General features: G+C 62.8%; 54 protein-coding genes (1 of these 54 running past the window's edge). 28 read left to right on the forward strand and 26 right to left on the reverse strand.

Translation table 11 applies throughout. The annotated features are described in order from the left end of the window. Window positions 1-768 precede the first annotated feature (768 nt). A complete protein-coding gene (locus tag VWY34_RS05615) occupies window positions 769-1,080 on the reverse strand; it encodes an ETC complex I subunit (protein ID WP_416536713.1) in 312 nt (103 codons plus the stop codon). A gap of 228 nt (window positions 1,081-1,308) precedes the next feature. Between VWY34_RS05615 and uvrB the strand changes: the two genes are divergently transcribed. Then, window positions 1,309-3,507 carry an excinuclease ABC subunit UvrB gene (uvrB, locus tag VWY34_RS05620; protein WP_340547280.1) on the forward strand — a complete coding sequence of 733 codons (2,199 nt, stop codon included), beginning with the start codon at window positions 1,309-1,311 and terminating at the stop codon, window positions 3,505-3,507. 125 nt (window positions 3,508-3,632) lie between these two features. Here the strand turns inward: uvrB and VWY34_RS05625 are convergent, their stop codons facing one another. Continuing rightward, window positions 3,633-3,938, reverse strand: a complete 306-nt coding sequence (locus VWY34_RS05625) for a hypothetical protein (RefSeq protein WP_340547281.1) — start codon at window positions 3,936-3,938, stop codon at window positions 3,633-3,635. A gap of 149 nt (window positions 3,939-4,087) precedes the next feature. On the opposite strand from VWY34_RS05625, the gene VWY34_RS05630 reads away from it, so the two are divergent. Continuing rightward, on the forward strand, window positions 4,088-4,273 hold the full coding sequence (locus tag VWY34_RS05630) for a PLD nuclease N-terminal domain-containing protein (protein ID WP_340547282.1): 186 nt from the start codon (window positions 4,088-4,090) through the stop codon (window positions 4,271-4,273). Between the two features lie 153 nt (window positions 4,274-4,426). Here VWY34_RS05630 and VWY34_RS05635 read toward each other — a convergent pair whose 3' ends face one another. The 3 genes from VWY34_RS05635 to VWY34_RS05645 form a co-directional block, all read right to left on the reverse strand. Then, window positions 4,427-4,693 carry a zf-TFIIB domain-containing protein gene (locus VWY34_RS05635; RefSeq protein ID WP_416544599.1) on the reverse strand — a complete coding sequence of 89 codons (267 nt, stop codon included), beginning with the start codon at window positions 4,691-4,693 and terminating at the stop codon, window positions 4,427-4,429. Between the two features lie 107 nt (window positions 4,694-4,800). Next, window positions 4,801-5,208 carry a universal stress protein gene (locus VWY34_RS05640; protein ID WP_416537438.1) on the reverse strand — a complete coding sequence of 136 codons (408 nt, stop codon included), beginning with the start codon at window positions 5,206-5,208 and terminating at the stop codon, window positions 4,801-4,803. Between the two features lie 100 nt (window positions 5,209-5,308). Continuing rightward, entirely contained in the window at window positions 5,309-5,626 is a 318-nt protein-coding gene (locus VWY34_RS05645; protein WP_061049879.1) for an antibiotic biosynthesis monooxygenase family protein, read from the reverse strand. 146 nt (window positions 5,627-5,772) lie between these two features. On the opposite strand from VWY34_RS05645, the gene VWY34_RS05650 reads away from it, so the two are divergent. Further along, entirely contained in the window at window positions 5,773-6,501 is a 729-nt protein-coding gene (locus VWY34_RS05650) for a hypothetical protein (RefSeq protein ID WP_416548910.1), read from the forward strand. Window positions 6,502-6,517: 16 nt separating this feature from the next. On the opposite strand, the gene VWY34_RS05655 is transcribed toward VWY34_RS05650, so the two are convergent. The 3 genes from VWY34_RS05655 to VWY34_RS05665 form a co-directional block, all read right to left on the reverse strand. After that, entirely contained in the window at window positions 6,518-8,803 is a 2,286-nt protein-coding gene (locus tag VWY34_RS05655) for a glycosyl hydrolase family 28-related protein (RefSeq protein WP_416548912.1), read from the reverse strand. A gap of 134 nt (window positions 8,804-8,937) precedes the next feature. After that, on the reverse strand, window positions 8,938-9,351 hold the full coding sequence (locus VWY34_RS05660; protein WP_416537440.1) for a DUF4864 domain-containing protein: 414 nt from the start codon (window positions 9,349-9,351) through the stop codon (window positions 8,938-8,940). 147 nt (window positions 9,352-9,498) lie between these two features. Beyond that, window positions 9,499-11,142 (reverse strand): lysine--tRNA ligase, encoded by a 1,644-nt coding sequence (locus VWY34_RS05665; protein WP_416536710.1) that lies wholly within the window; start codon window positions 11,140-11,142, stop codon window positions 9,499-9,501. A 432-nt stretch (window positions 11,143-11,574) separates the two neighbouring features. Here VWY34_RS05665 and VWY34_RS05670 point away from each other — a divergent pair, with 432 nt between their 5' ends. After that, complete coding sequence (locus VWY34_RS05670; protein WP_416536709.1) at window positions 11,575-11,997, forward strand: tellurite resistance TerB family protein; 423 nt, start codon at window positions 11,575-11,577, stop codon at window positions 11,995-11,997. Window positions 11,998-12,145: 148 nt separating this feature from the next. On the opposite strand, the gene VWY34_RS05675 is transcribed toward VWY34_RS05670, so the two are convergent. Next, window positions 12,146-12,688: a winged helix-turn-helix transcriptional regulator gene (locus tag VWY34_RS05675; RefSeq protein ID WP_416537441.1), complete on the reverse strand. Its 543-nt coding sequence runs from the start codon at window positions 12,686-12,688 to the stop codon at window positions 12,146-12,148. A gap of 39 nt (window positions 12,689-12,727) precedes the next feature. On the opposite strand from VWY34_RS05675, the gene VWY34_RS05680 reads away from it, so the two are divergent. Continuing rightward, entirely contained in the window at window positions 12,728-13,102 is a 375-nt protein-coding gene (locus tag VWY34_RS05680) for a VOC family protein (RefSeq protein ID WP_416536707.1), read from the forward strand. An 85-nt stretch (window positions 13,103-13,187) separates the two neighbouring features. Here the strand turns inward: VWY34_RS05680 and dacB are convergent, their stop codons facing one another. Beyond that, window positions 13,188-14,672 carry a D-alanyl-D-alanine carboxypeptidase/D-alanyl-D-alanine-endopeptidase gene (gene dacB, locus VWY34_RS05685; protein WP_416536706.1) on the reverse strand — a complete coding sequence of 495 codons (1,485 nt, stop codon included), beginning with the start codon at window positions 14,670-14,672 and terminating at the stop codon, window positions 13,188-13,190. Window positions 14,673-14,804: 132 nt separating this feature from the next. Between dacB and VWY34_RS05690 the strand changes: the two genes are divergently transcribed. Further along, on the forward strand, window positions 14,805-15,632 hold the full coding sequence (locus VWY34_RS05690; protein WP_416544601.1) for a DMT family transporter: 828 nt from the start codon (window positions 14,805-14,807) through the stop codon (window positions 15,630-15,632). Here VWY34_RS05690 and VWY34_RS05695 read toward each other — a convergent pair. Next, window positions 15,612-16,244, reverse strand: a complete 633-nt coding sequence (locus tag VWY34_RS05695) for a nicotinate-nucleotide adenylyltransferase (protein ID WP_416539465.1) — start codon at window positions 16,242-16,244, stop codon at window positions 15,612-15,614. The genes VWY34_RS05690 and VWY34_RS05695 overlap by 21 nt on opposite strands. A 192-nt stretch (window positions 16,245-16,436) precedes the next feature. Here VWY34_RS05695 and ettA point away from each other — a divergent pair, with 192 nt between their 5' ends. The 4 genes from ettA (at window position 16,437) to VWY34_RS05715 (ending at window position 19,440) form a co-directional block, all read left to right on the forward strand. Beyond that, entirely contained in the window at window positions 16,437-18,092 is a 1,656-nt protein-coding gene (ettA, locus tag VWY34_RS05700) for an energy-dependent translational throttle protein EttA (protein WP_340547292.1), read from the forward strand. A 263-nt stretch (window positions 18,093-18,355) separates the two neighbouring features. Continuing rightward, window positions 18,356-18,607, forward strand: coding sequence for a hypothetical protein (locus tag VWY34_RS05705; protein ID WP_416544602.1), 252 nt, complete (start codon window positions 18,356-18,358; stop codon window positions 18,605-18,607). A 199-nt stretch (window positions 18,608-18,806) separates the two neighbouring features. Further along, window positions 18,807-19,007, forward strand: coding sequence for a hypothetical protein (locus VWY34_RS05710; protein ID WP_416537445.1), 201 nt, complete (start codon window positions 18,807-18,809; stop codon window positions 19,005-19,007). A 214-nt stretch (window positions 19,008-19,221) separates the two neighbouring features. Next, complete coding sequence (locus tag VWY34_RS05715) at window positions 19,222-19,440, forward strand: hypothetical protein (RefSeq protein ID WP_340547295.1); 219 nt, start codon at window positions 19,222-19,224, stop codon at window positions 19,438-19,440. 76 nt (window positions 19,441-19,516) lie between these two features. Here VWY34_RS05715 and trxC read toward each other — a convergent pair whose 3' ends face one another. Both trxC and VWY34_RS05725 read right to left on the reverse strand, forming a co-directional pair. Then, window positions 19,517-19,942, reverse strand: a complete 426-nt coding sequence (trxC, locus tag VWY34_RS05720; protein WP_340547296.1) for a thioredoxin TrxC — start codon at window positions 19,940-19,942, stop codon at window positions 19,517-19,519. Between the two features lie 115 nt (window positions 19,943-20,057). After that, window positions 20,058-21,269, reverse strand: a complete 1,212-nt coding sequence (locus tag VWY34_RS05725) for a hypothetical protein (protein ID WP_416539943.1) — start codon at window positions 21,267-21,269, stop codon at window positions 20,058-20,060. A gap of 442 nt (window positions 21,270-21,711) precedes the next feature. On the opposite strand from VWY34_RS05725, the gene VWY34_RS05730 reads away from it, so the two are divergent. Together VWY34_RS05730 and VWY34_RS05735 are read left to right on the forward strand one after the other, a co-directional pair. Beyond that, window positions 21,712-22,263, forward strand: coding sequence for a L,D-transpeptidase (locus VWY34_RS05730; RefSeq protein ID WP_340547298.1), 552 nt, complete (start codon window positions 21,712-21,714; stop codon window positions 22,261-22,263). Between the two features lie 295 nt (window positions 22,264-22,558). After that, on the forward strand, window positions 22,559-22,765 hold the full coding sequence (locus VWY34_RS05735; protein ID WP_014875536.1) for a cold-shock protein: 207 nt from the start codon (window positions 22,559-22,561) through the stop codon (window positions 22,763-22,765). A 111-nt stretch (window positions 22,766-22,876) separates the two neighbouring features. Here VWY34_RS05735 and VWY34_RS05740 read toward each other — a convergent pair whose 3' ends face one another. Continuing rightward, window positions 22,877-23,518, reverse strand: a complete 642-nt coding sequence (locus VWY34_RS05740; protein ID WP_416537447.1) for an arylesterase — start codon at window positions 23,516-23,518, stop codon at window positions 22,877-22,879. Between the two features lie 51 nt (window positions 23,519-23,569). Between VWY34_RS05740 and VWY34_RS05745 the strand changes: the two genes are divergently transcribed. Together VWY34_RS05745 and VWY34_RS05750 are read left to right on the forward strand one after the other, a co-directional pair. After that, entirely contained in the window at window positions 23,570-24,286 is a 717-nt protein-coding gene (locus tag VWY34_RS05745; RefSeq protein WP_340547300.1) for an ABC transporter ATP-binding protein, read from the forward strand. Beyond that, window positions 24,283-26,802, forward strand: coding sequence for an ABC transporter permease (locus tag VWY34_RS05750; RefSeq protein ID WP_416544603.1), 2,520 nt, complete (start codon window positions 24,283-24,285; stop codon window positions 26,800-26,802). Before VWY34_RS05745 ends, VWY34_RS05750 begins: the two co-directional genes overlap by 4 nt. A gap of 91 nt (window positions 26,803-26,893) precedes the next feature. Here the strand turns inward: VWY34_RS05750 and VWY34_RS05755 are convergent, their stop codons facing one another. Continuing rightward, complete coding sequence (locus tag VWY34_RS05755) at window positions 26,894-27,358, reverse strand: RrF2 family transcriptional regulator (protein ID WP_416536697.1); 465 nt, start codon at window positions 27,356-27,358, stop codon at window positions 26,894-26,896. 33 nt (window positions 27,359-27,391) lie between these two features. Between VWY34_RS05755 and VWY34_RS05760 the strand changes: the two genes are divergently transcribed. From VWY34_RS05760 to VWY34_RS05770, 3 genes are read left to right on the forward strand one after another with little or no spacing between them, the layout of a single operon-like run. Continuing rightward, window positions 27,392-27,583 (forward strand): hypothetical protein, encoded by a 192-nt coding sequence (locus VWY34_RS05760; protein WP_416558538.1) that lies wholly within the window; start codon window positions 27,392-27,394, stop codon window positions 27,581-27,583. After that, the gene (locus VWY34_RS05765; protein ID WP_416544604.1) at window positions 27,584-28,171 is read left to right on the forward strand and encodes a gamma-glutamylcyclotransferase family protein; all 588 of its coding nucleotides are present in this window, start codon (window positions 27,584-27,586) and stop codon (window positions 28,169-28,171) included. Beyond that, window positions 28,168-29,391 carry a DUF2254 domain-containing protein gene (locus VWY34_RS05770; protein ID WP_416544605.1) on the forward strand — a complete coding sequence of 408 codons (1,224 nt, stop codon included), beginning with the start codon at window positions 28,168-28,170 and terminating at the stop codon, window positions 29,389-29,391. The genes VWY34_RS05765 and VWY34_RS05770 overlap by 4 nt, the downstream gene beginning before the upstream one ends. Before the next feature lie 264 nt (window positions 29,392-29,655). Here VWY34_RS05770 and gltX read toward each other — a convergent pair whose 3' ends face one another. After that, entirely contained in the window at window positions 29,656-30,981 is a 1,326-nt protein-coding gene (gene gltX, locus VWY34_RS05775; protein WP_416544606.1) for a glutamate--tRNA ligase, read from the reverse strand. A 194-nt stretch (window positions 30,982-31,175) separates the two neighbouring features. Between gltX and VWY34_RS05780 the strand changes: the two genes are divergently transcribed. Continuing rightward, window positions 31,176-32,693, forward strand: a complete 1,518-nt coding sequence (locus VWY34_RS05780; protein ID WP_340547306.1) for a diguanylate cyclase — start codon at window positions 31,176-31,178, stop codon at window positions 32,691-32,693. 109 nt (window positions 32,694-32,802) lie between these two features. On the opposite strand, the gene VWY34_RS05785 is transcribed toward VWY34_RS05780, so the two are convergent. Further along, on the reverse strand, window positions 32,803-34,461 hold the full coding sequence (locus VWY34_RS05785; RefSeq protein WP_416536693.1) for an NAD+ synthase: 1,659 nt from the start codon (window positions 34,459-34,461) through the stop codon (window positions 32,803-32,805). A gap of 170 nt (window positions 34,462-34,631) precedes the next feature. Here VWY34_RS05785 and VWY34_RS05790 point away from each other — a divergent pair, with 170 nt between their 5' ends. Both VWY34_RS05790 and VWY34_RS05795 read left to right on the forward strand, forming a co-directional pair. Beyond that, the gene (locus VWY34_RS05790) at window positions 34,632-36,119 is read left to right on the forward strand and encodes an MORN repeat-containing protein (protein ID WP_416536692.1); all 1,488 of its coding nucleotides are present in this window, start codon (window positions 34,632-34,634) and stop codon (window positions 36,117-36,119) included. 376 nt (window positions 36,120-36,495) lie between these two features. Further along, window positions 36,496-38,067 carry a 2-isopropylmalate synthase gene (locus tag VWY34_RS05795; RefSeq protein WP_340547309.1) on the forward strand — a complete coding sequence of 524 codons (1,572 nt, stop codon included), beginning with the start codon at window positions 36,496-36,498 and terminating at the stop codon, window positions 38,065-38,067. Window positions 38,068-38,155: 88 nt separating this feature from the next. Here VWY34_RS05795 and VWY34_RS05800 read toward each other — a convergent pair whose 3' ends face one another. Continuing rightward, window positions 38,156-38,956 (reverse strand): 23S rRNA (adenine(2030)-N(6))-methyltransferase RlmJ, encoded by an 801-nt coding sequence (locus tag VWY34_RS05800; protein ID WP_416544607.1) that lies wholly within the window; start codon window positions 38,954-38,956, stop codon window positions 38,156-38,158. Between the two features lie 72 nt (window positions 38,957-39,028). Further along, the gene (locus tag VWY34_RS05805) at window positions 39,029-40,099 is read right to left on the reverse strand and encodes an agmatine deiminase family protein (RefSeq protein WP_416536691.1); all 1,071 of its coding nucleotides are present in this window, start codon (window positions 40,097-40,099) and stop codon (window positions 39,029-39,031) included. Between the two features lie 336 nt (window positions 40,100-40,435). Between VWY34_RS05805 and VWY34_RS05810 the strand changes: the two genes are divergently transcribed. Genes VWY34_RS05810 through rodA form a run of 5 tightly spaced genes read left to right on the forward strand, consistent with a single transcriptional unit; the run spans window position 40,436 to window position 46,130 of the window. Continuing rightward, window positions 40,436-41,482: a rod shape-determining protein gene (locus VWY34_RS05810; protein WP_061049901.1), complete on the forward strand. Its 1,047-nt coding sequence runs from the start codon at window positions 40,436-40,438 to the stop codon at window positions 41,480-41,482. A gap of 52 nt (window positions 41,483-41,534) precedes the next feature. Next, window positions 41,535-42,470: a rod shape-determining protein MreC gene (gene mreC, locus VWY34_RS05815; RefSeq protein WP_340547312.1), complete on the forward strand. Its 936-nt coding sequence runs from the start codon at window positions 41,535-41,537 to the stop codon at window positions 42,468-42,470. Next, a complete protein-coding gene (locus tag VWY34_RS05820) occupies window positions 42,460-42,996 on the forward strand; it encodes a rod shape-determining protein MreD (RefSeq protein ID WP_340547313.1) in 537 nt (178 codons plus the stop codon). Before mreC ends, VWY34_RS05820 begins: the two co-directional genes overlap by 11 nt. After that, window positions 42,996-44,945 carry a penicillin-binding protein 2 gene (gene mrdA, locus VWY34_RS05825; RefSeq protein WP_416536690.1) on the forward strand — a complete coding sequence of 650 codons (1,950 nt, stop codon included), beginning with the start codon at window positions 42,996-42,998 and terminating at the stop codon, window positions 44,943-44,945. Before VWY34_RS05820 ends, mrdA begins: the two co-directional genes overlap by 1 nt. Before the next feature lie 45 nt (window positions 44,946-44,990). Beyond that, entirely contained in the window at window positions 44,991-46,130 is a 1,140-nt protein-coding gene (gene rodA / locus VWY34_RS05830) for a rod shape-determining protein RodA (protein ID WP_340547315.1), read from the forward strand. A gap of 7 nt (window positions 46,131-46,137) precedes the next feature. Here the strand turns inward: rodA and VWY34_RS05835 are convergent, their stop codons facing one another. After that, window positions 46,138-46,962 carry a LysR family transcriptional regulator gene (locus VWY34_RS05835; RefSeq protein WP_416544608.1) on the reverse strand — a complete coding sequence of 275 codons (825 nt, stop codon included), beginning with the start codon at window positions 46,960-46,962 and terminating at the stop codon, window positions 46,138-46,140. A 92-nt stretch (window positions 46,963-47,054) separates the two neighbouring features. On the opposite strand from VWY34_RS05835, the gene VWY34_RS05840 reads away from it, so the two are divergent. The 3 genes from VWY34_RS05840 (at window position 47,055) to VWY34_RS05850 (ending at window position 50,655) form a co-directional block, all read left to right on the forward strand. After that, the gene (locus VWY34_RS05840; RefSeq protein WP_416539951.1) at window positions 47,055-47,465 is read left to right on the forward strand and encodes a VOC family protein; all 411 of its coding nucleotides are present in this window, start codon (window positions 47,055-47,057) and stop codon (window positions 47,463-47,465) included. Next, window positions 47,462-48,388, forward strand: a complete 927-nt coding sequence (locus tag VWY34_RS05845) for a 2-hydroxyacid dehydrogenase (RefSeq protein WP_416537458.1) — start codon at window positions 47,462-47,464, stop codon at window positions 48,386-48,388. Before VWY34_RS05840 ends, VWY34_RS05845 begins: the two co-directional genes overlap by 4 nt. Before the next feature lie 581 nt (window positions 48,389-48,969). Then, entirely contained in the window at window positions 48,970-50,655 is a 1,686-nt protein-coding gene (locus VWY34_RS05850) for a tryptophan halogenase family protein (protein WP_340547319.1), read from the forward strand. A 111-nt stretch (window positions 50,656-50,766) separates the two neighbouring features. On the opposite strand, the gene VWY34_RS05855 is transcribed toward VWY34_RS05850, so the two are convergent. The 6 genes from VWY34_RS05855 to coaBC all read right to left on the reverse strand — a co-directional run. Then, entirely contained in the window at window positions 50,767-52,782 is a 2,016-nt protein-coding gene (locus tag VWY34_RS05855; RefSeq protein ID WP_416544609.1) for a M3 family metallopeptidase, read from the reverse strand. 96 nt (window positions 52,783-52,878) lie between these two features. Beyond that, window positions 52,879-53,712: an amino acid ABC transporter permease gene (locus VWY34_RS05860; protein WP_416544610.1), complete on the reverse strand. Its 834-nt coding sequence runs from the start codon at window positions 53,710-53,712 to the stop codon at window positions 52,879-52,881. 65 nt (window positions 53,713-53,777) lie between these two features. Beyond that, window positions 53,778-54,590, reverse strand: a complete 813-nt coding sequence (locus VWY34_RS05865; RefSeq protein WP_416536684.1) for a transporter substrate-binding domain-containing protein — start codon at window positions 54,588-54,590, stop codon at window positions 53,778-53,780. Window positions 54,591-54,639: 49 nt separating this feature from the next. Next, window positions 54,640-55,746 (reverse strand): HesA/MoeB/ThiF family protein, encoded by a 1,107-nt coding sequence (locus tag VWY34_RS05870; RefSeq protein ID WP_416544611.1) that lies wholly within the window; start codon window positions 55,744-55,746, stop codon window positions 54,640-54,642. After that, window positions 55,746-56,201: a dUTP diphosphatase gene (gene dut / locus VWY34_RS05875; RefSeq protein WP_340547324.1), complete on the reverse strand. Its 456-nt coding sequence runs from the start codon at window positions 56,199-56,201 to the stop codon at window positions 55,746-55,748. Before dut ends, VWY34_RS05870 begins: the two co-directional genes overlap by 1 nt. Window positions 56,202-56,243: 42 nt before the next feature. Next, on the reverse strand, window positions 56,244-56,312 hold the 3' portion of the coding sequence (coaBC, locus tag VWY34_RS05880) for a bifunctional phosphopantothenoylcysteine decarboxylase/phosphopantothenate--cysteine ligase CoaBC (protein WP_416544612.1). The gene runs 1,134 nt beyond the window's last position; only the last 69 of its 1,203 coding nucleotides appear in the window; its start codon lies beyond the right edge, outside the window — the gene reads right to left on this strand; it ends in the stop codon at window positions 56,244-56,246.

Genomic DNA, 56,312 nt, shown 5'->3' on the forward strand with positions numbered 1-56,312 from the left:
GAGCGTCTCGCAAGCGCGGCACAGATCGAGCCGATGCAGCGAATGGCAGGAATGTCCCGCATCCCGTCCGTTCGATGATGATTGGTAGCTGCACGTGCGGCGAAGGTCTGCTCCTTTCATTGCTCGTGCAGCATGGGATCGCCGCCCGACTGCCAGCCCCCGAGACTTTGCAAAGGTCACTATCTGCGCTTCGCGGTCCCCTTGGTGCCGACCTCAGCATCAGCCAAGGCTGCCACGTCTCTCTGCATGGCAACTATGGGGTCTGAAGGGATTTTTGCGCCTGCAACAGGCCGAAGCTGCGCCAAGCACGAATGTGTAAAGCAGCCCTTGGGTACGGCTCCGCCTCCTAGAGGCGCTGAGCAATGAGGCAAACTGCAGACCAATCGTGCTTACTGCCGATCAGGAGCAGTCTGTCGCAAGAGAGGGCGCCGATGCTGACAAGGCATGGGTGTTACTGAGCCGCTTTACCAGATGATCTGCCGAAGCTTTGGTGTAAATCCTAAGCTTTGCTTGACGTTCACGACTGTGAATTGATCAGGTTTCGAACCCAAAAAGGCACCCACTGGGTCGACTTGTATCCTCAGAAAATTGCGTCTGCCGGGTCTTGTGGACCATCCGGCCGCAACTTGATCCCGATTTACAACTGCCGCCACAGCTACCCCAGAAGTAGACAGGGCCCCCTGTGAGCACCCTACATGCTGATTGGAGCTCGACTTCGCAACATCCTTGCCCCGATTTCGAGACAACTTTGCCCCGATTTACACCACCCTAGTGCGTCCAGGGGGCGCGGCGGTTGGTGGCGAAGTTTTCGCCGTAGCCGCCCGCCCGGATGTTGGCCTTGCGGGTCTTTGGTTCGGTCACGATGGCGTCGATGCCATTGGCCTCGGCGTATTCCAGCGCCGCTTCCTTGGTGTCGAACCGCAGGCGGACCTGGCTTTGGGTGTCATGTGAGGAGGTCCAGCCCATCAGCGGATCCACTTCCCGCGCGCTGGAGGGCACGAAATCCAGGACCCATTTGCGGGTCTTGGCCATACCGGAGGTCATGGCATTCTTGGCTGGCCGATAAATCCGCGCTCGCATGGGATATCTCCTCTCAGATCTCTGCCCCCTATATGCGCTGAACCCTGATCACGGGCAAGGTGGCAAATGCCGCAGATTGCACGGGTTTGGCAGGAAAAACCGGGATTTCCACCCTCAGCGACCGGCATTTTGCGCCGCTGCGAAGCCATCGTCGGGCGCGGGGTGGAAAAAGCCCCTTGAATAAGAACAAAAACAGACCAATCTCTGCCCCTAGCAGGAGAGAGCCATATGCCATACGCCCATTCCGACAAATCCATGCCGATGATGGCCGACCGCGCGCCGCAGCAGCGTCCCAAGCTGGAAGGCGGGCGGAAATTTGTCATGCACACCGAGTTCGATCCGGCGGGCGACCAGCCCACCGCCATCAAGGAACTCTCCGAAGGTGTGCTGGAGGGCGAGCGCAATCAGGTGCTGCTGGGCGCCACCGGCACCGGCAAGACCTTTACCATGGCGAAGGTGATCGAGGAGACCCAGCGCCCGGCCATTATTCTTGCCCCAAACAAGACGCTGGCGGCGCAATTATACGGCGAATTCAAAGGCTTCTTTCCCGAAAACTCGGTCGAATACTTCGTCTCCTTCTACGACTATTACCAGCCGGAGGCCTATGTCGCGCGCTCAGACACCTATATCGAGAAGGAAAGCCAGATCAACGAACAGATCGACCGGATGCGCCACTCAGCGACCCGTGCACTGCTGGAACGGGACGATGTGATCATCATCGCGTCGGTCTCCTGCATCTACGGCATCGGTTCGGTCGAGACCTATTCGGCGATGACGCAGGACCTGAAGGTCGGCGACGAATATGACCAGCGGCAGGTGATGGCCGATCTGGTTGCCCAGCAGTACAAGCGCAACGATCAGGCGTTTCAGCGCGGCTCCTTCCGGGTGCGCGGCGATTCGCTGGAGATTTTCCCGGCCCACCTTGAGGATCGCGCCTGGCGGCTGTCCTTCTTTGGCGAGGAGCTGGAAGGCATCACCGAATTCGACCCGCTCACCGGGGAAAAGACCGGCAGCTTCGACCAGATCCGGGTCTATGCGAATTCGCATTACGTGACGCCGAAGCCAACGCTGAAACAGGCGGTGATCTCGATCAAGGAAGAGCTGAAAATGCGGCTCGACCAGCTGGTTGGTGAGGGCAAGCTGCTGGAGGCGCAGCGGCTGGAACAGCGCACCAATTTTGACATTGAAATGCTGGAGGCCACCGGCCATTGCAACGGGATCGAGAATTATTCGCGCTATCTGACGGGCCGCGCACCGGGCGAGCCGCCGCCGACCCTGTTTGAATTCATTCCCGACAATGCCATTGTTTTTGCGGATGAATCCCATGTCTCCGTGCCGCAGATCGGCGGCATGTACAAAGGCGACCATAGGCGCAAATTCACCCTCGCGGAACATGGTTTCCGCCTGCCATCGTGCATGGACAACCGTCCCCTCAAATTCGAGGAATGGGACGCGATGCGTCCGCAGTCGGTGTTTGTTTCCGCCACGCCCTCGGCCTGGGAAATCGAACAGTCCGGCGGCGTCTTTGCCGAGCAGGTGATCCGCCCCACCGGCCTTCTGGATCCGCAGGTGGAGATCCGACCGGTCTCGATGCAGGTGGATGATCTGCTGGACGAGGTGCGCCGTGTCACCGCCGATGGGTTCCGCACCCTTGTGACCACGCTGACCAAACGCATGGCCGAGGACCTGACCGAATACCTGCACGAACAGGGCATCAAGGTGCGCTACATGCACTCCGACATCGACACGCTGGAGCGGATCGAGATCCTGCGCGATCTGCGGCTTGGCGCTTTTGACGTGCTCATTGGCATCAACCTGTTGCGCGAAGGTCTGGATATCCCCGAATGCGGATTGGTCGCGATTCTCGATGCCGACAAGGAGGGTTTCCTGCGCTCGGAGACCTCGCTGATCCAGACCATTGGCCGCGCCGCGCGGAACGCCGAGGGCCGCGTCATCATGTATGCCGATCGGATTACCGGCTCGATGGAGCGCGCGCTTGGTGAGACCAACCGCCGCCGTGACAAGCAGATCGCCTATAACCTTGAACATGGCATCACGCCTGCGACGGTGAAAAAGAACGTCGAGGATGTGCTGGCCGGTCTTTATGCGGGCGATGTGGATATGAACCGCGTGACCGCAACCCTCGACAAACCGATGCACGGCGCCAATCTGGAGGCCCATCTGGCCGGGCTGCGCGAACAGATGCGCAAGGCGGCGGAGAACCTGGAGTTCGAGGAGGCAGCCCGGCTGCGCGACGAGGTCAAACGGCTGGAAGCGGTGGATCTGGCGATTTCCGACGATCCGCTGGCGCGGCAGTCCGCCGTCGAAGCCGCATCGGAGGCGGCGGTCAAATCACGGGGCCGGTCCACTGCGGGCAAGGCCGGGACACGGGCCTATCGCGGCAAATCGCAGAAGAAATTTTCATAGGTGCCCACCGTTGCGGCGCGGCCTCGGCCCGGTCCGCAGCACCGGGGACCGGATAGGGGTCCAAAACGAAAATACCCCCCGCAAATGCGGGGGGCAGTGAATGCCGGGTCACAGGCGGACTGGCATTAGTTGGATTCGGCGGCAACTTCGTCAGCAGCGTCTTCCGGCGGGGTCACTTTCAGACCGGGCACCGAGATTTCGGCTTCTTCCATGGTCACATCAACGTCGGGAACCTTTACGGTGGCGGTTTCCTCGGTGATGGAGACGGAACCGACTTCGGCATCAAATTTCGGCAGGTTGCCACCTTCGACGCTGACATCCACGTCAGGCAGGCTTGCCTCTTCGGTCTGGTCGACGTCGACCATGTAGATGCCGACCGCAATGGCGATTACAGCAACAATACCCATAATAATTCCGGTAGCGGTTTTCATAGCGTGGTTCCTTTCAGATTGCGATACATCTCAGTGATGGTTCGAGAAGCAAACAATCCGCCTCACAAAAAGGTTCCCAAAAATTTTAGCGGAACCTTTCTGGTGTCTGAAAGGTTGAGCAGACAGAACAAAATTGATGGAGAGAGAAAATGGGTTACAGTCTTCTTGGTCTGCTTATTCTTATCGCTGACCTCTACGCGATCTACCAGGTCCTGACATCCGGCGCATCGACCGCAGCCAAGGTGATCTGGACCCTTGTCATCCTGGTCCTGCCGGTGATCGGCCTGATCGCATGGCTGATCGCAGGCCCACGCGGCAGCAAAGCACATATCTAACAGGGCGTTAGACAATGCCCCGGCAGCCAGATCATGGCGCCGGGGCATAATTTTATCTGCACTAAGTGGTGCGGCAGGCTGCCCGCGCATCTCACCAGACAGCTATGAACAAACCGCCCTTATTTGCAAAAGGCGGTTTTCTGCATTTTCAGATCAGAAATCAAACAGGTCCTCAAGAAAGCCACCCCGTTTTTTCTTGTAGCGTTTTTCCGAATAATGCCGGTCTGAACCGCGTTTTTCAGGGCGATAACTGTCCTGCTGCCGGGGCTGCGGCTGCGGAGCTGGCTGGCTAGACCGTTCGATGATTTTATCCAATTCACCGCGATCAAGCCAGACACCCCGGCATTGCGGACAATAGTCGATTTCCACACCGGCCCGGTCGGTCATTACCAGCTGGGCGCCGTCAATTGGACATTGCATCGTTTTCTCCTCGCTAAACCTGATTGCAATCCAAGTGGGGTCGGCTGCCGCGCGGCACAAGCCTGTCGGCGACGAATTGCTGGCCTCGCGTCAAAAAACCGCAAGTCTCAGCGCACGACATGCACCGCACAGGCCGCGTGGCGCACCACCTGCGTGGCGGTCGATCCCAGCAGCAGGTCCTGCATCCCCGGCCGGTGCGAGGCGATGATGATCAGGTCGGGTGCGTTCTGTTCGGCCCAGTCCAGAATCGAACGACCGGAATGGCCATCAATCAGCAGCCCAGTCGCGTTGGGCAATGTCTGGGCCAGGCCGTCCAGCTCAGCCTGAAGCGCCTTGCGGGTGCCCTCCAGATAATCGATCGGCATATAGGAAATCGCATAGGCCGGCACCTGTTCGACCACATGCAGAAGGGTGATCCGGGCCTCTGGCGTGGCCAGCAGCCCCGCCAGCTTTAGCGGGGCGCTCACATCGCGGTCGGGATCAAACGAAATCGGGACAAGAATATTATGATACATTTGCGGTCTCCTCTGTCTGCGGCACCCCTATCATGAGGCCGCGCCCACCGGCCTGCCTTGATCGAGATCAGCCGCGTACAACAGGGAAACGCACCAGAGATCAAAAGGTTGCGGCAACCTCATACATCACCGGTTCAAAACTGCGACAAAGCTCGTTGATCTTGCGATTGCGGTTGCGCATCTCGGTGCTGCGCAGCATGGCCATAAAATCCTCCCGCCGCCGCCACTGCGAATAATTGGCGATCCGCGTCTGGGCGTCATTCACATGCAGCCCGGCAGAGATAAAGCCCGGCTGATGCGAAATGAACTCCGCATAGGCTTCGGTCAGGGCATCCAGCAGATCCTGACAGGTGCCCGGCGTCATCTCAAAGGTGGTGATCACGGTTTGGGTTTCGGTATTGGTCGCTATCGTCGGCATGGCTTCCTCCGTTGTCCATCTCCAGCCTACGCCGGTTTGAGGAAATCCGGCAGAGGTTTTTGCCCGCCCCTGCAGGATCGCCGATCCTTGTCCAACAGACGCAGAAAAAGAGTGGTCAAAAATAAAATCAACTTTAAAGTGTTTTTATGCTGCACGGGTTCCTACGCTTACTGGCTGTCCTTGCCCTCTGCCTGATGCCGCTGGCCTCGGTTTCCGCCGGGGCGTGGTTACAGCAGGAGGGTCAGGGGTTCAGCGCGACCAGCCTGACGCAGCGCCGCGACCTTGCCGCGCTGGAAGGGCTGAGCGAGGGGCAGCGCCTGCCGGCAGAGATCGGATTTTACGGGGAATTTGGCCTGCATCCGCGCTGGACGCTCGGCGCCGATCTGAATGTCAGCCGCGGCAGCTCCGCCCATGCGCTGCTGTTTCTGCGCCACCCCCTGCCCCGTCTGGGACAGGCAAATACCGCGGTGGAGCTGGCGCTGGGGGCCAATCAGAGCAGCGGGGTCTGGGCGCCGATGCAGCGGATCACCCTGTCCTATGGGCGCGGGTTCGACTTCGCCCTGAAAGGCAGGCCGCTGTCGGGTTGGATCGCTCTGGATCTGGGTCATGAATGGCGCAGCAAGGGGCGGCAGCAGACCTGGAAACTGGATGCCACGCTGGGGCTGAACCGCCCCGGCAAGCTGGCGCCGCTGCTGCAGGTGGAAACCAGCAGGACAGCGGGCGCGCCGCTGTCCTTTTCCATCACCCCCAGCCTGCGGCTGCCACTGGCAAAGCGGTTCGGAAAGAGCGCGCCGGAGCTGGTGATCGGTCTCCAGCACAAGCGCGTCGAAACACGCGCGCTGGGGATCAAACTGGCGATCTGGCACCGGTTCTGACCCCCAGCGCTGCGGATCACCTGTCCACACGCACCGTTACCTGCACCGTGCCGCGCACCGCCTCCGGCCAGACCAGCTGGACCTGATCGCGACGGCTGCCGACGCGCAGCTTGGCATAGGGCATGGCATGGCGATCGGCGCCGCCGCCGAGCTCTACCGGGCCAATGGCGACGACGCTGTCGATGCCCCGTGCCTGACCGCGAAATGGCAGAGCATCCTGGGTGTCGACGGTCCAGGTCGTGGCCGCGCTGCCCTGCACATGTTCAATCCTGAGCGGGTTGGCCACCGCGGTTGAGACGTTGTGATAGGTGTTGCCCTCGTAGAAGATATCCCTGGTGCGGCTGAAATCGAGGTCGGAGAAGCTGGTATCGACCCGCTCTGCCCGGTCGATGGTGCCGTTGATGGAGCGGAATTTATTCCCCGACACGGTCATCCCGTTCAGAAAATGGCCGCTGCCATAAGGCTTTACCACGATGTAGCTGAACCAGGGGGCGACATCGCCGGACAGGAACACATTGTCGGTGATCGACAGGGCGCTGAAGGAGAAGCCGCTGGTGAAATCGGGGCGGGCATCGCGTTCATTGGTCCATTCGACAAAACAATTGTCGATGTAATTGTCCGACACGGTCGAGGCGCAATTGGTGCTGGTCAGGATCAGACCGGCGGTGCGGCTGCCATCGGCAACGGTATCGCCCTGAAAGAAGTGATTGCCGGTCACCGTCTGGTTCTGGCCACCCAGCAATGCGAAATGGCGGAACTTGGTGGCGCGATTGTTGCGCAGCTTGGCATCATTGGCGTTGACGTTCAGCGCGATGGATTGCCGGGCGCCGACATTCAGCGGCTCTTCATCGGACAGGAACTGGCAATTGTCGATCAGGATACCCTGACAGCCGGATCCGATGGAGGTGATGCCGCGGTTTCGTGGCCGCGAAATAAAGCAGTGGTCCAGGCTAAACACGGTGCCGGCCGGGGCCAGACGAATGCCGCTACAGCGCCCGTCGCACTGAATCTCGACCTCGGTCATGCCGAATTTACTGAGCGCGCTGAAGCCGCTGAAATCCAACATGTATTTGAAGTCGCGAAAGGTGTATTGCTGGGTGCCCACCGCATCATAAAGCGGCGCGGTCAGGGTCAGTTCGCCCGCGCCCACGTTCTTGTCCCGGACGTAGATTTCGCGCCCGACGCCGCTGCCTTCGACAAGCGCGCCAACGGGAATATTGGCGATATTGGCGACATTTGTCAGCTTGCGGGATGCGCTGGTGCTATAGGTTGCCTGAGCGGTGATGGTATCGGTGTCCCAGGCGGCATTGGCGGCAGCCTCCAGCTGGCCGTTGCGGATCACCCGGCGGGTCGCGTAGCTGGTCTTGTTGGGGACCGCCGCCTGCATATCGACGGGTCCGCGCAGGGTGACCTTGCGCCCGCACAGATCCAGCGATTCATGATCGGCATTGTTCAACAGCGCCTGAAACGCCTTCTTGAAGCCCAGTTCCTCATCCCCGAAAGCCGCGGCATAGCTGGGGAAATCGAAATTGCGGGTCAGCAGCAGCATCCGGCTGGTGGGCATGCTTACGGTGCCTTCAAACTGGACCTCATGGTTCATCGACACGGTGCTGCCGAGGTAGAATTCCCCCGCAGGGACCAGCACACGACGGCCGGCGGCCGCGGCATCAGCCGCCTCAAAGGCGGCAGTATTGTCGGTACTGCCATCACCGATTGCGCCATAGTCGGTCACATCCACCAGGCTGATCATATTGCGCAGGAAGACTCCGGTGACATCGCGTACCTCGATATCATCGACCCGCACCACGCCGCCATTTGGCCCGATCAGATCCAGCCCCACATGGGCAAAGCGCCCCTCAAGCCCCCAGGCCATATCGACGCCATTGCGGCTGCCGGTGCCGATAATGGCCGATACCTCAACCACTTTTCCGTAGGTCGACAGGCTGGTGCCCGCCCCGGTCTCGACCACGCCGCCCAGATGACCGCCGCCCGACTGCCCGGCCCAGGCCGCGATGCGAACGGTTGGCAGGGCACCGCTGACCGCCTTTACCCGCGCGGTGACCTGCAAATAGCAGCCCGGCGTCAGCATGGTGCGGGTCATATTGCGCAGTTTCTGCACCGAAGCGGTCTTTTGCAGTTCAAGACAGCCGCCAAAATCGGCATCCGCCGCGACAAAGGCCGCATTGGCCGCGCCCTGATAGGTGTCCGACCCCGGTGTGCCATTGCCGCTGGACCAGTTGTTGAGCCCCTCGGCAAAGGCCGGGGGCATCAGCTCTACGCCGTCAGTGATCGCTATGTTCATCAGTCACCCTTTCTAATACCGCCGTTTCCGGCTGATCAGGCCGCAGCCCGGTTCACTCAGGGAAAGGGTTGTAAAGGACGGGGTTTAACGCGCCCTCAGAGGGGCGTTCGCAGGGTATGCACCGGGGGGGAGAATCAGGTCGCGGGCGCATCCTCCGTCAGCAGCTGAACGGCGTTGATCTTCCAGCCGGTCGGGGTCTCAACCATCTGATAATCCAGAAGATGTACCCGCCCCTCTGGATCGGTGATCATCACCCGCTGCCACAGGCCACCGGCCACGGTGCGCAGCCCCAGATAGCGCACCTCATCCGGTTGCCAGACCATCGGGTAGCCCGACTGCACCATCTGTGCAAATCGCTCGGAATTGCCGAACAGCCCCTGAATCATCGGCGACGCATGGGCAAAGGCGGCCTCGGAATCACGCCTGAGAAAGGCGGCGATCTGATCTGCGATCACGCCGGTTATCGCGCTATCGCGCCCCTCGGCGGCACCCGGAACCGGCAGCGACAACAGGGCGACAGAAACACTCATCAACAAAAACTTGCGCATGGCAGATCTCCTCTGATGCCCCTGTCAGCTAGCCCCGGCGCGGGCGCGGTCAATCACCGCTGCCTGTTTTGCCGCACCGCTGCGCCCTGCGCGAAACAAAAAGGGCGCCCGCTACAGGCGCCCTTCTGTTGACATATGGCTGCGGAGTCAGACCAGCTCACCCGCCAGCGCCTGATCAATCAGCGTGATGGTGTCCTCGACCCCGTAAAGGGCGATGAACCCGCCGAAACGCGGCCCCTGCGTGGCGCCCAGCAGCACCTCGTAGATGGCCGAGAACCAAGCGCGCAGCGGCTCGAACCCGTGGATCTTGCCGATGGCAAAGACAACGGATTGCAGGAATTCCTCATCCGCGAAATCGGCCTCGGGCAGCGGGTCGGTGCTGCCTGCGATCTCGTTCTTCTTGGCAATCGCGGCCAGCGCGGCTTCGGGCGATTTCAGCGCATCCGCCAGATCCTGAAGCGCCGCACGCTCCTGATCGGTGGGCAGGCGATAGGTCTTTGCCGGTTTCACGAAATCGTTGAAATAGGCCACCGCAAAGCCCGCCGCCTGATCCATGGTTGGATTGCTCTCTGGCGTCGCGTCGGGGGCGTATTTGTTGATGAAGCCCCACATGGTTGCCTTGTCCTCGGCGCTGGAGGCCGAAGCAAGGTTCAACAGCATCGAGAATGGCACCACCATATCCGACTGCGGCACATCGCCTGCGTGGATGTGCCAGACCGGGTTGTTCAGCTGTCCCTTCAAATCCTGGGTGTGATAGGCGCGCAGCTGCTGGTGGTATTCGTCCACCGCCTTGGGGATCACATCGAAGTGCATCCGCTTCGCCGTCTTGGGCTTCAGATACATGAAATAGGCCAGGCTCTCGGTCGAGGCATAGGTCAGCCATTCATCAATGGAAATCCCGTTGCCCGAGGTCTTGGAGATCTTCTGACCGTTGGCATCGAGGAACAGCTCATAGGTGAAATGCTCCGGCGCGGGCACGCCCAGCACCCGGCAGATTCCATCATAGATCGGCGTATTGGTGGAGTGATCCTTGCCGTACATCTCGAAATCAACGCCAAGTGCCGCCCAGCGGGCGCCGAAGTCGGGCTTCCACTGAAGTTTCACGTTGCCGCCGGTCACCGGCAGGGTCCATTCCTTGCCGTCCTCGTCGTCGAAGGTGATGGTATAGGTTTCGGCGCAGACCTTCTTCATCGGCACATAGAGCACGCGGCCGGTGTCCGGGTGGATCGGCAGGAAGATCGAATAGGTCTGACGGCGCTCTTCGCGCAGGGACTTCAGCATGATCGCCATGATGTCGTCGTATTTGTCGACGGCGCGCTTCAGGATCTCGTCGAACTGACCGGAGCCGTAGAATTCGGTGGCCGAATAGAACTCGTACTCAAAGCCGAAGGTATCAAGGAACCGGCGCAGCATGGCGTTGTTATGATGGCCAAAGCTCTCGTATTCGCCAAAGGGATCCGGCACCGAAGTCAGCGGCTTTTGCAGGTGGTCCTGCAGGCTGTCGGCATTTGGCACGTTGCCGGGGATCTTGCGCATCCCGTCGAGATCATCCGAAAAGCAGATCAGCTTCGTCGGAATATCCGAGATCACCTCGAAGGCTTTCTTGATCATCGTGGTGCGGGCCACCTCGCCAAAGGTGCCGATATGCGGCAGGCCAGAGGGGCCATAGCCGGTTTCGAACAGGACATAGCCCTTTTCCGGCGCGCCCTTGGCATAACGTTTGAGAACCCGGCGGGCTTCTTCAAACGGCCAGGCTTTGCTCTTCAGAGCTTCTTCGCGCAGATCAGACATCATGTTCTCCATCGGCAACCGGAGGTGGCTCCGGTCGGACTGCTAGCCCCCCGTCTGCGGCGCTGTCTCGGGCGCCGGTGACTGCGGGCGGCTCACCACTGCCGGGCGCCCCATGCACCCGGTCGGCCTCACCTATGGTGAGCGGCGATACGTGTCAAGAAACCGCAGTGTTTCAGCACCAGAATAGCGCCCCAACAGCGCCCAAACGGCCCCAATGTCGCGCGATTTGCGCGGTCCCGGCGGGCGATCCCGCAGAGGCCTGCATTCTGCTGGCCCCTCGCCCCGCCCTGCCTGCTGCGCGCCCCTCGCCGCACCGGTGAAGAGCGGGAGGCGGCAGCGGATTTCACCCGGTGACGCATTGACCCGTTGATTGGGCCGGGGGGGATGCCTATTCTTGTTCACGAACCCGTGCCAATTTACTGGAATCCCACAATGAACACCCAGACCGCCCACCCCTTTACCCCGCAGGATTGCCTCGTTGCGCTGATGGTGGCGGTCTCGGCCTCGGATGAGAATATCCGCACCGCCGAGCTGGTGAAAATCCAATCCGCCGTCAACATGCTGCCGGTCTTTGCCGATTACGACATCGACCGGATGAACCGCACCTCGCAGACGGTGTTTGACCTTTTTGAGCAGGAGGACGGGCTGGATGCGCTGTTCGGCCTGATCCGCGAGGATCTGCCCGAGCGGCTGTTTGAGACCGCCTATGCACTGGCCTGCGATGTGGCCGCGGCCGATGGCAGCCTTGCCGAGTCGGAGCTGCGGCTGCTGGAAGAAATCCGCTATGAGCTGAACATCGACCGGCTGCACGCCGCCGCCATTGAGCGCGGCGCCCGCGCCCGCCATATGGTCTGAGGCAGGCACCACGGCAGCACCGGGCGCGAACCCCACAGAAGATCCGCTGCCGGGGCCAGAGAACGGCCGCGAACACTCACGCGCTCAAGGGGCCGCGAGGCGGGGGGCTTGCCCGACCTCAGCCACCTGTCACTAAATTGCCTGTTGGCTAGATGCCGGTGAATTCTGGGGCCATGACCTGGCTTATCAGACCACCGGTGTTCACCGCGTGATAGATAGACCGGGGCGGGCGGGCCGCACCATCCACGCTGCGGCACACCCAGCTTTTTGCTTCCATTGATTTCAATGACTGCGACAGGGCCCGATCCGTTATTGTCGGCAGGTTTCGCTTGATGTCGCTGAAATGACTTGGTCTGTGAAGCGTTGTCAGAACCGGCAAGGTCCATGACCGGCGCAGCAGGGGCCGGTCGTCCTCGCACGCGACATCGTGGATCTTGCAGGCGATGGCTGCGGCTGCCGCGCCTGATTGAGTGAGCCGAAATTCGGGGCGTAGCGGATGACCGTAGCCCGGATTGCGCTCAATCAGGCCAAGGTCAATCAAATGATCCATACTTTGGGCAAAGGCGGTCCGGCTGGCACCGGTCGCAGCCAGCAACGGCGCCTGCCGCCCGGCGATACCGGAACTGAGGCTCGACAGAATGGGCATTGCCCAGGCCCTGGATGTGATGTTGACAAGCGTCATTATGTCCATAAAGTATAGTTAGTATATTTTAGCTCATAAGGAAAGCCCATGTCACTCGTTTCAGTAGATCAAACCATCACCATCGCAATGTCGGTCAAGGATCGCCACGCCAGCGCCAAATGGTACGAAACCATGTTGGGCTTTGAGCTGCTCTATCATGCTGACGAGGCAGGCTGGTCCGAGGTTCAAACCAACACGCCCGGCGTCGCAATCGGCCTTGGCGAGCACACCAAGCCCGCGCCGGGAAACTGCGTCCCTGTCTTTGGATGCGCTGATCTGGAGTCGGCCCGGCAGAAACTGGAACAGGCCAACGTCAAATTTGATGGCGAAACGGATGTGGTCGAAGGCATGGTCAAAACCGCGACCTTCTACGACCCCGACGGCAACGCGCTGATGCTCGCACAGGATTTGACCGGCGGTTAAAGCTGATCGGCCGGAGCCGTGGCAGAGCCGCAAACCAGTAACGGGCCACGCCTGATACGCCCGCGCGCATTTGCATCTCCACGGCTCAGCTGCCGTAGACGCGGCCCCAGCGTTCGATCAGGCTCTGTTGCAGCTTTTTGGCGCGGCGATTCCAGCTTTGCGCGCCTTTGGGGCGCTCGCGTTCGGCGCGGGGTATGCGTGCGCGGGCCTGCTGGTCGGCGCTGAATATGGCAAAGGCCAGCACGGTGCCGTCGGTCGCGGTCATGAAGCCGCCCAGACCCGATACGAAATTGAGCGTGCCGGTCTTGGCGGTGACCTTGATCGGATGCGCTTTCAGCACGCGCCCCTTGCTGTCGCGCATCGGGAAGGATTTGAGCAGCGGTTTCAGCCGCCCGTCCCGATAGGAGGCCACCAGCGCGCTGACCATGTCATCCGGTGTGATCCGCGATGCCTCGCCCAGACCGGAATGATCCACCAGCCGGGTATTGGTCATGCCATAGGTTGCCGCAGCCCAGCTGTTCATCGCCGCCGCCGAATCCTTCAGCGTGCGCGGTCGGCCACCACGCGCCTGCGTTGCCGCCAGGCCGATCATCTCGGCCATCAGGTTGTTGGAATATTTCAGCGTCGCCTTCAGCATCAGATCAAGCGGCGGGCTGTTGTGATGGGCCACCACCTGCCCCGAGGGCGGCGCGTTGGCCGGTTTCGGCGCGCCCAGCTTAATCCCGTTGGCGCGCGCCATGGTGCGGAACACATCGGCGGCATAGGCGCCCGGATGGCGCACCGGCAGCCAGCGCGCGCCGCCTTTGCCCAGAGCCTGGCTGGCGACGGTCCAGTGATCGGTGTCGTTGCGTTCGGAATAGCTGTATACCGGCAGGCTGCGCTGCGCGATCTTCATCGTGGCAACGGAGACTTCGGGGCGATATTTCTCGGTGCGGGCATCCATGGTCACCGCCCAGCCCTGTCCTGCGCGTTTCCATTCGAAATGCACCCGGTTGTAATTGAGCGCGAGGCCAGAAATGGCCGGGCTGTAGCCGACGTGATCGGGCTGACCCGGGTCGATCGAGGCGATCTGCGGCAGCGCCCCCTCCCAGATCCGAAAGGCACCGCGCACCTCGCGGACGCCGGCCGCCTTCAGCGCCTGCGCGAGCCGCGCGAGATTGTCGGTGTTGAGCATCGGGTCGCCGCCGCCCACCAGCACCAGATCGCCGCCGACCACGCCGCCGCTGATCCCGCCGGTGGCCACAATCTGCGTGGTAAAGCGATGGTCCGGCCCCAGCGCATCGAGCGCATAAAGAGCGGTCAGCGCCTTGGCGACGCTGGCCGGCGGCAGGGCTGACGCGGCGCCCTCGGCTTCAAGCCGCAGTCCGCTTTTGACGTCCGCCACGGCGCAGGCAATCTGCCCAGAGAGGCCTGCGCGCGCCAGGAGTCCCTTCAGCCCGCCGCCGGCGCTGATCAGGCTGGCAGGATCCCGTGCCACCGGGCGCAGAGAAACAGCCGGCGCATTGGCCAGGGCTGTCTGCGCCGCCACGGAGGCAAGGCCGGAGGTCAGAAAAAATCGTCGCGAAATCATATCAGCAATAGTCTACTCAAAACCCCTACAATTCTGCAAACATGCGGCAGGTTATTATGCCGCAGCCCGACAGCCCCCCGACCGCAAACTGGCGGCTTTTCTTTGGCCGAGCCGCCTGCTACCGCTGACGCGATGGTACGGGCAGTGATGATCATGTTTGTCGCCATGTCAATGATCCCTGCCGGGGACCTTTGCGGGAAACTGCTCACATCGGGCGGTCTGGCGACACCGGGATTCGTGGCCTGGTCTCGATTTGCAATCGGCACAGCGATGGTGGCGCCGTTTGCCTTGCGCAGTGCCTATCCGCTGCTGGCCGACTGGCGGCTGTGGCTGCGCGCGGCGCTGCTGAGCGGCGGTATCCTGTCGATCCAGATCGCATTAAAAACCGAACCGCTGGCAAATGTGTTTGCCGCCTTTTTTGTCGGGCCGATGGTCAGCTATGTGCTCTCCGTCCTGCTGCTGCGCGAACCTGCGACGCTGGCGCGCAGCCTGCTGATCGCGCTGGGGTTCTGCGGCGTGCTGCTGGTGGTGCGGCCCGGGCTGGGAGGCTCGGTCAATCTGATCTGGGCGGTTCTGGCGGGGGTATTCTACGGTGGATTTCTCACCACCTCGCGCTGGCTGTCGCATCTTGGCACGCCGCTGCAGCTGAGCCTGACCCAGTTGTCGATCAGCGCGCTGCTGACGCTGCCGCTGGGGCTGACCGCCCTGCCCGCGCCCGGACTGGCGACTGCGGCGCTGACCTTTGGCAGTGCGGGGTTTTCGATGCTGGGCAATCTGCTGCTGCTCTTTGCCTATGCGCAGGCACCCGCGTCACGGCTGGCACCGCTGGTCTATTTCCAGCTGATCGCCGCCGTCTCGCTCGGCTGGCTGGTCTTTGATCAATGGCCTGATGTGCTGACCTGGGCCGGTCTGTGTGTGGTCATCAGCGCCGGTCTGGTCTCAGCGCGGCTGCGTCGCTGACCAATCGCCACGCGCCCGGATCGCGCTTGAGCTGATATTGACCATCGGCACATTCACAAAACACCAGGCCGGGGCCTCGGCATGGGCCAGCAGACGGCTCTGCCCACCTTTCAGCCGATACGGTGCATAAAGCCGCGCGGCAGGCGACAGCCGCGCCGAGATCCGCTCACCCGGTCGCGCCAGCACTCCGACGGGTACGGTGTCCAGAATCTGCCGCCAGTCTTTCCAGCGGTGGAAATCGGCCAGATTATCCGCCCCCATCAACCAGACAAAGCGCACGCCGGGATGGCGCTGCCGCAGCAGGCGCAGCGTCTCGGCCGTGTAGCAGGTGCCGACATCGGCCTCGATCCCGCTGATCTGCACACGCGGATGGTCCATCAGCGCCCGCGCGGCGGCAATCCGGCGGTCAAGCGGCGCTGGCGGATGCGCCTTAAGCGGATTGCCGGGCGACACCAGCCAGACCAGCTGATCCAGCCCAAAGCGTTTGAGCGCTGCCAGCGAGATGGCACGATGCCCCTGATGCGGCGGATCAAAGGACCCGCCCAGAAGGCCAACAGTGGTACCGGGCGGAATATGGGGCAAGCGGTGCATCATGCCTGCCTTGATGCACATAGTTGCAAGAGAGATCAATCAGCTGTTGCAGGCTCTGGTTGCGAAACTGTGAAAGCCGCCCCGCCAGTCTTTGCGATCACGGCGGCAGGCGTGCACGCCCCGCGCCCCCGCCCCTGCATCCCGCATTGCCCCCGCCTTTCCCATCCGCTATCACACCAGCCAGCAAATTCCCCCCTTACACGGAGCTGTCTCATGGCTGCCTATCAATACGTCTACCACATGCAGGGGGTCTCCAAGACCTACCCCGGTGGCAAGAAATGCTTTGAAAACATCCACCTGTCCTTTCTCCCCGGTGTGAAAATCGGTGTTGTCGGCGTCAACGGCGCCGGTAAATCGACGCTGATGAAGATCATGGCGGGTCTCGATACCGATTTCACCGGTGAGGCCTGGGCCGCCGAGGGCGCCAAGGTTGGCTATCTGCCGCAGGAGCCGAAGCTGGACGAAAGCCTGACCGTGCGTGAAAACGTCATGCTGGGCGTCGCCGGGAAAAAGGCCATTCTTGATCGCTACAATGAGCTGGCGATGAACTACTCGGACGAGACCGCCGAGGAAATGGCCGAGCTGCAGGACAAGATCGACGCCGAGAACCTCTGGGATCTGGACAGCCAGATCGACGTCTCGATGGAGGCGCTGCGCTGCCCGCCGGATGATGCCGAAATCGCCAATCTCTCCGGTGGTGAGCGCCGTCGCGTTGCCCTCTGCAAGCTGCTGCTTGAAGCACCCGACATGCTGCTCCTCGACGAACCGACCAACCACCTTGATGCGGAAACCATCGCCTGGCTGCAACAGCATCTGATCGACTACAAGGGCACCATCCTCTGCGTCACCCACGACCGTTATTTCCTGGATGACATCACCGGCTGGATCCTCGAGCTGGACCGGGGCCGCGGCATCCCCTACGAGGGCAATTATTCCAGCTGGCTGGAACAGAAGGCCAAACGTCTGGAGCAGGAAGCGCGCGAAGACAAATCCAAGCAGAAGACGCTGGAGCGCGAATTGGAATGGATGCGTCAGGGCGCCAAGGCGCGTCAGGCCAAATCCAAGGCCCGGATCAACGCCTATAACGATCTGGCCAGCCAGTCCGAGCGCGAGAAACTGACCCGCGCCCAGATCGTCATCCCCAACGGCCCGCGTCTGGGGTCCAAGGTGATCGAGGTCTCGGGCATCTCCAAACATTACGGCGACAAGCAGCTGGTGGAGAACCTGTCCTTTGACCTGCCCCCCGGCGGCATCGTCGGCGTGATCGGCCCCAACGGTGCGGGTAAATCGACCCTGTTCCGGATGCTGACCGGCCAGGAACAGCCCGATGAGGGCAGCGTCAGCTATGGCGATACCGTGAAACTGTCCTATGTCGACCAGTCGCGCGACGATCTGAACGACAATGACACCGTCTGGGAAGCCATCTCCGGCGGCGCCGAGATCATCGAGCTGGGCGACGCGCAGGTGAACTCCCGCGCCTATTGCTCGTCGTTCAACTTCAAGGGCGGCGACCAGCAGAAGAAACTGTCGCTGCTGTCGGGCGGCGAGCGCAACCGGGTCCATATGGCGCGGCTTCTGAAAGAGGGCGGCAACGTGCTGCTGCTTGACGAACCGACCAACGATCTGGACGTCGAAACCCTGCGCGCGCTGGAAGACGCACTGGTCGATTTCGCCGGCTGCGCCGTGGTCATCTCGCACGACCGTTTCTTCCTCGACCGGATCTGTACGCATATTCTGGCCTTTGAGGGCGACGCCCATGTGGAGTGGTTCGAGGGCAACTTCGAGGACTACGAAGAAGACAAGAAACGCCGCCTGGGCCCCGATGCGCTGGAGCCCAAGCGTCTGAAGCACAAGAAGTTCGTGCGATAAGTGAGCTTCAGGGGGTGATGCGATACCAGCTCACCCCCTGAAGTCTTCAAATCACTCCTTCCCGAAAAGGCTTATTCGGCGTCGTCCTCTTAATAGAGGCAGGCGTCGCCTCTTAACCGGCTTTCCAGGTCGTCGTCTTCCATTTGTCGGAACCAACCCGTTCCCACAGCCGCCATGACCCCGGCATAATTTGAACAAAATTAACCCTATTCTGAGATTTGCCGAGGCCTGTGCCCGTCGGCGAACCACAGAAGGGTGAGAGCATGGCAGGAATCGGGATCTTGGTAGGCGTCATTGGCGGGCTGAATGCGGCCGTATTGGGCTATACGCTGATCGGCCTGTCCTTCGGCATGAGCCTGCTGCTCTATCCGCTGTTCGGAGTGCCCTCGGCGATGCTGGCGATCCTGCTGCTGTGGACGCAGAAGGCCGCCCGCAATGCGCTGGCGGACAAGGCCGGGGACAAGCGGGCGCACGGAGCACATCAGGGGCTGTCGGCGAAACCCGCGCGGGCCTGATTTCCGCCGCAGCCGACCACTCCACGGGTCAAATCCGTGCGATATGCGCACCAGAACAGCCCGTCGCGGTCACAATTCCAGAATAAGCTGCAACACATACCAATATACTCGCCATCTGACCGTAAGACATATTGATTGCATCGCCTGTTTCAGGGCAATTTCCCCTCAGTTGAGTGAGGGTGTTATGGCTTGGTTGGCGATGTTGACGAGTACCGGTGTGACCATGATGGTCACGGTGATATACTATGTGGCGTACAACCTGCCAATCTGGGGGCTTCTTCTGCTCTATAGTGGCATCAGCAGCCTGCTTGGCGTCGGCCTCACCGTGGCGCTGGTCCTGAAAAGCGGCGGCTTCCCGCGCAGACGCCCAGAGCAAAATTCGCAGGATACATCAATTTGACACCCTCCACACGCGCAGCGAAGATCGCGCATCCATCTGATATTTCCAATTGAAATCACAGCATTACACATAATTCAGCAGATCCCATCACCTGCGCCACCCCCGATGTTAACCAAATTTAAAGACAATTTGAGCTATCTTGCTCGAACACAGAGAGTTGCACTCTGCCTGAAAAATTGTAGATTAAATGCGACTCAACCTAAGAGGTATAAACATGGCATGGATCGGGATCATTGTCGGTACTTTTGCAGGGATTTTCTCTGCGGTCGCCGCCTATACCCTCTATGCGCTGCCACTTTGGTATAGTTTGCTGCTCTACCCCACCGTTGGCACAACCGCCGCCATTGTGACCATGCTTGCAATGCTGCATCTGCCGCCGGGTCTGCGCCCGATGATGCCGCCGGACGGGGATGAAACCCACCGCATGGCCTGAGCCGACCGCAGGACCTGAGCCAACCGCAGGGCCAAAGCCCCCTTATCCGCGTTTCGATATCAGCCGAGCCTCCGACTCATCCCTTCGCCCAGCTCACGATCTGGCCTGCGCGCAGGGCGCCTGCCTGCCGTTTCTGTTCCTTGCCGCGCACAAAGCGGACAAGTGTCGGGATCCCTTTGATCCGATAGCGTGCGCCGGTGGACTGATGGGTCTGGGTGTTCAGCTTGACCAGCCGCACCTGCCCCTGCAGCGTTTTTGCCGCCTTGGCATAATCCGGGGCCATCATCTTGCAAGGACCACACCAGGGCGCCCAGAAATCCACCACCAGCGGCAGGTCATCCTGCGCGGCGGCCTTTTGCAGGGTCGCCGGGTCGACATCGACCGGCGTCGAGGGGATCAGCGCAGCCCCGCAGGTGCCGCATTTGGGGCCGGCGGCCAGACGGTCCTCGGGCACGCGGTTCAGCTGGGCACAGCTGAGGCAGGTCAGGGTCTTGGCACCCATGGGGCAATCTCTCCTTCGCATCACTGACCGCCGGGGCGGCGTGGCGCCTGTATTCAGGCCAGATATACTGGCCAGAGGCGGCAGGACAAGCCCTGCCCGCGCTGGTGCCCACCCGCTAGAAGGTGAGCTTGGCGCCCAGAATGACGCTATGCGAGCGCACGCTGGCATCGCCTGTGCGCCGGGGCAGGATCAGCGGCACAAAGCCATCGTTGAACAGGTATTCCGCCCCCAGCGTGACATTCGGGGCCAGCGCAACCTCCATCCCGAGGATGATCTGCGACATCGACTCCCATTCGGTGCCGGAGGCGCCTTGCCGCCCGTGGCTGGCGGAGAGTGAATAGACCGCCGGACGTCCCAGCACCTCCCCCCGGTAGCGCCCCTGCAGCGTCAGCGCGCTGACCTTGTGATCGGTGGCAGGCCAGCGGTCGGTGGTCTGGGTGAACTCGGCCATGACGTCGAAGCGCTCTGCGCTGAGGGTGGCGTGAATATCCCAAGCGCCGTTCCAGCCCCGGTCGATGCCGCTTCCGGGGGGATGATGGGCAATGGTGCTGTCGTAGATCGTGCCGCGCAGAAAACCGGCCCCCAGTTTCAGCCCCATACCATTGGCCAGCGGAATGCGATGGGAGGCGTTCAGCGCGTAATTGGTGTAGTGATCATCGTTCTTCGGGCTGCTGATCACCCGGTTGCCCCGGTGGTTGCGAATGATCGACAGCGCCAGTTCGGTACGCTCGGTGATATAACCGATCTCGATCAGCGGATCCTTGGTCTGGGCCCAGAAGTAATGGCTGTTATGGGTATGGGTGAAGGGCGCATAGCTGGCAAAATTGCCGAAATTCACCGTCTTGCGCCCAACCGCCAGATAAAAGGGCGAGCGGTCCAGATCACCAACCGCCAGCCAGGCCTTGCGCAGCTGGATGTCGTTCTGGCCGGGATATTCGACCTCGGTATATTCGCCCTGCACAACCGCTGTCAGCAGCGGGGTGGTGGCGGTCGCGATCAGCGAGATATCATTGATCACACCATAGGTATCGGTGGTGCCGCTGGTGTGGGTCGGCGGCAGCCGCGACAGGATCGGAAATTTGCCGGGCGTATTGGTGTTCTCATAGATCACCGTGCCTAAGAAGCGCCCGCCAAAGGTGATCCGATTGACCCCGAGCTGCCCCGATTGCCGCGCGCGCAGGGCAATGGCGACCTTGTTGGTCACATCCTCCTGACGGTCCAGCATCCGTTCTGAATAACGCAGTGAGGTGGCGAGAAACCCCGCATCTTCCTGAGCCTCAACCCGGTCCGCAGCCGCGAGGCCGACAGCCATAATCAGCGCGGTCACTGCCGCGCGCCCCCCAAATGAAACAGTCACAATGGTTACTCCAGTATACCCCCGACAAACCGCCAGACGGGCTGTAAACAGCCACCGGCCGGTTTCGGACGAGATCGCAGACCTGCAACGCAGAAGCCGAGAAATAGCCCCTGTCAGGGCCTGAGACCTCCGGCAAACCTGCCCCCGCAGCCGTGCCGACATGACGCCCTCAAACGAGAAACCCGCCGGAAATGACGGTGGATCAGAAACGCGATCCGATCACAGGATATCACAGCTTCGTGATATCACGAAGCCTGATTTGCCAATGTCCTATGGCCCATTAGGGCATCACGCTGTTGCACCAACGTCGCGCCGTCTGCCCGCAACGGTGGCCGTGCGGGCGCCGCTATTGACCGGATTGTTTGCGCACCGCAGACTGATGGCATCTGTTCCAAAACCGAAAGAGCCACGCATGTTGTCACGCCGCGCCTTTCTGGCCAGCTCCGCCGCCGCCTCTCTCTGGCCTCAGATCGGGTCAGCCGAAACGGCCTTTGACCCCACTCCGCAGGAGGTCCGCATCAAGAAGCAATTCGCCCCCGGGCAAATTCTGGTGCTGCCGCGATCCTATTACCTTTATTATGTGACAGAGCCGCGCCGGGCGCGCCGCTATGGCGTTGGCGTCGGGCGAGCCGGTCTTGAATTCACCGGCACCGCCGTCATCCAGGCCAAGAAAGAATGGCCAACCTGGCGCCCGACGGACGAGATGATCGAACGCGATCCGCGCAGCTATGCCCGCTTTGTCGATAATAAATACATCCAGCCCGGTGGCACTGATAACCCGCTGGGCGCGCGCGCGCTCTACCTGTTTCAGAACGGCATCGACACCTATTTCCGCATTCACGGCACCAATCAACCGCAAACGATTGGCCATTCCGTCTCCAACGGCTGCATCCGCATGACGAACGAGCATATCGTCGACCTCTACGAACGGGTGCCCTTGGGAACCGTGGTGACGGTGCTCTGATCAGGACCAGACCAAGGTGGCAGCGCGTGATCTGGCGGCGCATCGGCGCCAGCTTGCCTGTCCGGGTGCCAAGCCCCGCCGATGGCCATTCACAGCGCCTCTGGCAGCGCCAAACTGACAGGCACCCCCCGCTATAACACTTGCACCGAGAGGACATTGGCGACAAGATCGTTCCCGCAAGGTTACGCAGAACTCATCGCTGTCCTAGGAGGCTCGGTCATGAATACGCAATGACATTGCCGGGCTGTCGCATGTCGCGGACAGGGATTTAGAGTAAGACTGGGAGAAGAAGACGATGGCCACAGGCACCGTCAAATGGTTCAACACCACCAAAGGTTACGGTTTCATTGCACCCGATGCGGGTGGCAGCGATGTGTTCGTACATATTTCCGCCGTTGAGCGGTCGGGGCTGACCGGCCTCGCGGACAACCAGAAAGTGACCTATGAGCTGCAACCGGGCCGTGACGGCCGCGAGTCTGCGGTGAATATCGAGCTGGCCTAACCCGCCTACCCGAAGAAGATCAGCTGTCGGCCCCCTTTCGGGGCCGTCTTTTGTTGTGGCGCCCAGTCATCTGCCGCAGCACCTCTGCGGTCATCCCGTGGCGGCCCCGCGTCAGCGGTCCACCCTGGCCACCAGATCCAGCACCTTCGGGCCGATGGCCGCCACATTCAGCGCCACGCCTTTTGCGTTGGGGTGAATGCCGTCCTCCTGTAGATACGGCCCCGCCGCCTGCGGATCATTGCCGGTTGCCGCGCGGATCCCGGCAAGGCTGTCGTCATGCAGCAGCGCGCCATAGTCGCGCGCCAGCTCGGGGAAGATTGCGTCGAATTCTGCCTTGAAGTCGGCGCCATAGTTGCCCGGCGCCGCGATACCAACCAACAGCACCGGCACCGCATTGGCCTTGGCGACCTCCAGAATACGGGCGAGATTGGCGCGGCTCTCAGCCGGGGCGATCCCGCGCAGCAGGTCATTGCCGCCCAATGCGACGATCAGCGCATCCGGCCCGTCGGCCAGCGTCCAGTCGATCCGCGCCGCGCCACCCGCCGTGGTATCGCCGGAGACACCGGCATTGATCAGGCGCACCTCAGCCCCCTGTTCCCCCAGCCAGCGCTGTAGCTGCGGCACCCAGCCCTGCCCCTGCGGCAGCCCGTAGCCCTGCACCAGACTGTCCCCCAAAGCCGCCACCCGAACCGGATCGGCCTGCGCAACTGCGGCAGTTAATATAAAAATCAATCCGGCCATTATCTTGCGCATTGGTAGAAAGGCTCCATATCGAGAGTGATCCCAAAACAGGCGCGACGTCACATGCAGTCCAGCACGATCCCCCAGTCCGACCCTATCCTGAACCTCCAGCATGCGTCTTTGTCGCTGGTTGGCAATACCGGACCTGTCGAAATCCTGCATGACATCTCGCTCGCGGTCGAAAGCGGCGAGACGCTGGGCCTGATTGGTCCCTCCGGGTCGGGCAAATCCTCGCTGCTGATGGTGATGGGCGGTCTGGAACAGGCAACCGGCGGCACCGTCTCGGCGCTGGGGCAGGACCTGACCGCTATGGATGAGGATGCGCTGGCGCGGTTTCGCCGCGACAATATGGGTGTCGTGTTCCAGAGCTTTCACCTGATCCCCACCATGACGGCGCTCGAAAATGTCGCCACCCCGCTGGAGCTGGCCGGGCACAGGGATGCCTTTGACCGCGCGCAGGCCGAACTGGAGGCCGTGGGGCTCGGCCATCGTGCCGGTCACTTCCCGGCGCAGATGTCAGGTGGTGAACAACAGCGTGTGGCACTGGCACGCGCCCTGGTGACCCGCCCGCGGATCCTGCTGGCGGATGAGCCGACGGGCAATCTGGACGCCACCAACGGCGATGCGATCATGGACCTGCTGTTTGACCTGCGCGACCGCTATGGCGCGACGCTGATCATGGTCACCCATGCGCCGGAACTGGCGGCGCGCTGTGACCGGGTGATCCGGCTGCGCGATGGCCGTCTCGACCTTGCCGCCGCGCGCGAGGCCGCTGAATGAACGCCTTGTCGCTGGCGACACGCTTTGCCATGCGGGAGCTGCGCGGCGGGCTGCATGGGTTTCGCGTTTTCCTGATCTGTCTGGCGCTGGGGGTGGCGGTGATTGCCGGGATCGGCTCGCTGCGCTCGGCGATTGAAACCGGGCTGAGCGAGGAAGGCGCGGTCTTGCTGGGCGGGGATGCCGAACTGGGCTTTACCTATCGGCGCGCCAGCCCAGAGGAACAGGCCTGGATGGAGGCCACTGCCCTGCGCCGCTCCGAGGTGATCGACTTCCGGTCGATGGCAGCTGTCGGTGAGGAACGCGCCCTGACGCAGGTGAAGGCGGTGGATAGCGCCTATCCACTGGTTGGCACGGTGCGGCTCTCGCCGGATCTGCCGCTGCCACAGGCGCTGGATGGTGCCGGGGACCTGCCCGGTGGCGTGATGCAGCGGGTGCTTGCGGATCGGCTGGGCCTCTCTGTTGGTGACCGCTTTGCCCTTGGCACCCAAAGCTTTGTTCTGACCGCACTGCTGGAGAATGAACCGGATGCCGCCAGCGCGGGCTTCACGCTGGGGCCACGCACCATCGTGCGCAGCGCTGACCTGGCCCGATCCGGCCTGTTGCAGCCCGGCACGCTGTTTTCCAGCAAATACCGGCTGACCCTGCCCGAAGGCACCGATCTGGAGCAGCTGAAATCCCGTGCCGAAGCCGAGCTGGACAACAGCGGTATGCGCTGGACCGACGCCCGTAACGGCGCACCGGGCATCGCCACCTTTGTCGAGCGGCTGGCCGGGTTTCTGGTGCTGGTTGGCCTCTCCGGGCTGGCTGTGGGCGGCATCGGCGTCTCAGCGGCCGTGCGCGCCTATCTGGCGGGCAAGACCGCGACCATCGCCACCCTGCGCACGCTGGGCGCCGACCGCCGGACGATCTTTCTGACCTATTTTCTGCAAATCGGGGCGCTGGCGCTGCTTGGTGTTGCGATTGGCCTCGTGATCGGCGGGCTGGCCCCGGTGCTGCTGGGGCCGCTGATTGCGGCGCAGCTGCCGTTTCCTGCGGTCTTTGGCATCTCGGTCCCGGCGTTGAGCGAAGCGGCGCTTTACGGGCTGCTGACGGCTTTTGTCTTTGCGCTCTGGCCGCTGGCCCGCGCCGAGCGGATCCGCGCTGCGGCGCTGTTTCGTGACGCGCTGGACAGCCGCAGCCGCTGGCCTGCCCCCCGCTATATCGTCGCCACGGCTGTCTCGGTGGCGGCGCTGATTGGTTCTGCCGCGCTGTTCAGCGGCGCGATTAAGCTGACGCTCTGGACCGCTGCGGGGCTGATCGGCGCGCTGGCGGTGCTGCTGCTGGCCGCGCTGGTGCTGGGCTGGATCGCCCGCCGCGCCGCGCCGCTGACCCGTGGATATCCGGCGCTTCGATGGGCGCTTTCGGCGATTGGCACCTCCCGCGATGGCGCCGTGCCGACCGTGCTGGCCCTGGGGCTGGGGCTGACCGTTCTGGCCGCGATTGGTCAGGTCGACGGCAATATGCGCCGCGCCATCGAAGGCAACCTGCCCGACGTGGCGCCCTCCTATTTCTTCGTTGATATCCAGCGCGATCAGATGCCGGATTTCCTCGCCCGCGTGGAGCAGGACCCGGCGGTTGAGCGCGTGCAGAGCGCACCGATGCTGCGCGGCATCCTCACCACCATCAACGGCCAGCCCGCAACCGAGGTGGCAGGCGATCACTGGGTCGTCCGGGGCGATCGCGGCATCACCTATGCCGCCAAACAGCCAGACACCACCCAGATCGTCGCGGGCGCGTGGTGGCCCGAAGAGTACACCGGCGCGCCGCAGGTCAGCTTTGCCCGCGAAGAGGCCGAGGAGCTGGGTCTCAACCTTGGCGACACGCTGACGCTCAACGTGCTGGGCCGCGACATTACCGCCACCATCACCAGCCTGCGCGAGGTCGATTTTTCCACGGCGGGCATGGGCTTTGTCATGGTGCTGAACGAAAGCGCGCTTGCAGGGGCCCCGCACAGCTATATCGCCACGGTCTATGCCGAACAGGAGGCCGAAGCCCAGATCCTGCGCGATCTCGCCAAGGCGATGCCGAACATCACCGCGATCCGGGTCCGCGATGCGCTGGACCGGGTGTCGGACCTGTTGCGGCAGCTCGCATCTGCCACCGCCTATGGTGCCGCGGCAACGCTGCTGACCGGTTTCATGGTGCTCATTGGCACCGCCGCCGCCGGCGAACCTGCCCGCCGCTACGAGGCGGCTGTGCTCAAGACGCTGGGCGCGCCGCGACGGCAGATCCTGATCAGCTTTGCGCTCAGATCGGTGTTTCTGGGCGCCGGGGCCGGCCTGGTCGCGCTGACGGCCGGAATGACGGGGGCCTGGGCCATCAACACCTATGTGTTCGAAAGCGATTATCAGGTGATCTGGAGCAATGCGCTGGCGATCATCAGCGGCGGCATCCTGACCACGCTGCTGGCTGGGCTGGCCTTTGCCTGGCGGCCCCTTCAGGTGCGCCCGGCCCGGATCCTGCGGGCCCGCGACTAGGCCACACCGCGGCCTCTGGCGCCGCGCTTGCGGGGCCGCAGCCACAACACCAGCCACGACGTCAGCCACGGCGGGCGGGCGCCAGAGCATCTCAGCTGGCGTAGCGCGCGCAGCCGGTCGAAACCGGCGATTGGAACAGGGCAAACAGCGCATCATTGTCGCAGACCAGCGCCTCCAGGGTGATCCCGTCCAGCGACCGGTAGAAGGCCTGCGCCGCATCGGTGAGGGCAATCCGCAGCCGACAGGCCGAAACCAGCGGACAGGTATTGTCGGCATCGGCAAAACACTCGACCATCGGCACCGTGCCCTCAACCGCGCGAAAGACATCGCCAATGCCGATTTCAGCCGCGGGCCTGCCCAGCGACATGCCCCCGTTACGCCCGCGCTGCGTATGCAGATAGCCCAGCTGCGCCAACTGGTTGATCACCTGCGCCAAATGGTTCTCCGAGATATTGCAGCGCGCGGCAATTTCGGATTTGGTAACCAGGCGGTCCGCATGGGCTGCACAATACATCAACAGCCGCACTGCAATATTTGTCCGTTTCGTGATCCGCATGATCGCCCCTCCGAGGTGCCTTGTCGCAAGATCATGACATGGCCGCACAAAGGCCACTTTGACATGTATCAAAGCCGCACGCGCTTTCGCCTGACCCTGCCCCTGCCGGGTCCCGCTGCGCCGCCCGCAGGCAGCGCCGACGCAGGGCAAACGGTGGGCGACAGACCCCGCCTGCCTGTGGCGGTCAGCGCCACTGAGACAGACATCGCCAGTCAGGAGATCTGAATGCCCGCCCCCGTTTCCCCAGCCCCCTATTTCTTTGGCTACGGCAGCCTGGTGAACACGCGCACCCATGGCTACGGTCAGGCCCGCCCCGCGCGGCTCAGCGGCTGGCGCCGGGCCTGGGTGCATACCGATCTGCGCCCGGTTGCCTTTCTCAGCGCCGTGCCCTGTGACAGAACCACCATCGACGGGCTGATCGCCGAGGTGCCAGGGGCCGACTGGGCGGCGCTTGATGACCGCGAATTTGCCTATGAGCGGCTGCCTGCCGGCGGCGCGGTCCAGCATGATCTGAACCCGGAGACCGATATCGCGGTCTATGCGGTGCCCGGCCACAGCCAGCGCGCGGCCAGCCTGCGCCATCCGATCCTGCTCAGCTATCTCGACGTGGTTATTCAGGGCTATCTGGACGTCTTCGGCGCCGATGGTGTCGCCGCCTTCGTGCGCACGACCGATGGCTGGGACGCGCCGATCCTGAACGACCGCAGCGCCCCGCGATATCCCAGAGCGCAGAGGCTGACTGTTGAAGAGCTGGATCTGGTCGATCAGCATCTGCTGGCGCTTGGCGCGACCGTTATCGGGGCAGATCAGTGATTTCCCGCACCCTGCTCTATGTCCGGCGGATCACCCGGCAACTGTGGTTCCGGGTTGTGCTGCTCTCGGCCTGTTCGCTGCTGGCGCTGGCCATCGCCCCCTGGCTCACGCCCTTCATACCCGAAGACCTGGGCGAACGCTTTGGCCGCGAGGCGGCGCTGCCGGTGCTGACCATCCTTGCCTCCGGGATGCTGGCGGTCACCACATTCTCGCTCAATGTCATGGTCTCGGCCTATCGTACGGCCGCTGCCACGGCGACGCCACGGGTCTATCGCCTGCTGCTGGAGGATACGATCACCCAGAGCGTATTGGCCACCTTTGTCGGCGGGTTTGTCTTCAGCCTGAGCGCGGTGATCCTGTTCCGCGCCGGGTTCTACAGCGAGGATGCCGCCATCGTGGTCTTTGCCATCACCGTCGGAGTGGTGGCGCTGATCGTCGTGGCGATTTTGCGCTGGATTGACCATCTGTCGGGACTTGGCAGCATGGATCACACGCTGCGCCTGATCGAAGAGCGCAGCCGCACCAGCCTGCGCCAGCGGGCCGAAGCGCCCTGCCTGGGCGCCGCCTGCGCCGAGGATGACACCAGATTTCAGCAGCAGGGCCGGGCCATCCCGGCGCAGGCCTCGGGCTTTGTGCGGTTTGTCGATGTCGCAGGGTTGCAGACGCTGGCCGAAGAGGCCGAGACCAGGATCGCCATCCACCGCACCCCCGGCGAATTCGTGCTGCGCGGGCGGCCGGTGGCCTATGCCGAGACCGGCGAGGAGACGCTCTGCGAGGCGGCCAGCCGCTGCATCGAAATCGGTGATGTGCGCAGTTTCGATCAGGATCCCTCCTTTGGCCTGACGCTGCTGGCGGAAACCGCACAGCGCGCCCTGTCGCCCGGTGTCAATGATCCCGGCACCGCGCTGGAGGTCATGGGGCGGCTGGAACGGTTGCTGTGGGAGAATACCCCGGATGAGGCCGAGCCTGACGCGCGCGACGTGTCCTTTGATCGGGTGATGATGCCTGCGGTCTCGGCCCGGCACCTGCTGTCCTGCGCCTTTCCGCCCATCGCCCGCGCCGGCGGCGACGACCCTGCGGTGATCGACTGGATGGACAAGGCGCTCTCGGCGCTGGCGCATCATCCCAACCCGGCCATGGCCGAGGCCGCCGCCGACCTGCGCGATGGCAAGCGGAAGGGAGATAACCAAGAGGGAGACCAGGAGGGAGAGCCGAAGTGACACCCGGAGGCGGGTCCGAAGGGCGGCGGCCAAGGCGGCTCCCGCCCGCACAACAGGGCAGATCTGCCCTGCCCTGAGCGCAGTTGGGCATGGCAGACCGCCTACAGGCGGTCTGCGGCGCCGCGCCGGCGCGCGGCGCCCGGCCCAACCGCAGAGGTGGCTTCTGTGATGCCACCGATGTGGGCGGGAGCACCCCGGAGAGCACAGGACAGCACAAAGGCGGCCCCCTATGGTGCCGCCTTTGCATCAGACAGTCGTCAAAGCTCAGCCGCGGGCGCGGACCGTTTCCATCAGCGCCAGCAGGGCGGACATGTCGGGGCCGCGCTCCATGCCGGTCACGGCTTTGCGCAGCGGCATGAACAGCCCCTTGCCCTTGCGGCCCGTCGCCTCTTTCACAGCAGCGGTCCATGTGCCCCAGCTCTCGCTGTCGTAAGGGCCTTCGGGCAGCAGCGCCATCGCCTCGGCGATGAAGTCGTTGTCCTCATCCGCCACCAGCGGCTCGGCGCCGTCGCGGCAGAGGTCCCACCAGCCCGCCAGATCCTTCAGCGTGGTGATGTTCTCCTTGGCCATATCCCAGAATGCGGCCTGTTTCTCTGCCGGAACCCCCAGCGCGTCCACATGGGACTGCACGGCCTCCAGCGGCAGGGACTGCAAATACCGGGCGGTCAGCGGGTAGAGATCCTGCACATCGAACTTGGTCGGCGCAGCGCCAAAACGGTTGATGTCGAAACCCTCGATCAGCTCTGCCAGCTCCGCGCGCAGCTCAACCGGGTCGGAGGAGCCAAGGCGCGCCATCAGGCTCAGCAGCGCCATCGGCTGCACGCCCGCTTCACGCAGATCGCGCAGGGCCAGCGTGCCGAGGCGTTTGGACAGCGCCTCACCCTGCGGGCCGGTCAAGAGCGAGTGATGCGCAAAGGAGGGGACAGTGCCGCCAAGCGCCTCGATGATCTGGATCTGGGTGGCGGTGTTGGTGACATGGTCAGAGCCGCGCACAACATGGGTCACGCCCATTTCCGTGTCGTCCACAACCGAGGCCAGCGTATAGAGGAACTGGCCGTCGCCACGGATCAAGACCGGGTCCGAGACCGACGCGGCATCGATGGAGATATCGCCCAGGATACCATCGGTCCACTCGATCCGCTCCTGATCCAGCTTGAAGCGCCAGACACCATCGCCGCGCTCGGCGCGCAGCTTGGCCTTGTCGTCCTCCGACAGGTTCAGCGCAGCGCGATCATAGACCGGCGGCTTGCCCATATTCAGCTGCTTCTTGCGCTTCAGGTCCAGTTCAACCGGCGTTTCAAACGCCTCATAGAACCGACCGATCTCGCGCAGCTTGTCGGCAGCGGCGACATAGCGGTCAAGACGTTCGGACTGGCGTTCAACACGGTCCCAGGTCAGGCCCAGCCATTCCAGATCCTGCTTGATGGCATCGACATATTCTTCTTTCGACCGCTCCGGGTCGGTGTCGTCGATGCGCAGGATGAAGCTGCCGCCGGCCTTGCGGGCGATCAGATAGTTCATCAGCGCGGTGCGCAGATTGCCAACGTGGATATAGCCGGTCGGCGACGGGGCAAATCGGGTGGTTGTCATCACAAGTCTCCTGTTGCCCTGCCCCATGTCACATAGGCGACGTTTTGTCCAGTTGCGGCGCAGTCGCCGACGGTTGATCCCAAGTCGTCTCAAACTGTCCGCGTTTTTCAGGGGGCGGCTTAGATTTCGTTCAGACTTCCTGTGTCAGCCTGTCGCAGCACTGACGATTATTGGTACGAAGAATGGGGTCTCCCGTGAACAAAGTGATCCCGAGCGACATGTTGCAGGCGGAGAGTTTGCCTGAACCCTCCCATGCGCGGCTCATGGATGTGTTGAACAAGCTGGATCAGGGCGTGATGGTCTGGACCGAGGACGGGCATTGCCAGGTCTTCAACGAACGGCTGCTTACCCTGCTGGAGCTGCAGAATGGCGACATCTTTCCGGGCTATTCGCGCGAGGCGTTTTTTGCCACCGCCGTCAGGCTGGGCCATGTGACCGAAGACAGCGCCAGACAGGCCGAACAGGATTTCAGCTCTGACAAGGAGCGGTTTTCGGCGACCCGCAGGATGCCGTCGGGACGGCGCCTTCAGATCGACACCCGCAGGCTGTCCACCGGCGGCTTTGTCTCCTGCTACACCGATGTGACCCAGATCGAGCGCAGTGCGCGGGACCTGACATTGGCGCGCCAGGCCGCCGAGGAGGCGGAGCTGACCGCGCTGAAGACGCTTGCGGCGGAACAGTCCTGGCGCGAAGAGGCCAAGCTGCTGTCGCAGCTCGACGTCTGGCTGCATTCCTGCAAATCCCAGGAGGAGCTGTTCCGCATTGTCAGCGCCTTCATGGCGAAGCTGTTTCCGCAATCCCAGGGCGAGCTCTACATCTACTCCAACTCGCGGGACGTTCTGGATGGCAAATGCCACTGGGGCGGGGCCGAGGTCCATGACCACATCTTTGCCGATGCCTGCTGGGCGCTACGGCGCGGGCGGCAGTATCTCTATTCTGCGGATAAGATCGCCTTTCCCTGCGCCCATGTCGAGGAGCAGCCTGCCACCGATGAGCATGGCGATTACGTCTGTTTTCCGGTGGTCGCCCATGGCAATACCGTCGGTCTGCTGCATGTGAAATTTGCACCGGAAACCGACCCCAAGCGCAAGGTGGCGCTGCATCGCCTTGCCCTGCGCTGCGGCGAACATATCTCGCTGGCGGTGGCCAATGTCCGCCTGCGCGACGAATTGCACGACCAGTCCACCCGCGATCCGCTGACCGGTGTCTACAATCGGCGCTATTTCCTCGGCGAGCTGCGCAATGCGGTGGCGCTGGCCGACCGGCGCGCCAGCCAGCTGGGGGTGCTCAGCTTTGATGCGGACCGGTTCAAGACCTTCAACGACACCCATGGCCACGATGCCGGCGACATGGTGCTGCGCGCCATTGGCGACACGCTGAAGGATCTGTTCCGCAATGGCGAGATCTGCTGCCGGATGGGCGGCGAGGAATTTGCTGTCTTCCTGCCGGATACCGACAAGGAACAGACGATGGAGGTCGGCGAAGCGCTGCGTGTCGCGATTGAGGAAATCACACTGCGCTATGGCTCCGGCACGCTGCCGCGTGTCACCATCTCCATCGGCGTTGCCAGCTTCCCCGAGGATGGCCTGCTGCCGCAGGATCTGATGCACGCCGCGGACCGCGCGCTTTACGCGGCAAAGGATGCAGGCCGCAACTGCGTCGTGGATTGCCAGGAAGCCGATCCCGCCAACGGCCCCTTCTCCGGCAGCTGACCCCGACCGAACGTATGCGATGCTCCCGCCTTGGCCGCACCTTTGGCCGCAGGGACCAGCCCGATATCGCTGACACCAACGGGTGGATCACCAGCGCCTTACTGGTCGGTCAACTGGGGTCGCGCCAGCGGTTCACGATCGGATACCGACGATCCAGCCAGAACGCGCGCGGTGTGAGCCGCGCACCGGGGGCTGACTGAAAGCGTTTGTATTCGCTGATATAAATCAGGTGTTCCACGCGTTTTGCCGTCTCCCGCGAGAACCCGGCCGCAACGCAATCAGCAATCGAACCGTCCCGATCCACCAGGATCTCCAGCAGCGCGTCCAATTCGGGGTAATCCGGCAGGCTGTCACTGTCCTTCTGATCGTCGCGCAGCTCGGCGCTCGGCGGCTTGTCGATGACCGAGGGGCGGATGACCTCCCCTTCCGGCCCCATCATCCAGTCGCGGTGATTGGCATTGCGCCAGCGGCAGGTCTCGAACACGCGGGTCTTGTAGAGATCCTTGATCGGGTTGTAGCCCCCCGCCATATCGCCGTAGATCGTGGCATAGCCCACGGCGACCTCGGATTTATTGCCGGTGGTCAGCAGCATCTCGCCAAATTTGTTGGACATCGCCATCAGGAGAAGCCCGCGCAGGCGCGACTGGATGTTCTCCTCGGTCAGCCCCTCCTCCATCCCGGCAAACAGCGGCGCCAGCGTGTTGGTGATCGCGGCGCGCCCCTCGGCAATCGGGACGTAGTCGTAGCGCACGCCCAGCGCCTTTGCCACCGCTTCGGCATCGTCAAGCGAGGCCTGCGAGGTATATTCGGACGGCAGCATCACGCAGCGCACATTCTCAGCCCCCAGCGCATCGACCGCGATCGTGGCGACAATGGCGGAATCGACGCCACCGGAGAGCCCCAGCAGCACCTTCTTGAAGCCGGTCTTGCGCATGTAATCCCGCAGCGAAAGCGTCATGACGTGGTAATCCTGCTCCCACTCATCCGGCAGCACCGCCTTGGGGCCATCCACGGCGCGCCAGCCCTCGGCGGTCCGCTCCAGATCCAGATGGCAGATATCTTCGCGCAGGACCGGCATCTGCAAGGCCAGCGCCCCGCCCGGATTCAGCACAAACGAACCACCATCAAAAACCTGATCATCCTGGCCGCCCACCATATTGAGGTAGATCACCGGCAGATCGGTCTCGATCGAGCGGGCCACAATATGGTTGAGCCGCACATCCATCTTGTTGCGATAATAGGGCGATCCATTGGGGATCAGCAGGAACTCCGCGCCGGTTTCGGCCAGGGTTTCGGCCACATCCTCATACCAGCTATCCTCGCAGATCGGGCTGCCGATCCGGGTATCGCCAACCGCATAAGGACCGCCCAGCGGGCCCGCATCAAAGATCCGCACCTCGTCAAAGACGGTGGCATTTGGCAGGTGATGTTTCAGCACCTGCGTGGTGATCTTGCCGCCCTTCAGGATCAGATAGGCGTTGTACAACCTGTCGCCCTCGACCCACGGGCTGCCGATCGCCAGCGCCGGACCATCGGCACAATCGGCGGCCAACCGCTCAACCTCGGCAATGGCAGCACGGTGGAAAACCGGCTTCATCACCAGATCCTGCGTGTTGTAACCGGTAATGAACATCTCTGGCAGGGCGACCAGATCAGCCCCTGCCTCGCGGCCTGCGGCCCAGGCCTCGCGGGCCTTATCTGCATTGCCAGCCAGATCCCCGACGGTGGGGTTCAACTGGGCCAGTGTCACGCGAAAACGATCAGCCATCCTGCTTGCGTCCTTCGATAATCCTGCCTTCTGCCATTAAACAGATCACGCTGCGAGGGAAAGACCGCAGTGGCAAAAGACATTGCGACGGCGGCGGCTGTGGCATAGTTTCCTGTCAAACCGATCAACAGGCCCGCACCCCGGCTCCCCTTATGGCAAGCAGATATTCCATGACCCGTTTCACCACCGCCGCTCTTCTGACCTCCGCCCTGGCGCTTGGCGCTGCCGGGGTCGGACGCCCGGCCCTGGCCCAGGATGGCAAGGTGCTGACCACGCAGGATGAAATCGGCGGCATCTATGAGGGCACCTTTCGCGGCGGCCTGCAACATGGCACCGGCACCTACCGGCTGCCCAACGGCTATGAATATACCGGCGACTGGGTCGATGGCGAAGTCCGCGGTCGTGGCGTTGCGCGCTTCCCCAACGGATCCATCTACGAGGGCGAGTTCGTCAAAGGCAAACCCGAAGGCGCAGGCAAGATCACCTTTGCCGATGGCGGCACCTATGATGGCGAGTGGTCGGACGGCGTAATCAATGGCCAGGGGGTTGCGGTCTATGCCAATGGCGCGCGCTATGAGGGCGGCTTTCGCGATGCCAAGCACCATGGCAAAGGCATCATGCGCAATCCCGGCGGCTATGAATATGACGGCGACTGGGTCGATGGCCGCAAGGAAGGCACCGGCAAGATCACCTACCCGGACGGCGCCACCTATGAGGGCGACATCCGCGACGGCCAGCTGGAGGGCAAAGGCAAGCTGATCATGCCCGATGGTCTGGTTTACGAGGGCGATTGGTCCGCAAACCAGATGGATGGCACCGGCGTGTTGACCCAGCCCAATGGCGATATCTACGAAGGCCCGCTGGTGGCCGGCCGCCGTCAGGGCGAAGGCAAGCAGATCCATGCCAATGGCGATGTCTATATCGGCAATTTCGAGGATGACCTGCGCCACGGCGAAGGCACCTTCACCAAGACCGACGGCTATGTCTACACCGGCGAATGGCTGGCCGGTCAGATCGAGGGCAAGGGCCGCGTCACCTATCCCGACGGTTCGGTCTACGAGGGCCAGTTCCGCGATGATCTCGCCGATGGCGTGGGCAAGATCACCTATCCCGACGGCTCCACCTACGAAGGCGACTGGGTGGCCGGCGTGATCGAGGGCAGCGGCACCACTACCTATCCCAACGGGCTGGTCTACACAGGCGAGTTCCAGAACGCCAAGAACCACGGCCAGGGCGTGATGACCTACCCTGACGGCTACCGCTATGATGGCGGCTGGAAAGAGGGGCAGCGCCATGGCGAAGCGGTTGTCACCTACCCCGACGGTTCGGTTTATACCGGCAGCTTTGCCAACAGCCAGCGCCACGGCACCGGCAAGATCGTGATGACAGATGGCTTCAGCTATGAGGGCGACTGGACCGAAGGCAAGATCAGCGGCCAGGGCGTCGCGACCTATGCCAATGGCGATGTCTACGAGGGCAGCTTTCTCAATTCCAAACGTCAGGGACCGGGTGTGATGCGTTATGCCAGCGGTCAGCAAGCCGAAGGCACCTGGGAGAACGGCGCGCTCAAAACCACCGGTGCGGCGGCACAGGACAGCGATGATGCCACAACAGCCGACCCGGCCACCGCCACCGACGATGCAAACGCCAGCAACTGATTACCGCTGACCCGCAGCACGGCCGACCGGATAGGCTGGCGCGCCCTACCGCCAAAAGGCGTAGCGGAGCCGCCGCACAGCGCGCGCCCAGCCATAAGGCGTAGCATGTCTGATCCGGGCCAACGGGTTACAGTCGCAGGCTTTGCCCCTGCCCGGTCAATTTCTGTCTTTCCATTCGTCTTTGGCTCTGTATAACTCTGCGTCATGATGATGCGTGCAGATATCCCTTGCTTTGCCACCGCCCCGCGCGGTGCAGATCTGCGCGCCCTACTGATCCTAATCCGCCTCTGAGCGTGCCATCCGGCGCGCCCGCTCAGAGGGGAAGGCATGCGCGCCACATGGATTGGATTTTAGGACAGACAAGAAAGATACCGACATGACGACTGCAGCTGACAAAGATCGCGTTTTGATCTTCGACACCACTTTGCGCGATGGCGAGCAGAGCCCCGGCGCAACCATGACCCATGATGAAAAGCTCGAGATTGCCGAGCTGCTGGACGACATGGGCGTCGACATCATCGAAGCGGGCTTCCCCATCGCCTCCGAAGGCGACTTCAAAGCGGTGAGCGAGATTGCCGAACGTTCCAAGAATGCCGTGATCTGTGGGCTGGCGCGCGCCAACTTCAAGGATATCGACCGCTGCGCCGAAGCCGTGCGCAAATCCGCACAGCCGCGCATCCACACCTTTATCGGCACCTCGCCGCTGCACCGCGCCATTCCCAACCTCACCATGGATGAGATGGCCGAGAAGATCCACGAGACGGTCACCCACGCCCGCAATCTGGTGGACAATGTGCAGTGGTCGCCGATGGATGCCACCCGCACCGAATGGGATTACCTCTGCCGGGTGATCGAAATTGCCATCAAGGCGGGCGCCACCACCATCAACATCCCCGATACCGTCGGCTATACCGCCCCGGTCGAGAGCGCCGATTTGATCAAGCGCCTGATCGAAACCGTGCCCGGTGCAGATGACGTGATCTTTGCCACCCATTGCCACAACGACCTCGGCATGGCGACCGCCAACGCGCTGGCTGCCGTTGCAGGAGGCGCGCGCCAGATCGAATGTACCATCAACGGTCTGGGCGAACGCGCGGGCAACACCGCGCTGGAAGAGGTGGTGATGGCGCTCAAGGTGCGCGGTGACATCATGCCCTTTACCACCGGCATCGACACCAAGAAGATCATGCACATCTCGCGCCGGGTCTCCACCGTGTCGGGATTTGTCGTGCAGCCGAACAAGGCCATCGTCGGCAAGAACGCCTTTGCCCATGAAAGCGGCATCCATCAGGATGGTATGCTGAAGAACAAGGAAACCTTTGAAATCATGCGGCCCGAGGATGTGGGCATTGCCGGCACCTCGCTGCCGCTTGGCAAACATTCCGGCCGTGCGGCGCTGCGCGACAAGCTCAGCCAGCTTGGGTTTGAGGTGGGCGACAACCAGCTGAAGGATCTCTTTGTCCGGTTCAAGGAACTCGCCGACCGCAAGAAAGAGGTGTTTGACGACGACATCATCGCGCTGATGCGCACCAGCGGCGATGAGGATGACCACCTCAAGCTGGTGTCGATGAAAGTCGTCTGTGGCACCGGCGGTCCCGCCGAGGCCACCATCGAAATGGAAGTCGACGGCAAGGATGTGACCGAGACCGCAGAAGGCGACGGCCCTGTCGATGCCGCCTTCAAGGCGATCCGCAAGATCCACCCGAACTCGGCCCATCTTCAGCTCTATCAGGTCCATGCGGTCACCGAAGGCACCGACGCGCAGGCCACTGTGTCTGTCCGACTGGAAGAAGACGGCGTGATCGCCACGGGCGAGAGCGCGAACACCGACACGGTTGTCGCCTCTGCCGCCGCCTATATCAGCGCCCTCAACCGCCTGATCATCCGCCGCAGCAAAATGGGCGAAGGCGCCGACACCCGCGAGATTTCCTACAAGGACATCACCTGATCAATGCGTTGATCTGAAACAGCAAAGGCCACCCGACGGGTGGCCTTTTTCGTTCTGCCCAGGGCCAACCGCCTCTGTTGGCCGCATCTCAGCCCAGACGGCTGAACAGTTTGGTCAGCCGCGCGGCTTCTTCCTCGGTGCCATAGGGCGCATTCACGATGAACATGCCCGAGCCGACCATCCGGTGCCCCTCCCGCGCCGGGGGAAACCGCACCTCATGACGCAATGCGCCGGCCAGCCCCTGCGCCTCCAGCGCGCTCAGCATCGGCTTATGCGCCTCGTCCGTCAGGATCGGATACCACAGCGCAATGACGCCGACGTTCCACTTGCGGTTCAGCTTGGCGATATGGCCGGGGATCTGGGCGTAGTCGCGCTTTACCTCATAGCTGGGATCAATCAGCAGCAGCCCGCGACGCGGCGTCGGCGGCGCCAGCGACTGCGCCAGTTCAAACCCGTCCTGCTGATGCACATGGACCCGCCGCCCCAGCCCATGCGACCACAGCGCCTGCCGCAGGGCGGCGTTTTCCTGCGGGTGCAGCTCGGCAAAATTGAGACTGTCGGCCTCGCGCAGCAGATGCGCTGCAATCAGCGGCGACCCCGGATAGGCCATCTCTCCATGGGCGCTGCGGGATGCGGCAATGGCAGCGGCAAGCGGGTGATCCTCAGCCAGCAGGGCCTGATCCAGCAGGCGGCTGATCCCCGCCGCCGCCTCGCCGGTCTTGACCGCCTCTGCCGCATCCAGCTGATAGAGCCCGCGCCCGGCGTGGGTCTCGATATAGCTGAGCGGCTTGTCCTTCCGCGTGAGATAATCCAGCATCCGCGCCAGCAGCGCGTGTTTCTGAACATCGGCCAGATTTCCAGCGTGATAGATATGTTGATATGACAGCATCCCAGCCCTCTACCGCCAAACCGCCCCGGACAAAAGCCCCTTGCCGCAGCGGAGGGCGTTGGATCTGATGGCTCAGACCGCTGGCATCTGCTGCGTTGCACAGTGAATGCCGCCACCCAATTCGCCCAGCGGGTCCACGTTCAGCGTGACTATTTCCCGTCCCGGATAGTGACGCGCCAGCGCGTTCCGCGCGATCTCATCGGTTGCACCATCCCCGAATTCCGCCGCGACCACCGCGCCATTGCAGACGTAATAATTGGCGTAAGAGGCGACAAAATCGAACCTTTTGATCCGACGGATATGAGGTTCGGGGATAACCTCAACCTCCAGCCCCGCCCCAACCAGCCGGTCATGCGTGTCCAACGCAGCCATATGGAACGGATCGGCGCTATCAGGGGTATCGGGCAGGTTCATAAGAACACGCCCCGGCCCGGTGAAACGTGCGAGGCTATCGATATGATAATCAGTGATATCCTCCCCCCGGACCCCCTCGGCCCAGATCATGCGATCCGCCCCATAAGCCTCCAGCAGCCGTTGTTCTATCTGATCGCGTGACAGCCCGGGGTTCCGGTTTTTGTTCACCCAGCTGCTCTCATGTGCCATCAGCAGCCCGTGCCCATCCTGCTCCACGCCGCCTGCCTCGCCATGCAAACCGGTTGGCAACAGCGGCAGCCCCAAACGCTCGGCCACCCGTCCTGCGATCTGGCTGTCCCGCCGGTTGACCTGCTTTTTGCCCCAGCCGTTGAACTGGATATGGCTGATCGCCAAGCCGCCTGCGCCATCGATCACAAAGATAGGCCCTGAATCGCGGCACCACAGATCCTCGGTCGGGATATCCCACAGCTCAACATCCGCAGACAGCTTGGCGCGCGCGCCGCTGTGATCCGCTGCCGCCGCGAGCACTGTGACAGGTTCAAACGCCGCAATCGCATTGGCGATATCTGCAATCGACTGCTGCGCCATGTCGCGGAACACAGGATCTGGATGCACCTTCCTGCTGACCGGCCATTGCATGAAGGTGCGCTGATGCGGCGCTTCCTCCGGTGGGACAAAAAATCCGGACCCGGCAACGGCGGTTTGTCCTGTGATCAGATTTGCCATGCCGAAGGCCCCGCCAGCCAGTAAGAAATTTCGCCGCTTCATCGCCGTTCCCTTCGCCGACCAAACATCCGTAAGGATCAAGCTTAACAACGCTGTGCAAACAAGAGAAGCAACATCGCGCGGCCCTTTACCGCCTCCGATAGTTGCCGGAGGCGTGCGGTTTTGAGGGGCGCGCTTATCAGATCCGCGCCACACCTGCCCACACTGCCAATCGGATCGGTTGTCTGCCTTTCCCATGGGGCACCCCGCAGTGGCGGCGAAAAGGCGCCTTTTGATCGGAATCCGCCCTTTCGCCACCTCCCGGCGCTGCTTATAAGACATAAAGCCCGCGCTCAGCAGAGTCGCGGGACAGGTGGCAGTTTTACAGGGTCCTAATACATGTCGATCTTTGGAAGTCTTGGCGGGTTGTTCACGTCTGATATGGCAATTGACCTCGGCACGGCGAACACGCTCGTCTATGTCAAGGGTCGCGGTGTCATCCTGTCGGAACCCTCCGTTGTCGCCTATCATGTGAAGGACGGCGTGAAAAAAGTGCTCGCAGTTGGCGAGGATGCCAAGCTGATGCTGGGCCGCACCCCCGGCTCCATCGAGGCGATCCGCCCGATGCGCGAAGGGGTGATTGCCGATTTTGACACCGCCGAAGAGATGATCAAGCATTTCATCCGCAAGGTGCACAAACGCTCCACCTTCTCCAAGCCCAAGATCATCGTCTGCGTCCCGCATGGCGCAACCCCGGTTGAAAAACGCGCGATCCGCCAGTCGGTGCTCTCCGCAGGCGCCCGCCGCGCCGGGCTGATCGCCGAGCCGATCGCCGCCGCCATTGGTGCCGGGATGCCGATCACCGATCCCACCGGCAACATGGTCGTGGACATCGGCGGCGGCACCACCGAGGTTGCGGTTCTGTCGCTGGGCGACATCGTCTATGCGCGCTCGGTCCGCGTTGGTGGCGACCGGATGGATGAGGCGATCATCAACTACCTGCGCCGTCAGCAGAACCTTCTGGTGGGCGAGGCCACGGCCGAACGCATCAAGACCTCCATCGGCACCGCCCGGATGCCCGACGACGGCCGCGGCCAGTCGATGCAGATCCGCGGCCGCGACCTGCTGAACGGCGTGCCGAAGGAAATCGAGATTTCGCAGGCCCAGGTCGCCGAAGCGCTGGCGGAACCCGTGCAGCAGATCTGCGAAGCGGTGATGACCGCGCTGGAAACCACACCGCCGGATCTGGCGGCGGATATCGTGGATCGCGGCGTGATGCTGACCGGCGGCGGCGCGCTGCTGGGCGATCTGGATCTGGCCCTGCGCGAACAGACCGGTCTGGCGGTCTCCATCGCCGATGAAAGCCTGAACTGCGTGGCGCTTGGCACCGGCAAGGCGCTGGAATACGAAAAACAGCTGGCACATGCCATTGATTACGACAGCTGAGCGGTCCGGCCATCGCTAGGATGGCCGACGCCCGGCGCCGGGAAGGAATACCTTGGCCAAAGACCGGTCCCAGCGTGATGACTATACCGCCCCGCTGCGCCGCCTGCTGACCGGGGTTATCTGCCTGTGCTTGCTGGCGATTTTCCTGATCTGGCGGATCGACAGCCCAAGGGTCGAGAGGTTTCGCGCCCAAATCGTCGATGCCGTTGTTCCCAGCATGGACTGGGCCATGGTCCCGGTTGAGGGCGCCATCAACCTGCTGCGCGATTTTCAGAGCTATCAGCGGCTTGCCGAACAGAACCGCGAACTGCGCAGCGAATTGCGCCAGATGAGCGCCTGGAAAGAGGCGGCGCTACAGCTGGAACAGGAAAACGCCCGCCTGCTGGATCTCAACAATGTGCGGCTCGACCCCCGCCTGACCTTTGTCACCGGTGTGGTCATGGCCGACAGCGGCTCGCCCTTTCGCCAGTCGGTGATCCTGAACGTCGGCGCGCGTGACGGGGTGCGCGACGGCTGGGCAGCGATGGATGGCATCGGCCTTGTCGGGCGGATCTCCGGCACCGGGCAGGATACCGCGCGGGTGATCCTCCTCACCGATGCTGCCAGCTCCGTCCCCGCGCTGATCCAGCCCTCCGGGCAAAGCACGCTGGTGGCTGGCGACAACAGCCCGGCGCCGGTGATCGACTTTCTCGAAAACCCCGATCTGGTCCGCCCCGGCGACCGGGTGGTCACCTCGGGCGATGGCAAGGTGTTCCCGGCAGGTCTGCTGATCGGGCAGGTCACGCAGGACCGTTTTGGCCGCCTGAGGGTGCGCCTTTCGGCCGATTACGAGCGGCTGGAATTCCTGCGGGTGCTGCGCCATCACGGATCTGAGGTGATCAAGGATCCCGGCGGGCTGGTGGTTCCAGCACCGGGCATCAATATTCCGCAACCCCGGCCCGAGGGGCTGGGCGATGGGGCGGCGGCGGAGGCCGGAGATGGCCAATAACGCCCCGGCGCGGATCTGGCTCATGCGCGCGGCCTTTCCGGCGCTGGCCCTCGTGATCATGTTCTTTCACCTGCTGCCGCTGGATACGCTGCCCTCTCGCTGGGCGCCGCCGGATCTGATGCTGGCGCTGGTCCTGGCCTGGTCGCTCCGGCGTCCCGACTATGTGCCGACGCTGCTGATTGCCCTCACCTTCCTGCTGGCCGATCTGCTGTTCCAGCGGCCACCGGGGCTGATGGCGCTATTGGTGGTTCTGGCCTCCAGCTTTCTGAAATCACAGGTTCAGCCGCACCGTGAAACCGCCTTTCTCGGCGAATGGTTCACGGTGGCGGTGACCGTCACCGCCGTGACCCTGCTCAACCGGCTGATCCTGGCGATTCTGGGGGTGGTGCAGCCGTCGCTGGGGTTGATTCTGATCCAGATGGTGGCAACATTGCTGATCTATCCGCTGGTCGCGCTGGCCAGCCAAAGCCTGCTGGGGGTGCGCAAACTCTCCCCCGCCGAGGCAGAAGCCCTGGGAAGCCGCTGATGAAACGCAACGTCAAGGATGTCGAGGCCTCACATCGCAAACTCAGCCGTCGCGCCCTGCTCTTGGGCGGGTTGCAGCTGGCCTTTGCCGGTGGTCTGGCGATGCGGATGCGTCACCTTCAGGTCGATCAGGCTGACCAGTTCCGCCTCTTGGCCGAGGAAAACCGCATCAACCTGCGCCTGATCCCCCCGGCACGGGGGCAGATCTACGACCGCAACGGCACAATTCTGGCGCAGAACGCGCAATCCTACCGGATCACCGTGGTGCCCGAGGATGCCGGCGATGTGGGCGACGTCATCGACAAACTGTCGCGACTGCTGACGCTGGACCCCGAAGACATCGAACGCGCCATGGCTGAAATGCGCCGCTCGCCACCGTTCCTGCCTATCACCCTGGCCGATCAGATCAGCTGGGACGACATCTCCAAGGTTGCGGTCAACGCCCCCGCCCTGCCCGGCATCACGCCCGAGGTCGGCCTCACGCGGGTCTATCCGCAGCATGAGGATTTTGCCCATGTGATCGGCTACGTCGGGCCGGTCTCGGATTATGACCTCAGCAAGATGGAAGACCCAGAACCGGTGCTGATGATCCCGCGCTTTCAGATCGGCAAGGTCGGGTTCGAGGCCAAGCGCGAGGATGTGCTGCGCGGCAAGGCCGGCGCCAAACGTGTCGAGGTCAACGCCACCGGTCGTGTCATGCGCGAGCTGGATCGCCGCGAAGGCGAGGCCGGCGCCGACATGCAGCTGACCGTCGATGCCGATCTGCAAAACTACACCCAGGCGCGGCTTGGCCTCGAGAGCGCCAGCGCCGTGGTCATCGACTGCGAAAACGGTGATGTGCGCGCCATTGCCTCTTCGCCCAGCTTTGATCCCAACCTCTTTGTGCGGGGTATCTCGGTGGCCGACTACCGGATGCTGACCGAAGACCCCTATCGCCCGCTGGCCAATAAATCCGTTCAGGGCACCTATCCGCCCGGATCGACCTTCAAGATGATCACCGCCCTTGCCGCGCTGGAAGAAGGCCTGATCGGCACCGAAGATACCGTCTGGTGCCCCGGCCATCTGGAGGTCTCGGGCCGCCGCTTCCACTGCTGGAAACGCGCAGGCCATGGCCATGTCGATCTCAATACATCGCTCAAAAGCTCCTGCGACGTCTATTACTACGATCTCGCTATCAAGGTCGGCATCGACAAGATTTCCGCCATGGCAAAACGCTTTGGCCTTGGCGTGCGCCATGATCTGCCAATGTCCGCCGTGGCCAAGGGGATCGCCCCCAACAAGGAATGGAAATCAAAGACCTACGGTCAGGACTGGCTGGTTGGTGACACCGTGAACTCCTCTATCGGGCAGGGCTATCTTCTGGCTTCGCCCATGCAGCTGGCGGTGATGACCGCACGTCTGGCCACCGGGCGTTCGGTGACGCCGCGCCTGCTGAAATCCATCGACGGGGTGGAACAGCCCAGCGGCGCCGGAGAGCCGATTGGCGTCAACGAGAACAATCTGCGCACGATCCGCCGGGGCATGTATTCGGTCAGCAACGAACGGCGCGGCACCGGCTACGGCTCCCGGATCATCGCCGAGGGCATGCGCATGGCGGGCAAGAGTGGCACCAGTCAGGTCCGCAATATCACCGCCGCAGAGCGCGCCGCCGGGGTGATCCGCAACGAGGACCTGCCCTGGGAACGGCGCGACCATGCGCTGTTTGTCAGCTACGCGCCCCATGACAACCCGAAATTCGCGGTCGCGGTGGTGGTGGAACATGGCGGTGGCGGCTCCAAGGCGGCGGCGCCGATCGCCCGCGACGTGCTGCTACAGGCGCTCTACAATGGCACGCCACCGCTTGAGGCCTACCCCAAGAAGGACCGCAGCCGTATCGAAGCCCAGCAGGACCGTCTGGAACGTGAACGCATCCAGCGCACCAGCCGCAACAGCGACAGTGGTCAGGCCTGAGATGGGCCTGCGTGAACAGGGGCAGACAGCGACAAGAGGACAGCCATGAGCTATCTTGCCAATAACGCGCAATCGGTGCCGACCGGCCTGCGCAAGATCCTCTATCTCAACTGGCCCTTGACCCTGCTTCTGGCCAGCGTCGCCAGCGTCGGTTTTCTGATGCTCTATTCGGTGGCGGGCGGCAGTTTCTCCCCCTGGGTGGAACCGCAGGTCAAACGCTTCCTGCTTGGGCTTTCGGTGATGCTGGTGGTGGCCATGATCCCGATCTGGTTCTGGCGCAATATCTCGGTACTGGCCTATCTGGTCTCGGTGCTCTTGCTGGTGGCGGTGGAATTCTTCGGCACCGTTGGCATGGGGGCGCAGCGCTGGATCGACATTGGCTTTATGCGGCTACAGCCATCGGAGCTGATGAAGATCACGCTGGTGATGCTGCTGGCCGCCTATTACGACTGGCTGCCGCCGGAGCGCTGTTCACGGCCCCAATGGGTGATCCTGCCGGTGATCCTGATCCTGCTGCCCACCTTTCTGGTGCTGCGCCAGCCCGATCTTGGCACCTCCATCCTGCTGATGGCCGCCGGAGGGGGCGTGATGTTCCTTGCCGGTGTGCACTGGGCCTATTTTGCCGCCGTCATCGGCGCCGCAGTGGGTCTTGTCGCGGCCGTGTTCAAAAGCCGGGGCACCGACTGGCAGCTGCTGAAAGACTATCAGTTCCGCCGCATCGACACCTTTCTCGATCCCTCGCAGGATCCGCTCGGCGCCGGCTACCACATCACCCAGTCGAAGATTGCGCTGGGGTCCGGCGGCTGGTCCGGCCGCGGTTTCATGCAGGGTACCCAGTCACGGCTGAACTTTCTGCCCGAGAAACACACCGATTTCATCTTCACCACCCTGGCCGAAGAATTCGGGTTTATCGGCGGGTTCACCCTGCTGTTCATCTACATGCTGGTGATCCTGTTCTGCATTGCCACGGCGCTTGCCACCAGGGACCGGTTTTCCTCTTTGGTCACGCTGGGCGTCGCCATCACATTTTTCCTGTTCTTTGCGGTGAATATGTCGATGGTGATGGGGCTGGCACCCGTGGTCGGCGTGCCGCTGCCGATGGTCTCCTACGGGGGGTCGGCGATGCTGGTGCTGCTGGCCGCCTTTGGTCTGGTGCAAAGCGCAAATATCCACCGCCCGCGATAGGCGTCGGCTAGAGCGCTGCCAGCAAGACCCGCGTCAGCGCGCTGTCCGCATCGCGCTGATGGAAAAGCACGCCCAGCCGCCGTTCCGCGTCATCAAAGGGCGTGAACCGCAGCCCGCCATATCGTCCCACCCCCTCCCAAAGCGGCACAACCGCCTGCGCGGTGCCCTCTGCCACCATCTGGGCAATCAGTTCCAGCGCATCCAGTTCCGCCAGGATCTCCGGCGCCTCGACCCTCTGCGTCAGCGCCTGCCAGCAGCGCGCGCCACCCCAGGCGTCCCGGCTGTAGATCAGATAGGGCAGCGGCTCTTCAGCGGCCTTCTCAGCCTGCAACAGCCCGATGGGTTGCCGGGCAATCTCGGTGAACACATAGGATTTCGGCAGCAGAAAGGGCGGTTCGATCAACAGGGCCGCATCGACCTGCCCCTGTTCCATCGCCGCATAAAGCCCCTCAGAGGTGCCGGGCACCAGCTGCAACGCAACCTCCGGCGCGGCGGCTCTCAGATGCCGCAGGATCGCGCCCGCGTAATCTCCCATCGCCGTCGATACCGCGCCCAGCCGCAACCGCCCGGTCAGCGCGGCGCCGCGCAGCTCTCCCCGCAACTCGGCCTCTGCCCGCAGCATGTCACGCATCCGTGGCAGCAGCCGACGACACTCCGCCGTTGGCTGCATGACCCGGCCCGCCCGGCACAGCAGCGCCACGCCCACATCAGCCTCCAATGCGGCAATCCGCTGCGAGATGGCCGAGGCGGTGATCCCCTCACGCCGCGCCGCCGCCGCAAGGGAGCCTTCTTCAATCGTGGCAATCAGGCTGGTGAGAAATCGTGTGTCCATAGATATCCTTATGTCTGAACATAGGAAAACAAGCTACCCTTTGCACGCCTCACCGCCTATCCCCTTAGGCACAGAGTTAAGGGAGCACAGAGATGAGCATTTTTCACCTCGCCTATCACGTGGATGATCTTGACAGGGCGCGCGGCTTTTACGGGGATCTGCTGGGCTGTCAGGAAGGGCGCAGCACCGAGACTTGGGTCGATTTCAACTTCTTCGGCCATCAGATTTCGCTGCACCTCGGGCCAGTTTTTGCCACCGCCAAGACCGGCAGGGTCGGCGATCACATGGTGCCGATGCCCCACCTCGGGGTGATCCTGCCGCAGGGTGACTGGCGCGCGCTGGCTGACCGGCTGGAGGCGGCGGGTGTTGACTTCACCATCGCTCCCACCACCCGGTTTGCGGGCGAGCCGGGAGAGCAAAGCACGATGTTCTTTCACGATCCTGCGGGCAATCCGATCGAAATCAAGGGATTTGCCGATATGGACGGGGTGTTTGCCACATGATCAACGTCCAGTTCGCCGCCCTGCCCGAACGCTGGGCCAGCTATCAGGCACCTTTGCGCGCCGCCTTTGCCGAGGCCGGGCTGGAGGTTGATCTGCGCCTCGATCACGCGCCGGGAGAGGTCGATTACGTGGTCTATGCCCCCAATTCCGACCTTCAGGACTTTACCCCCTATACCCGCTGCAAGGCGGTGCTGAGCCTCTGGGCCGGGGTGGAAAAGATCGTCGGCAACCAGACCCTCAAGATGCCGCTCTGCCGGATGGTGGATCCGGGGCTGACCGCAGGCATGGTGGAATGGGTCACCGGCCATGTGCTGCGCTATCACCTCGGCATCGACCGCACGATCCGCACGCAGGACAGATGGGACCCCGTGGTGCCGCCGCTGGCCGAGGAACGGCCGGTCACCGTGCTGGGCCTTGGCGCATTGGGGCAGGCCTGCGCGCAGATGCTGGCAAAGCTGGGCTTCCCGGTCACCGGCTGGTCGCGATCCGAAAAATCCATCGACGGCATCACCTGCCGCCACGGTGAGGCCGGGCTGCGCGCGGCGCTCAGCGCCGCCGAAATCGTGATCCTGCTGCTGCCCGATACACCGGCCACCGAGAATACGCTGAACCGTGACACGCTCGCCCTGCTGCCCCGTGGCGCGCGGATCATCAACCCCGGACGCGGCCCGCTGATTGAGGATGATGCCCTTCTGGCCGCGCTCGACAGTGGCCAGATCGGCCATGCCACGCTGGATGTCTTCCGGGTGGAGCCGCTGCCGCTGGATCATCCCTATTGGGCCCATCCCAATGTGACCGTGACGCCCCATATCGCGGCCGAAACTCGCGCCATCACTGCTGCACGGGTGATTGCCGAAAACATCCGCCTGGGCGAGGCCGGACAGCCCTTGCGCCATCAGGTGGACCGCAATCTGGGCTATTGATCACCCAGGTGGGCGGCAGATCTTAACATCCAGCAAACCTGCCGCCCGCCCCGCTCAGAATCGTTTCAGACCCTTGCGCTAGTCTCTCGGGCAATCGCGATTGCAGGATCCGGGTCTGGCACCCCGGCTCCGACCAGGAACCGGGCCTCAGTGTGTGAGGCTGTGCAGAGAATTTGAGCACGCGGGCCATCAACCCGCCCCTCTCCGCCCCCGTGGCGGCGCCGTCCACTTTATGCCGCAACCGCCCGGTTGCAGAACAAGTCCCCAGTTCCAAGACTGGCAGATCAGCACGGCAGCATCTCCCGGACGACCACAGGTCGCGCCGGTGATGACCCGTGTCTGGACAACAGCCACCCCGACGCACCATGCCGGGCCGCGTTTGCACAGCACCGATCATCATCGAAATTTCCAAATAGTGCAGCCCCAATCCGCCCCCGGCCATGTCCCCGCAAAACCACGATCAGCGCGACGTCGGGTCCGCTCAGCCCCGTCCAGACCGGCTGAGCGCCATAATGGCTGGCCAAATGCGAGAAACTTGCGCTACGGTTCTTCAAAAAACATAAAAACAGGGACGGAACTAGATGAACAATCGCTTAAGGAAGATCACCATCGTCGGCGGCGGCACGGCGGGGTGGATGACGGCGCTGATCCTGGAGACGGAATTCTCCCGCACCTCAGCACCAAAGGACTGCCCGCGGATCTGCCTGATCGAAAGCCCAAATATCGCCACGGTCGGCGTCGGAGAGGCAACGGTGCCACGGATGCCAAAGACGCTTCGTCAGGCGGGCATATCCGAACGCAATTTCTTCCGCGAAACCAACGCCTCCTTCAAGCTCGGTGTGAAATTCTGCAACTGGAACAAGGACCCGAAGGGCAATCGCATCGACTATGTGAACCCCTTTGCCCACGGTCAGCTGCTGGAGGGGCTGGAGGCCGCTGAATATTTCCTGCGCTTTGGCAACGGCGACCGGGATTTCACCCAGTCCATCGCGCCACATGATGATCTGGGCCGCCTGTGCAAGGGTGCGCGCCCCTTGGGTCAACCGGAGTTCGAACAGCGGTTCGGCTATGCCTATCATCTGGACGCGGTGAAATTTGCAGGCATGCTCACCAGGGTCTGCACCAAACGCGGTGTTGAGCATATTCAGGACGAGGTGACATCGGTCGAACTGGATGAACAGGGCAATGTCAGCCACCTGATGCTGGAACAGCGCGGCCGCCACGATATCGAAATGGTCATCGACTGCACCGGTTTCCGCGGGCTGATCATCAATCAGGCGCTGGGTGAGCCGTTCATGGATTATTCCGACTACCTGCCCAATGACCGCGCTATGGCCTTGCAGATTGAACATCCCGACCCGGAAAAAATCGAAAGCCTGACCCGCTCCACCGCCCTTGGGGCCGGCTGGACGTGGCGCGTGCCGCTCTACAACCGTGTGGGCACCGGCTATGTGTTCTCCTCGGCCCATCGCACCGATGATCAGGCGGCGGATGAATACCTTGAATGGCTGGGGGACAGTGGCAAAGGGGCGACGCCACGGGTGATCCCGATGCGGATCGGACGCGTGCGCAATGCCTGGGTCAAGAACTGTCTGGCCATCGGTCTGGCCGGCGGGTTTATCGAACCGCTGGAAAGCACCGCGATCCACATGATCGACCACGCCGTGCGCTGGTTTGCCGAACATCTGCCAACGCGCGAGATCGCCCCCTCCCTGCGCAGCCGATACAACCGGCAGATGGACAAGCTCTATGACGAGGTGCTGGAATTCATCTGCCTGCACTACCGGCTGGGCAACCGCACCGATGACCAATACTGGATCGACGCCCGCACGGAGATGAAGATCCCGGATCGCCTTGCCGAGAACCTTGAACTCTGGCAGCACCGCCTGCCGATGCCCCATGATATCGAATTTGCCACCCTGTTTGATTACCGGGTCTACCAGACCGTGCTTCTGGGCAAACAGGTCTATGATACCGGCTATGGCCCCGGCATCCGGGATCGCCTGCGCCCATTGAAGAAACCGATATGGTTCCAGTGGTGGAAGGGCGCGAAGGTGGATCTGGCGAACATCCTGAAGTCGATGCCGGATCACAAAACCCTGCTGCGCGACATCCGCGGCGAACTGGACCAGCCAAGCTTTGGCATGGCGGCGGCGATGAAACCGACAGTGCCGATGCCCGGCGCCGCCCCGGTGCCCTGGGCGATCCAGAACATGCCGAGCTTCAGCGAGATTGAGAGCGGTCAGAAAGACCTGCAACTGTTCTAGGCAGGCCTGCGCCCCCCCCTCACCGCAGATCACGGGGGCACAACCACAAACGAGAGAGGGCAGACGCATCGCGCCTGCCCTCTCACATTACAGACAAAACCATTGTGCGGATTATTTTGCCGCCAGCCCCCGCCCCTTCAGCAACGCATCCACACCGGGCAGTCGGCCCCGGAACGCCGTGTACAGCTCCGCCGGATCGCGCGAGCCACCGGTCGACAGGATATGCGCCTCCAGCGCCTTGGCGCGTTCGGGGTCAAAAGCACCGCCCGCCTCCTCAAATGCGGCAAAGGCATCGGCGTCCATCACCTCCGACCACATGTAGCTGTAATAGCCCGAGGAATAGCCGTCGCCCGAGAACACATGGGCGAAATGCGGGGTGGCGTGGCGCATGATGATCGCCGACGGCATCCCGATCTCGGCCAGAACCTCGGCCTGTCTGGCCATCGGATCCTTCGGCGCAGGCCCGTCGTGAAATGCCAGATCCACCAGTGCAGAGGCCAAATATTCCACCGTCTGGAACCCCATATCAAAGGTCGAGGCCGCCAGCACCCGGTCGCGCATCTCCACCGGCATCGGTTTGCCGGTTTCCGCATGGGTGGCGAATTTGCCCAGAACCTCCGGCACATCCAGCCAGTGCTCATAGAGCTGCGAGGGCAGTTCGACAAAATCGCGGGCCACCGAGGTGCCGGAGATGCTCTCGTAACTCACATCCGACAACATCTGGTGCAGCGCATGGCCGAACTCGTGGAACAACGTGCGCGCATCATCATAAGACAAAAGCGCCGGATCCCCCTTGGCAAAGTTGCAGACGTTGATCACAACCGGTGTCTGCACCTTGGGGAAATTCGCCTGGCTGCGCATTGCCGAACACCACGCACCGGAGCGTTTGGAGGAGCGGGCGAAATAGTCACCAATGAACACGGCCACATGCGCGCCATTGCGGGTCACCTCCCAGGCGCGGCAATCCTCGTGATAGAGCGGCACATCAAGCGGCGTGAACTCCAGCCCGAACAGCCGGGTCGCGCAGTCAAACGACGCCTCGATCATCCGGTCCAGCTGGAAATATGGCTTCAGCTCCGCCTCATCCAGATCATGCTCTGCCTTGCGCCGTTTCTCCGCGTAATAGCGCCAGTCCCAGGGCTCCAGCTCGCCGTTGATGCCATCATCCTGCATCATCTTCGTCAGCACCCAGGCATCCGCTTCCGCCTGCGCCTTGGCCGGTTCCCAGACCTGCATCAGCAGATCGCGCACCGCGGCCGGGGTCTTGGCCATCTCGGTTTCCAGCTTGTAGGCCGCGAAATTCTCATAGCCAAGCAGCTTGGCCCGCTCTTCGCGCAGGGCCAGAATTTCGGCGGCAATCTTACGGTTGTCGCTGTCGCCGCCATTGGCACCACGCGCGGCCCAGGCCTCGAACGCCGTCTTGCGCAGGTCGCGGCGGGGCGAGAATTGCAAAAACGGAGTGATGAGCGAGCGCGACAGCGTGACCGCCGGCCCCTCCAGCCCCTTGTCCTTGCCCGCCGCGCGAGCCGCATCGACGACAAACTGCGGCAGGCCGGTCAGATCCTCTTCGCCGAGCTCCATATACCAGCTGCGTTCATCCGCCAGCAGGTTCTGGGTAAACTCGGTCCCAAGGGTCGCGAGCCGGGATTTGATCTCCTGCATGCGGGTGTCATCCGCGCCTTCCAGCGCCGCACCCCCGCGTACAAATCCGCGATGGGTCAGCATCAGGACGCGCTGCTGTTCCTCGGTCAGATCCAGCGTATCGCGCTGATCCCACACCGATTTGACGCGCGCATAAAGCGCCTTGTTGGCGGTGATGGCGGAAAAATGCGCCGCCAGCTTCGGGGAAAACGCCCGCTGCAACGCTTCGCGCTCGGGGTTACTGTCCGCACCAGCCACGCTGTAGAACACTGACAAAACCTGCTCCAGCTCGGGGCAGGGGGTTTCCAGCGCCTCGATCACATTGGCAAAGGTCGGCGCCTCGTCCGAGGCGGCAATGGCGTCAATCTGCGCCTTATGCGCAGCCAGCGCCTCATCCAGCGCAGGGGCAAAATCACTGTCCTTGATCTGGTCGAAGGGGGCAATTTCAAACGGCGTGTCCCAGTTGGACAGCAGCGGATTGGTCATGGCAAATCTCCTTTGTGAGGAAGCTATGCCCGCCCCTGCCCGCCGTCCAGAGGCACAGTCGAGAGAATTTCACCGATTGCCGCCGGAGCCTGCCCGCTACCGGCGCTCCTCGCGGCGACGCAGGTGTTTCTCAAACCGCCTGAGCAGCAGCGACAGGCCAATTGTTAGCGTGAGGTAAATCAGCGCCACCACATTATAGGTCTCAAAATAACGGAAATTGCCCACCGCCGTGATCTTGCCCAGCTGGGTGACATCGGCGACCCCCAGCACAGAAACCAGCGAACTGTCCTTTACCAGTGCCACAAAATCATTGCCAAGCGGCGGCAGGATGGTGCGGATCGCCTGCGGAAACACGACAAAGCGAAAGCGGTGCCAGCGGCTGAGACCCAGCGCCTTGGCCGCCTCGATCTGGCCCGCATCCACCGATTGCAGACCGGCGCGGAACACCTCCGAGATAAAGGCGGAATAGGCGATCATCAGCGCGATAATGGCCCGCCACAGCAGTGGGAAATTGCGAGTACGGATCGGATCCAACCCGATCTGCGCGCCGATCCAGTTGCGTAGTTCCACCAGCGCTGGCGCCAGCACAAAGGCGACGTAAAGCAGCAGCACGATGATCGGGATGCCCCGCACCACCTCGATATAGAACCGCGCACCCTGCCGGATCACCAGCCAGCGCGATCCCGCAGCCAGCGCCAGCCCAAGCCCCAGAAGAGAGGCCAGGAAAAAGCTCACCAGCGTGACAAAGATCGTCAGCTGGACGCCACGCATCAGGGTGCTGAGGATATTGAGATAGAGATCATCCGAAACAACCCGCCAGATCAGCGTCGCCCCGATCAGGATCACCGCCGCCAGCCACCATGGGAAATCTTCTTTTTTGCTGTCCGCCCGACGGTTTTGCCTGCCCGGTCTTGGCTCTTGCTCGTTCATCTCTGCCCCATGATGTGGAAATCCCCGGCGCTAGGGCCGGGGATTGGTCATAGTCTGCCGCCGGATCAGCCGCCCAGCTTATACTCCAGGAACCACTTGGTGTTCAGCGCATCCAGCGTGCCATCCGCCTCCATCGAGGCGATGGCGGCGTTGATCGGCGCCACCAGATCGCTGCCCTTGGGGAAGATGAAGCCGAAATCCTCGGTCCCGAGCGGCTCGCCCACGATCTTCAGCGCCCCGTCCGAGGCCTGCACATAGCCATTGGCGGCGGTGCTGTCCGACAGCGCCAGATCCACATCGCCCGTGCGCAGCGCCTGAATCGCCGCGCCAAAGGTTTCAAACAGCTTGATCCGCGGGTTGGCCTCATCGCCGTCAAGGATATCATAGACGGTCACATAAAACGGCGTGGTGCCGGGCTGGGCCCCGGCCAGAAGATCCGCATTGGCAGCAAAACTGGCGGCATCGTCAAAGCGGCTCTCATCCCCGGCCACGATCATGCGCATCTGCGAGGTCAGGTATTTGTCTGAAAAATCCACTTTTTCCTTGCGGTCGTCGCGGATGGTGATGCCGGTCATGCCCATGTCATACTGGCCATCGCTCACCGCCGGGATCATTGCGTCCCAGCTGGTGGTTTCATAGACGACTGTGATGTTGATCCGCTCGGCGATCTCCGCCATGGCGTCATATTCCCAGCCGATGGCTGTGCCGCTGGCAGGGTCGACAAATTGCAGCGGCGGATAGGCGTTCTCCACCGAGACCACCACTTCGCGCCCCTCAAGGTCCGGCAGATCCGCCGCCGTGGCAGCGGTAGACAGCAGGGCCAGGCCTGCGGCAGCGGCGATGGTTTTCACCGCGCCCTGGGTCATGTTGAATGTCATTTTGTCCTCCCCTTTGGTTTTGATTGATCAATCGCTGCGTCTGGTTCCGTCAGACCCCCTCCGCGCGCCTGCTGATGAGCGCCGCGTCAGGCTCCACGCCGGCATCGGCGCCACCGGCACAGATCGGGCAATCGGGCTGGCCGCGCAGGGTGATCTTGCGGCTTTCGGCATAAAGGCCGTCATAGATCAGCATCTCACCGCGCAGCACCGCACCGGCACCGGTCAGCGCCTTCACCGCCTCCAGCGCCATCATCGCGCCGATGACACCGGGCAGCGGCCCGACCACCCCGGCCTCGGAACAGCTGGGCGCCAGCCCGGCCGCCGGTGCTTCGGGAAAGATACACTGATAGCAGGGGCCGCTGACCGAGGGCTGGAACAGCGAGATCTGCCCCTCCCACTGCGACAGCGCGCCTGAAATCAACGGCTTGCCCAGCGCCACCGCCGTGCGATTGGCCAGATAGCGGGTTTCGAAGTTGTCGGTGCCGTCGAGAATCAGATCGTAATCGGCAAAAAGATCCGCCGCGATCTCGGCATCCAGGCGGCGATGATAGGGGCGCACCTCCACATAGGGGTTCTGCGCCACCATCGCGGCCTGCGCCGAAAACACCTTGGGCCGCCCGATATCATCATCGCGGTGAATGACCTGCCGTTGCAGATTGGCGTTCTCCACCAGATCATCGTCGATGACGCCGATGGTGCCGACGCCAGCGGCGGCCAGATATTGCAGCGCAGGCGCGCCCAGACCACCGGCTCCGATCACCAGCACGCGGGCGTTGCGCAGTTTTTTCTGCCCGGGGCCACCCAGCTCGCGCAGGACAATATGGCGGGCGTAGCGTTCCAGCTCTGTCTCGGAGAATTTCTGCGACCGGGGCGGGGTCGCCTCACTGTCGGCCGCCTCCGGCTGCGCCCGATTGCGCAGGACACGCAGCCCCTGACGGTAGCCCAGCACCAGCGCCACGGCCCCCGCCAGCATCAGCCAGGGGGCGGCGGTTTCCCCGGTGGCCAGCCGCAGCGGCGCGGTCGCAGGCAGGGTCAGATGCAGCGTCAGGATCGCACCATAGAGCAATGCCAGCAGGCTGAACCGCAAACGGCGTCCCAGCCCCAGGAATTGGCCGCCCCACCAGATCAATGCTGCAAGGACAAGGATCGACAGCATCAGCCCTGCCCCGTCGAGCCGAAACCGCCAGACCCGCGCGGCGTCTCATCCAGCGTTTCGACCAGCTGGAACTCCGCCCGCAGCACCGGTGCCACCACCATCTGCGCAATGCGGTCCCCATGGGCGATGTCAAACGCGGCCTCGCCGGCATTCATCACAATCACCCCAAGCGGACCACGATAGTCGCTGTCGATGGTTCCGGGGGTATTGGGCAGGGTGATGCCATGTTTCAGCGCCAGACCCGAGCGCGGGCGGATCTGCACCTCATAGCCCTCGGGGATCGCCAGCCGCAGGCCCGTGGGCACCAGCGCGCGGGCACCGGGGGCAAGCGTCAGGCTGGCGCGATCCGGCAGATTGGCGCGCAGATCGGCGCCTGCCGCGCCGCTGGTCTGATAGGCGGGCAGCGGCACCTCCCGGTCTGCGCCTTCGTCATATGTGATACGGATATCGACCATTCTGTGCCTGATCCCTCTTGGTTTCGTCCTGTGCGGCTCTGTTCAGCCCGTCTCCGCCAGCGCCTGTGCAATGCGGTCGGCCAGCTTGCGGGCAACCGCGTCCTTGTCCAT

Origin of the sequence: Phaeobacter sp. JH20_02 (assembly GCF_048056915.1) — a bacterium.
Lineage (GTDB): Bacteria > Pseudomonadota > Alphaproteobacteria > Rhodobacterales > Rhodobacteraceae > Phaeobacter > Phaeobacter bryozoorum.

Bases quoted from the DNA above. Each gene is read 5' to 3' on its own strand.
- VWY34_RS05615 (WP_416536713.1), bottom strand. From the start codon at position 1,080: ATGCGAGCGCGGATTTATCGGCCAGCCAAGAATGCCATGACCTCCGGT.
- uvrB (WP_340547280.1), top strand. From the start codon at position 1,309: ATGCCATACGCCCATTCCGACAAATCCATGCCGATGATGGCCGACCGC.
- VWY34_RS05625 (WP_340547281.1), bottom strand. From the start codon at position 3,938: ATGAAAACCGCTACCGGAATTATTATGGGTATTGTTGCTGTAATCGCC.
- VWY34_RS05630 (WP_340547282.1), top strand. From the start codon at position 4,088: ATGGGTTACAGTCTTCTTGGTCTGCTTATTCTTATCGCTGACCTCTAC.
- VWY34_RS05635 (WP_416544599.1), bottom strand. From the start codon at position 4,693: ATGCAATGTCCAATTGACGGCGCCCAGCTGGTAATGACCGACCGGGCC.
- VWY34_RS05640 (WP_416537438.1), bottom strand. From the start codon at position 5,208: ATGTATCATAATATTCTTGTCCCGATTTCGTTTGATCCCGACCGCGAT.
- VWY34_RS05645 (WP_061049879.1), bottom strand. From the start codon at position 5,626: ATGCCGACGATAGCGACCAATACCGAAACCCAAACCGTGATCACCACC.
- VWY34_RS05650 (WP_416548910.1), top strand. From the start codon at position 5,773: ATGCTGCACGGGTTCCTACGCTTACTGGCTGTCCTTGCCCTCTGCCTG.
- VWY34_RS05655 (WP_416548912.1), bottom strand. From the start codon at position 8,803: ATGAACATAGCGATCACTGACGGCGTAGAGCTGATGCCCCCGGCCTTT.
- VWY34_RS05660 (WP_416537440.1), bottom strand. From the start codon at position 9,351: ATGCGCAAGTTTTTGTTGATGAGTGTTTCTGTCGCCCTGTTGTCGCTG.
- VWY34_RS05665 (WP_416536710.1), bottom strand. From the start codon at position 11,142: ATGTCTGATCTGCGCGAAGAAGCTCTGAAGAGCAAAGCCTGGCCGTTT.
- VWY34_RS05670 (WP_416536709.1), top strand. From the start codon at position 11,575: ATGAACACCCAGACCGCCCACCCCTTTACCCCGCAGGATTGCCTCGTT.
- VWY34_RS05675 (WP_416537441.1), bottom strand. From the start codon at position 12,688: ATGGACATAATGACGCTTGTCAACATCACATCCAGGGCCTGGGCAATG.
- VWY34_RS05680 (WP_416536707.1), top strand. From the start codon at position 12,728: ATGTCACTCGTTTCAGTAGATCAAACCATCACCATCGCAATGTCGGTC.
- dacB (WP_416536706.1), bottom strand. From the start codon at position 14,672: ATGATTTCGCGACGATTTTTTCTGACCTCCGGCCTTGCCTCCGTGGCG.
- VWY34_RS05690 (WP_416544601.1), top strand. From the start codon at position 14,805: ATGGTACGGGCAGTGATGATCATGTTTGTCGCCATGTCAATGATCCCT.
- VWY34_RS05695 (WP_416539465.1), bottom strand. From the start codon at position 16,244: ATGTGCATCAAGGCAGGCATGATGCACCGCTTGCCCCATATTCCGCCC.
- ettA (WP_340547292.1), top strand. From the start codon at position 16,437: ATGGCTGCCTATCAATACGTCTACCACATGCAGGGGGTCTCCAAGACC.
- VWY34_RS05705 (WP_416544602.1), top strand. From the start codon at position 18,356: ATGGCAGGAATCGGGATCTTGGTAGGCGTCATTGGCGGGCTGAATGCG.
- VWY34_RS05710 (WP_416537445.1), top strand. From the start codon at position 18,807: ATGTTGACGAGTACCGGTGTGACCATGATGGTCACGGTGATATACTAT.
- VWY34_RS05715 (WP_340547295.1), top strand. From the start codon at position 19,222: ATGGCATGGATCGGGATCATTGTCGGTACTTTTGCAGGGATTTTCTCT.
- trxC (WP_340547296.1), bottom strand. From the start codon at position 19,942: ATGGGTGCCAAGACCCTGACCTGCCTCAGCTGTGCCCAGCTGAACCGC.
- VWY34_RS05730 (WP_340547298.1), top strand. From the start codon at position 21,712: ATGTTGTCACGCCGCGCCTTTCTGGCCAGCTCCGCCGCCGCCTCTCTC.
- VWY34_RS05735 (WP_014875536.1), top strand. From the start codon at position 22,559: ATGGCCACAGGCACCGTCAAATGGTTCAACACCACCAAAGGTTACGGT.
- VWY34_RS05740 (WP_416537447.1), bottom strand. From the start codon at position 23,518: ATGCGCAAGATAATGGCCGGATTGATTTTTATATTAACTGCCGCAGTT.
- VWY34_RS05745 (WP_340547300.1), top strand. From the start codon at position 23,570: ATGCAGTCCAGCACGATCCCCCAGTCCGACCCTATCCTGAACCTCCAG.
- VWY34_RS05750 (WP_416544603.1), top strand. From the start codon at position 24,283: ATGAACGCCTTGTCGCTGGCGACACGCTTTGCCATGCGGGAGCTGCGC.
- VWY34_RS05755 (WP_416536697.1), bottom strand. From the start codon at position 27,358: ATGCGGATCACGAAACGGACAAATATTGCAGTGCGGCTGTTGATGTAT.
- VWY34_RS05760 (WP_416558538.1), top strand. From the start codon at position 27,392: ATGACATGGCCGCACAAAGGCCACTTTGACATGTATCAAAGCCGCACG.
- VWY34_RS05765 (WP_416544604.1), top strand. From the start codon at position 27,584: ATGCCCGCCCCCGTTTCCCCAGCCCCCTATTTCTTTGGCTACGGCAGC.
- gltX (WP_416544606.1), bottom strand. From the start codon at position 30,981: ATGACAACCACCCGATTTGCCCCGTCGCCGACCGGCTATATCCACGTT.
- VWY34_RS05785 (WP_416536693.1), bottom strand. From the start codon at position 34,461: ATGGCTGATCGTTTTCGCGTGACACTGGCCCAGTTGAACCCCACCGTC.
- VWY34_RS05790 (WP_416536692.1), top strand. From the start codon at position 34,632: ATGACCCGTTTCACCACCGCCGCTCTTCTGACCTCCGCCCTGGCGCTT.
- VWY34_RS05795 (WP_340547309.1), top strand. From the start codon at position 36,496: ATGACGACTGCAGCTGACAAAGATCGCGTTTTGATCTTCGACACCACT.
- VWY34_RS05800 (WP_416544607.1), bottom strand. From the start codon at position 38,956: ATGCTGTCATATCAACATATCTATCACGCTGGAAATCTGGCCGATGTT.
- VWY34_RS05805 (WP_416536691.1), bottom strand. From the start codon at position 40,099: ATGAAGCGGCGAAATTTCTTACTGGCTGGCGGGGCCTTCGGCATGGCA.
- VWY34_RS05810 (WP_061049901.1), top strand. From the start codon at position 40,436: ATGTCGATCTTTGGAAGTCTTGGCGGGTTGTTCACGTCTGATATGGCA.
- VWY34_RS05820 (WP_340547313.1), top strand. From the start codon at position 42,460: ATGGCCAATAACGCCCCGGCGCGGATCTGGCTCATGCGCGCGGCCTTT.
- mrdA (WP_416536690.1), top strand. From the start codon at position 42,996: ATGAAACGCAACGTCAAGGATGTCGAGGCCTCACATCGCAAACTCAGC.
- rodA (WP_340547315.1), top strand. From the start codon at position 44,991: ATGAGCTATCTTGCCAATAACGCGCAATCGGTGCCGACCGGCCTGCGC.
- VWY34_RS05835 (WP_416544608.1), bottom strand. From the start codon at position 46,962: ATGGACACACGATTTCTCACCAGCCTGATTGCCACGATTGAAGAAGGC.
- VWY34_RS05840 (WP_416539951.1), top strand. From the start codon at position 47,055: ATGAGCATTTTTCACCTCGCCTATCACGTGGATGATCTTGACAGGGCG.
- VWY34_RS05845 (WP_416537458.1), top strand. From the start codon at position 47,462: ATGATCAACGTCCAGTTCGCCGCCCTGCCCGAACGCTGGGCCAGCTAT.
- VWY34_RS05850 (WP_340547319.1), top strand. From the start codon at position 48,970: ATGAACAATCGCTTAAGGAAGATCACCATCGTCGGCGGCGGCACGGCG.
- VWY34_RS05855 (WP_416544609.1), bottom strand. From the start codon at position 52,782: ATGACCAATCCGCTGCTGTCCAACTGGGACACGCCGTTTGAAATTGCC.
- VWY34_RS05860 (WP_416544610.1), bottom strand. From the start codon at position 53,712: ATGAACGAGCAAGAGCCAAGACCGGGCAGGCAAAACCGTCGGGCGGAC.
- VWY34_RS05865 (WP_416536684.1), bottom strand. From the start codon at position 54,590: ATGACATTCAACATGACCCAGGGCGCGGTGAAAACCATCGCCGCTGCC.
- VWY34_RS05870 (WP_416544611.1), bottom strand. From the start codon at position 55,746: ATGCTGTCGATCCTTGTCCTTGCAGCATTGATCTGGTGGGGCGGCCAA.
- dut (WP_340547324.1), bottom strand. From the start codon at position 56,201: ATGGTCGATATCCGTATCACATATGACGAAGGCGCAGACCGGGAGGTG.